This window comes from Pseudooceanicola marinus (assembly GCF_002786295.1).
GTDB lineage: Bacteria > Pseudomonadota > Alphaproteobacteria > Rhodobacterales > Rhodobacteraceae > Pseudooceanicola > Pseudooceanicola marinus.
Map to the genome: position 1 here is coordinate 562513 of NZ_PGTC01000009.1, position 56340 is coordinate 618852.

General features: G+C 66.8%; 50 protein-coding genes (2 of these 50 cut by a window edge). 23 read left to right on the top strand and 27 right to left on the bottom strand.

All coding sequences use genetic code 11. The features are described 5' to 3' along the window. From hydA to CVM50_RS03795, 7 genes are all read left to right on the top strand, one after another. Positions 1 to 630 carry the 3' portion of a dihydropyrimidinase gene (hydA, locus tag CVM50_RS03765; protein WP_085886047.1) on the top strand. The gene continues 831 nt to the left of window position 1, outside the view, so 630 of the gene's 1461 nt are visible here — the last part of the coding sequence; the start codon falls outside the window, past its left edge; it ends in the stop codon at positions 628 to 630. Between the two features lie 10 nt (positions 631 to 640). Continuing rightward, positions 641 to 1423 carry an ABC transporter ATP-binding protein gene (locus CVM50_RS03770; RefSeq protein ID WP_085886046.1) on the top strand — a complete coding sequence of 261 codons (783 nt, stop codon included), beginning with the start codon at positions 641 to 643 and terminating at the stop codon, positions 1421 to 1423. Continuing rightward, positions 1416 to 1853, top strand: a complete 438-nt coding sequence (locus CVM50_RS03775; protein ID WP_085886045.1) for a GNAT family N-acetyltransferase — start codon at positions 1416 to 1418, stop codon at positions 1851 to 1853. Before CVM50_RS03770 ends, CVM50_RS03775 begins: the two co-directional genes overlap by 8 nt. Next, a complete protein-coding gene (locus tag CVM50_RS03780; protein WP_085886609.1) occupies positions 1850 to 2767 on the top strand; it encodes an ABC transporter permease in 918 nt (305 codons plus the stop codon). The genes CVM50_RS03775 and CVM50_RS03780 overlap by 4 nt, the downstream gene beginning before the upstream one ends. 190 nt (positions 2768 to 2957) lie before the next feature. Continuing rightward, positions 2958 to 3800: an ABC transporter permease gene (locus tag CVM50_RS03785; protein ID WP_085886044.1), complete on the top strand. Its 843-nt coding sequence runs from the start codon at positions 2958 to 2960 to the stop codon at positions 3798 to 3800. 44 nt (positions 3801 to 3844) lie between these two features. After that, positions 3845 to 4837, top strand: a complete 993-nt coding sequence (locus CVM50_RS03790) for an ABC transporter substrate-binding protein (protein ID WP_085886043.1) — start codon at positions 3845 to 3847, stop codon at positions 4835 to 4837. Between the two features lie 151 nt (positions 4838 to 4988). Then, complete coding sequence (locus CVM50_RS03795) at positions 4989 to 5702, top strand: FadR/GntR family transcriptional regulator (protein ID WP_085886042.1); 714 nt, start codon at positions 4989 to 4991, stop codon at positions 5700 to 5702. Positions 5703 to 5956: 254 nt separating this feature from the next. Here CVM50_RS03795 and CVM50_RS03800 read toward each other — a convergent pair whose 3' ends face one another. After that, complete coding sequence (locus CVM50_RS03800; protein WP_085886041.1) at positions 5957 to 6661, bottom strand: DUF1028 domain-containing protein; 705 nt, start codon at positions 6659 to 6661, stop codon at positions 5957 to 5959. Between the two features lie 104 nt (positions 6662 to 6765). Between CVM50_RS03800 and CVM50_RS03805 the strand changes: the two genes are divergently transcribed. The 4 genes from CVM50_RS03805 (at position 6766) to CVM50_RS03820 (ending at position 12323) form a co-directional block, all read left to right on the top strand. Then, positions 6766 to 8355, top strand: coding sequence for an ABC transporter substrate-binding protein (locus tag CVM50_RS03805; protein ID WP_085886040.1), 1590 nt, complete (start codon positions 6766 to 6768; stop codon positions 8353 to 8355). A gap of 167 nt (positions 8356 to 8522) precedes the next feature. Continuing rightward, entirely contained in the window at positions 8523 to 9470 is a 948-nt protein-coding gene (locus CVM50_RS03810) for an ABC transporter permease (protein WP_085886039.1), read from the top strand. A 13-nt stretch (positions 9471 to 9483) separates the two neighbouring features. Then, positions 9484 to 11370 (top strand): dipeptide/oligopeptide/nickel ABC transporter permease/ATP-binding protein, encoded by a 1887-nt coding sequence (locus CVM50_RS03815; RefSeq protein ID WP_085886038.1) that lies wholly within the window; start codon positions 9484 to 9486, stop codon positions 11368 to 11370. After that, positions 11367 to 12323 (top strand): ABC transporter ATP-binding protein, encoded by a 957-nt coding sequence (locus CVM50_RS03820; protein WP_085886037.1) that lies wholly within the window; start codon positions 11367 to 11369, stop codon positions 12321 to 12323. Before CVM50_RS03815 ends, CVM50_RS03820 begins: the two co-directional genes overlap by 4 nt. A 6-nt stretch (positions 12324 to 12329) precedes the next feature. On the opposite strand, the gene CVM50_RS03825 is transcribed toward CVM50_RS03820, so the two are convergent. Together CVM50_RS03825 and phaR are read right to left on the bottom strand one after the other, a co-directional pair. Continuing rightward, a complete protein-coding gene (locus CVM50_RS03825) occupies positions 12330 to 13316 on the bottom strand; it encodes a LysR family transcriptional regulator (RefSeq protein ID WP_085886036.1) in 987 nt (328 codons plus the stop codon). Positions 13317 to 13374: 58 nt separating this feature from the next. Continuing rightward, positions 13375 to 13938, bottom strand: a complete 564-nt coding sequence (gene phaR, locus CVM50_RS03830) for a polyhydroxyalkanoate synthesis repressor PhaR (protein ID WP_085886035.1) — start codon at positions 13936 to 13938, stop codon at positions 13375 to 13377. 211 nt (positions 13939 to 14149) lie between these two features. Between phaR and CVM50_RS03835 the strand changes: the two genes are divergently transcribed. Next, on the top strand, positions 14150 to 14734 hold the full coding sequence (locus tag CVM50_RS03835) for an outer membrane protein (RefSeq protein ID WP_085886034.1): 585 nt from the start codon (positions 14150 to 14152) through the stop codon (positions 14732 to 14734). 159 nt (positions 14735 to 14893) lie between these two features. Here CVM50_RS03835 and CVM50_RS03840 read toward each other — a convergent pair whose 3' ends face one another. Beyond that, entirely contained in the window at positions 14894 to 15340 is a 447-nt protein-coding gene (locus CVM50_RS03840) for a phasin family protein (RefSeq protein WP_085886033.1), read from the bottom strand. A 191-nt stretch (positions 15341 to 15531) separates the two neighbouring features. Then, positions 15532 to 17340: a PHA/PHB synthase family protein gene (locus CVM50_RS03845; protein ID WP_085886032.1), complete on the bottom strand. Its 1809-nt coding sequence runs from the start codon at positions 17338 to 17340 to the stop codon at positions 15532 to 15534. Positions 17341 to 17485: 145 nt separating this feature from the next. Here CVM50_RS03845 and phaZ point away from each other — a divergent pair, with 145 nt between their 5' ends. Further along, a complete protein-coding gene (gene phaZ / locus CVM50_RS03850; RefSeq protein WP_085886031.1) occupies positions 17486 to 18757 on the top strand; it encodes a polyhydroxyalkanoate depolymerase in 1272 nt (423 codons plus the stop codon). A gap of 104 nt (positions 18758 to 18861) precedes the next feature. Here the strand turns inward: phaZ and CVM50_RS03855 are convergent, their stop codons facing one another. Further along, complete coding sequence (locus CVM50_RS03855; RefSeq protein ID WP_085886030.1) at positions 18862 to 19317, bottom strand: methylated-DNA--[protein]-cysteine S-methyltransferase; 456 nt, start codon at positions 19315 to 19317, stop codon at positions 18862 to 18864. 388 nt (positions 19318 to 19705) lie between these two features. Here CVM50_RS03855 and CVM50_RS03860 point away from each other — a divergent pair, with 388 nt between their 5' ends. Continuing rightward, positions 19706 to 20119 (top strand): hypothetical protein, encoded by a 414-nt coding sequence (locus tag CVM50_RS03860; protein ID WP_085886029.1) that lies wholly within the window; start codon positions 19706 to 19708, stop codon positions 20117 to 20119. Positions 20120 to 20442: 323 nt separating this feature from the next. Here the strand turns inward: CVM50_RS03860 and ileS are convergent, their stop codons facing one another. The 4 genes from ileS to CVM50_RS03880 all read right to left on the bottom strand — a co-directional run bounded on the left by ileS (position 20443) and on the right by CVM50_RS03880 (position 26801). Further along, complete coding sequence (gene ileS, locus CVM50_RS03865) at positions 20443 to 23430, bottom strand: isoleucine--tRNA ligase (protein WP_085886028.1); 2988 nt, start codon at positions 23428 to 23430, stop codon at positions 20443 to 20445. Between the two features lie 403 nt (positions 23431 to 23833). Then, positions 23834 to 24886, bottom strand: a complete 1053-nt coding sequence (locus CVM50_RS03870; protein ID WP_085886027.1) for a YcjF family protein — start codon at positions 24884 to 24886, stop codon at positions 23834 to 23836. Further along, positions 24883 to 25359, bottom strand: a complete 477-nt coding sequence (locus tag CVM50_RS03875) for a GNAT family N-acetyltransferase (protein ID WP_085886026.1) — start codon at positions 25357 to 25359, stop codon at positions 24883 to 24885. Before CVM50_RS03875 ends, CVM50_RS03870 begins: the two co-directional genes overlap by 4 nt. Continuing rightward, positions 25356 to 26801: a YcjX family GTP-binding protein gene (locus CVM50_RS03880; protein WP_198431845.1), complete on the bottom strand. Its 1446-nt coding sequence runs from the start codon at positions 26799 to 26801 to the stop codon at positions 25356 to 25358. The genes CVM50_RS03875 and CVM50_RS03880 overlap by 4 nt, the downstream gene beginning before the upstream one ends. 128 nt (positions 26802 to 26929) lie before the next feature. Here CVM50_RS03880 and truA point away from each other — a divergent pair, with 128 nt between their 5' ends. Both truA and CVM50_RS03890 read left to right on the top strand, forming a co-directional pair. Beyond that, positions 26930 to 27697, top strand: a complete 768-nt coding sequence (truA, locus tag CVM50_RS03885) for a tRNA pseudouridine(38-40) synthase TruA (RefSeq protein WP_085886025.1) — start codon at positions 26930 to 26932, stop codon at positions 27695 to 27697. A 193-nt stretch (positions 27698 to 27890) separates the two neighbouring features. Continuing rightward, positions 27891 to 28856 (top strand): isopenicillin N synthase family dioxygenase, encoded by a 966-nt coding sequence (locus tag CVM50_RS03890; RefSeq protein ID WP_085886024.1) that lies wholly within the window; start codon positions 27891 to 27893, stop codon positions 28854 to 28856. A 42-nt stretch (positions 28857 to 28898) separates the two neighbouring features. On the opposite strand, the gene CVM50_RS03895 is transcribed toward CVM50_RS03890, so the two are convergent. Together CVM50_RS03895 and CVM50_RS03900 are read right to left on the bottom strand one after the other, a co-directional pair. Beyond that, positions 28899 to 30089, bottom strand: coding sequence for a sugar-transfer associated ATP-grasp domain-containing protein (locus CVM50_RS03895; protein ID WP_085886023.1), 1191 nt, complete (start codon positions 30087 to 30089; stop codon positions 28899 to 28901). A 258-nt stretch (positions 30090 to 30347) separates the two neighbouring features. Next, a complete protein-coding gene (locus CVM50_RS03900) occupies positions 30348 to 31562 on the bottom strand; it encodes a DegT/DnrJ/EryC1/StrS family aminotransferase (protein ID WP_085886022.1) in 1215 nt (404 codons plus the stop codon). Positions 31563 to 31857: 295 nt separating this feature from the next. Here CVM50_RS03900 and CVM50_RS03905 point away from each other — a divergent pair, with 295 nt between their 5' ends. Together CVM50_RS03905 and CVM50_RS03910 are read left to right on the top strand one after the other, a co-directional pair. Beyond that, positions 31858 to 32235 (top strand): hypothetical protein, encoded by a 378-nt coding sequence (locus CVM50_RS03905; RefSeq protein ID WP_157792124.1) that lies wholly within the window; start codon positions 31858 to 31860, stop codon positions 32233 to 32235. Then, on the top strand, positions 32232 to 34490 hold the full coding sequence (locus tag CVM50_RS03910; protein ID WP_085886020.1) for a pyrroloquinoline quinone-dependent dehydrogenase: 2259 nt from the start codon (positions 32232 to 32234) through the stop codon (positions 34488 to 34490). The genes CVM50_RS03905 and CVM50_RS03910 overlap by 4 nt, the downstream gene beginning before the upstream one ends. A gap of 103 nt (positions 34491 to 34593) precedes the next feature. On the opposite strand, the gene CVM50_RS03915 is transcribed toward CVM50_RS03910, so the two are convergent. From CVM50_RS03915 to CVM50_RS03955, 9 genes are all read right to left on the bottom strand, one after another. Further along, positions 34594 to 35967, bottom strand: coding sequence for a glutamine synthetase family protein (locus CVM50_RS03915; protein WP_085886019.1), 1374 nt, complete (start codon positions 35965 to 35967; stop codon positions 34594 to 34596). Then, the gene (locus CVM50_RS03920) at positions 35964 to 36644 is read right to left on the bottom strand and encodes a type 1 glutamine amidotransferase (protein ID WP_085886018.1); all 681 of its coding nucleotides are present in this window, start codon (positions 36642 to 36644) and stop codon (positions 35964 to 35966) included. Before CVM50_RS03920 ends, CVM50_RS03915 begins: the two co-directional genes overlap by 4 nt. 107 nt (positions 36645 to 36751) lie before the next feature. Further along, entirely contained in the window at positions 36752 to 38068 is a 1317-nt protein-coding gene (locus CVM50_RS03925) for a glutamine synthetase family protein (protein WP_085886017.1), read from the bottom strand. A gap of 139 nt (positions 38069 to 38207) precedes the next feature. Next, positions 38208 to 39047: an ABC transporter permease gene (locus CVM50_RS03930; RefSeq protein ID WP_085886607.1), complete on the bottom strand. Its 840-nt coding sequence runs from the start codon at positions 39045 to 39047 to the stop codon at positions 38208 to 38210. Further along, positions 39047 to 39967: an ABC transporter permease gene (locus CVM50_RS03935; RefSeq protein WP_085886016.1), complete on the bottom strand. Its 921-nt coding sequence runs from the start codon at positions 39965 to 39967 to the stop codon at positions 39047 to 39049. Before CVM50_RS03935 ends, CVM50_RS03930 begins: the two co-directional genes overlap by 1 nt. Before the next feature lie 115 nt (positions 39968 to 40082). Continuing rightward, positions 40083 to 40799, bottom strand: coding sequence for a transporter substrate-binding domain-containing protein (locus CVM50_RS03940; protein WP_085886015.1), 717 nt, complete (start codon positions 40797 to 40799; stop codon positions 40083 to 40085). Positions 40800 to 40876: 77 nt separating this feature from the next. Next, positions 40877 to 41653, bottom strand: coding sequence for an ABC transporter ATP-binding protein (locus tag CVM50_RS03945; RefSeq protein WP_085886014.1), 777 nt, complete (start codon positions 41651 to 41653; stop codon positions 40877 to 40879). Positions 41654 to 41738: 85 nt separating this feature from the next. Then, entirely contained in the window at positions 41739 to 42047 is a 309-nt protein-coding gene (locus CVM50_RS03950) for a hypothetical protein (protein ID WP_143515543.1), read from the bottom strand. A gap of 56 nt (positions 42048 to 42103) precedes the next feature. Continuing rightward, positions 42104 to 42595, bottom strand: coding sequence for a tellurite resistance TerB family protein (locus CVM50_RS03955; RefSeq protein WP_085886012.1), 492 nt, complete (start codon positions 42593 to 42595; stop codon positions 42104 to 42106). 198 nt (positions 42596 to 42793) lie between these two features. Between CVM50_RS03955 and CVM50_RS03960 the strand changes: the two genes are divergently transcribed. Then, entirely contained in the window at positions 42794 to 43324 is a 531-nt protein-coding gene (locus CVM50_RS03960) for a hypothetical protein (RefSeq protein WP_143515542.1), read from the top strand. A gap of 327 nt (positions 43325 to 43651) precedes the next feature. Here CVM50_RS03960 and ppk2 read toward each other — a convergent pair whose 3' ends face one another. Further along, entirely contained in the window at positions 43652 to 44590 is a 939-nt protein-coding gene (gene ppk2, locus CVM50_RS03965; RefSeq protein ID WP_085886010.1) for a polyphosphate kinase 2, read from the bottom strand. A gap of 333 nt (positions 44591 to 44923) precedes the next feature. Here ppk2 and CVM50_RS03970 point away from each other — a divergent pair, with 333 nt between their 5' ends. Next, entirely contained in the window at positions 44924 to 46219 is a 1296-nt protein-coding gene (locus CVM50_RS03970) for an MFS transporter (RefSeq protein ID WP_085886009.1), read from the top strand. A 316-nt stretch (positions 46220 to 46535) separates the two neighbouring features. On the opposite strand, the gene CVM50_RS03975 is transcribed toward CVM50_RS03970, so the two are convergent. From CVM50_RS03975 to CVM50_RS03990, 4 genes are all read right to left on the bottom strand, one after another. Next, a complete protein-coding gene (locus tag CVM50_RS03975) occupies positions 46536 to 47174 on the bottom strand; it encodes an SGNH/GDSL hydrolase family protein (RefSeq protein WP_306372299.1) in 639 nt (212 codons plus the stop codon). A gap of 166 nt (positions 47175 to 47340) precedes the next feature. Further along, on the bottom strand, positions 47341 to 48984 hold the full coding sequence (locus CVM50_RS03980; protein WP_085886007.1) for a CTP synthase: 1644 nt from the start codon (positions 48982 to 48984) through the stop codon (positions 47341 to 47343). Between the two features lie 245 nt (positions 48985 to 49229). After that, entirely contained in the window at positions 49230 to 49598 is a 369-nt protein-coding gene (gene secG, locus CVM50_RS03985; RefSeq protein WP_085886006.1) for a preprotein translocase subunit SecG, read from the bottom strand. Between the two features lie 346 nt (positions 49599 to 49944). Then, positions 49945 to 50346: a DUF6524 family protein gene (locus tag CVM50_RS03990; RefSeq protein WP_085886005.1), complete on the bottom strand. Its 402-nt coding sequence runs from the start codon at positions 50344 to 50346 to the stop codon at positions 49945 to 49947. A 272-nt stretch (positions 50347 to 50618) separates the two neighbouring features. Here CVM50_RS03990 and CVM50_RS03995 point away from each other — a divergent pair, with 272 nt between their 5' ends. From CVM50_RS03995 to CVM50_RS04005, 3 genes are all read left to right on the top strand, one after another. Next, on the top strand, positions 50619 to 51914 hold the full coding sequence (locus CVM50_RS03995; RefSeq protein WP_085886004.1) for an adenylosuccinate synthase: 1296 nt from the start codon (positions 50619 to 50621) through the stop codon (positions 51912 to 51914). Positions 51915 to 52013: 99 nt separating this feature from the next. Then, the gene (locus CVM50_RS04000) at positions 52014 to 52265 is read left to right on the top strand and encodes a DUF2842 domain-containing protein (protein ID WP_085886003.1); all 252 of its coding nucleotides are present in this window, start codon (positions 52014 to 52016) and stop codon (positions 52263 to 52265) included. Positions 52266 to 52306: 41 nt separating this feature from the next. Further along, positions 52307 to 53539 (top strand): multidrug effflux MFS transporter, encoded by a 1233-nt coding sequence (locus CVM50_RS04005; protein ID WP_232618143.1) that lies wholly within the window; start codon positions 52307 to 52309, stop codon positions 53537 to 53539. Between the two features lie 95 nt (positions 53540 to 53634). Here CVM50_RS04005 and CVM50_RS04010 read toward each other — a convergent pair whose 3' ends face one another. Next, positions 53635 to 56340, bottom strand: partial view of a valine--tRNA ligase gene (locus CVM50_RS04010; protein ID WP_085886002.1) — the 3' portion only. 420 nt of this gene lie beyond the right edge of the window; 2706 of the gene's 3126 nt are visible here — the last part of the coding sequence; the start codon falls outside the window, past its right edge; its stop codon occupies positions 53635 to 53637.

The window sequence follows — 56340 nt, forward strand, 5'->3', positions numbered from 1 at the left end:
CTGCATTCGGCGCAGCGCGTGATGTCGCCGCCCTTCCGGGGCAAGGAACACCAGGACGGTCTCTGGGCCGGCCTGCAGTCCGGCTCGCTTCAGGTCGTGGCGACGGACCACGCTGCCTTCTCCAGCGAGCAGAAGAAGATGGGGCTGGAGGATTTCACCAAGATCCCCAATGGCACCAACGGGCTGGAGGAACGCTTGGCCGTGCTCTGGACCTTCGGCGTTGAAACCGGTCGGCTGACGCCCGAGGAGTTTGTCGCCGTGACCTCCTCCAACATCGCCAAGATCCTGAACATCTACCCCAAGAAGGGCGCGCTGATGCCCGGGGCCGATGCGGATATCGTGGTCTGGGATCCGAAGATCTCGCGCACCATCTCGGCGTCGAACCACAAGTCGATCATCGACTACAACGTCTTCGAGGGCGTCGAGGTCAGCGCCCAGGCGCGCTATACCCTGTCGCGTGGCGAGGTCATCTGGGCCTGGGGCCAGAACAGCCAGCCGCAGCCCGGTCGGGGCCGGTTCGTGCCGCGCCCGGCCTTCCCGAGCGCGCATACGGCGCTGTCCAAGTGGAAAGAGTTGAACAGCCCGCGTTCTGTCGAGCGTGATCCGCTGAACATTCCGGCCGGTATTTAAGGACAGCTTCGTGACGCAAGTACCTGTAATTGAGGCAAAGCATCTCGATCTGACCTTTCAGACCAACGACGGGCCCGTGCAGGCCCTGCGCGATGTGACCCTGGAGATCTCCAAGGGGGATTTCGTCAGTTTCATCGGCCCGTCGGGCTGTGGCAAGACCACCTTCCTGCGCTGCATCGCGGCGCTGGAAGAGCCCACGGGCGGCCAGCTGACGGTCAACGGGATGAGCCCCGAGGCGGCGCGGAAGGCCCGCGCCTATGGCTATGTCTTCCAGGCGGCGGGGTTGTACCCTTGGCGCACCATCGCCGGCAACATCAAGCTGCCGCTGGAGATCATGGGCTTTTCGAAGACTGAGCAGGTCGAGCGCGTGGAAAAGGTGCTGGAACTGGTCGACCTGTCCGGCTTCGGCAAGAAATTCCCCTGGCAGCTGTCGGGGGGCATGCAGCAACGCGCTTCGATCGCCCGGGCGCTGGCCTTCGATGCCGACATCCTGCTGATGGATGAACCCTTCGGCGCGCTGGACGAGATCGTGCGCGACCACCTCAACGAAGAGCTGCTGAAGCTCTGGGCACGCACCGAGAAGACCATCGGTTTCGTCACCCACTCGATCCCCGAGGCGGTCTACCTGTCGACCAAGATCGTGGTGATGTCGCCCCGTCCGGGCCGGATCACCGACGTGATCGAAAGCCCGCTGCCCAAGGAGCGCCCGCTGGATATCCGCGACACGCCGGAATTCCTGGAGATCGCGCATCGGGTGCGCGAAGGGCTGCGTGCGGGGCATGCCTATGACTGATGCCGCCCCCGAGATCCGCCGGGCGGAGCGGGCGGACATTCCCGCCTGCGCCGCCGTGGCCAGTGACTGGATCCTAGAAACCGACTGGATGCCCGGCTTGCATTCCCGCGAGGAGCTGGAAGGCCATATCCGCGACGCCTTCGACACCCGCGAGATCTGGGTGATCGGCGCGCCGGTGGCCGCCTACATGTCCGTCGATCCGGTGGCGGGCCATATCGGCGCGCTCTATTGCCGGACGCGCGGGCAGGGCTGGGGCAAGGCCTTTCTCGACCGGGCAAAGGAAGGCCGCGATCACCTGAGCCTGAACACCCATGCGCCCAACGAGGCCGCCCAGCGGTTCTACGCCCGCGAAGGCTTCGTCGAGGTCGGGCGCCGGATGCCCGTCCCGCCCGAGATCGTCAAGGAAGTACGGATGGAGTGGCGGCGATGAAACGGCTCGTCTTTCCCGTCGTCGTCGTGGTCGCCGCAATCCTGGCCTTCTGGTACGCGGCCTGCGTGCCGATGAACATCAAGTTTGCGCTTATGACCGCCGAACGCCAGGGCGCCGTGGTCAGCCCCGAGGGGATGATCACGCGCCGCGACATGTCGCCCTTCGTGCTGGCCGCGAAGAACCCCGCGCAGTGGTCCGACACCTGGGTGCAGGACAAGCCGCGCCTGCCGGCCCCGCACCAGGTGGTGACCGAGCTCTGGGCGCAGACCATGCAGGTCGCGCCGACCTCGAAGCGCAGCCTGGTGTTCCACGGCTGGATCACCCTCTCGGCCACGCTCCTGGGTTTCGCCATCGGCTCCGGCCTGGGGGTGTTGCTGGCCGTGGGGATCGTGCACAGCCGCGCCATGGACATGTCGGTGATGCCCTGGGCCATCGCCAGCCAGACCATCCCGATCCTCGCCATCGCGCCGATGATCATCGTGGTCCTCAGCTCGATCGGTTTGCAGGGGCTGGTGCCCAAGGCCGTGATCTCGGCCTATCTGTCCTTCTTCCCGGTCGTCGTGGGCATGGTGAAGGGGCTGCGCAGCCCGTCGCCCATGGACCTTGACCTCGTGAAGACCTGGTCGGCGACCAAGGCACAGACCTTCTGGAAACTGCGCCTGCCGGCCTCGGCGCCCTATCTCTTCGCGTCGCTGAAGATCGGCGTGGCCTCCTCGCTCGTGGGGACCATCGTGGGCGAGCTGCCGTCGGGCACCGGCCAGGGTCTGGGCTTCCGCCTGCTGTCGGGCAGCTACTATGGCCAGACGGTGCAGATCTGGTCGGCGCTGTTTGCCACGGCGATCCTGGCGGCCTGCCTGGTGGCGATCATCGGGCTGATGGAACGTGGCGTACTGAAACGGATGGGGCTGGGCTGATGTTTGACTTCGTTCTGACAAACAGAGGCCCGCGCCTGACCGCGGGCGGGGGCGAAGCGCCCGCCCATGGGGGCGGTCGGGCGCTGGCCGTGCCGCTGGCACGACCGGTCCGGGCTGCTTGCGCCGGTGCAGGTCAACAGGCCTGCGCAGGCCTGTTGACGGGGCGCGTTGCTCTTGGGGAGGGCTTCCAATGACCCTCGTAATTGCCGCTTTCGTCCTCTGGGCGGGCCTGTGGTATCTCAACGTGCAGCTGGCCAATGGCCGGGGCGGGGACACCCGCGCCGTGGGCCTGGCCGTGCCGGTGATTTTCGGCCTGACCCTGGTGGGCATGTGGGAGCTGATCGTGCGCGGCCTGGAGCTGCCCATGGTGATCCTGCCGGCGCCCTCGATGATCGCCGCGCGCTTCGCCAGTTCGATCCCGACGCTCTGGACCGACTTCGTGCAGACCTTCGTGAAAGGCGCCCTGTCGGGCTTCGCCATCGGCAGCCTGGCGGCCTTCCTCGTCGCCATCCTCGTGGATCGCAGCGACTTCCTGCGCCGGGGCATCCTGCCCGTGGGCAGCTTCGTCGCCGCCCTGCCCATCGTTGGCACCGCGCCGATCCTGGTGATGTGGTACGGTTTCGACTGGCAGTCGAAGGCCGCCGTGGTCACCATCATGGTCTTCTTCCCGATGCTGGTGAACATCACCGCCGGCCTGCAGGAGACCACGCAGATGCAGCGCGACCAGATCAAGACCTGGGCCGCAAGCTATTGGCAGGGCTTCTGGAAGTTGCGCCTGCCGGCCGCCATGCCCTTCATCTTCAACGGGCTGAAGATTTCATCGACCCTGGCCCTGATCGGCGCCATCGTCGCGGAATTCTTCGGGTCCCCGATTGCGGGCATGGGCTTTCGTATCTCAACATCGGTGGGGCAACTGGCGCTGGACATGGTCTGGGCCGAGATCGTCGTCGCCGCTCTGGCGGGATCGCTGTTCTACGGGGCCATTGCCCTCGTGGAACGCTGGGTGACCTTCTGGCACCCGTCTCAGCGCTGAAAGGCGCATATAAAAACACGAAGACCAAACAGGGAGTTAAACTCATGAAAAACTGGATCGCAGGGGCCGTGGCCCTGACCGCGACCACCGCCGGCGCCCAGGCCGCCGACGAGGTGACGCTGCAGCTGAAATGGGTCACCCAGGCCCAGTTCGCGGGCTACTACGTGGCCGAATCCAAGGGCTTCTACGACGAGGCCGACCTTGACGTGACGATCAAGGCCGGTGGCCCCGACATCGCGCCCGAACAGGTGATCGCCGCGGGCGGCGCCGATGTCATCACCACCTGGATGGCCGCTGGCCTGGCCGCGCGCGAACGCGGCGTGCCCCTGGTCAACATCGCCCAGCCCTTCAAGACCGGCGGCCTGCAGGTCAACTGCCTGAAGGCGGCGGGTATCGAAAGCACCGACGACTTCCCCGGTCACACCATGGGCGTCTGGTTCTACGGCAACGAATACCCCTTCTATGCCTGGATGGCGAAGCTGGGGATCGAAACTGACGGCGCCGATGAGAACGGCGTGACGGTGATCAAGCAGGCCTTCTCGGCCGATCCGCTGATCAACGGCCAGGCCGACTGCATCTCGACCATGACCTACAACGAATACGGTCAGATCCTGGATGCCGGTATTACCGAGGAGGAGCTGGTGACCTTCAACTACCTCGAAGAGGGTGTCGGCATGCTCGAAGACGGCCTCTACGTGCTGGCGGAGGACCTGGAAGATCCGGCCTTCAAGGACAAGATGGTCCGCTTCGTCGCTGCCTCCATGGAAGGCTGGAAATACGCCGAGGCGCATCCCGACGAGGCTGCCGAGATCGTGCTGGAGTACGACGAGACCGGCGCCCAGACCCTGGAGCACCAGCAGTACATGATGGGCGAGGTGGCCAAGCTGACTGCCAGTTCCGACGGCACGCTGGACCCGGCCGACTACGAACAGACCGTGGCCACGCTCCTGTCCGCCGTCAGCCCGGAAAACCCCGCCATCACCAAGGAGCCGGAAGGCGCCTGGACCCATGAGATCACCGACGAGGCGCTGAACTAAGCGCCCGGCGGATCACGGGACGGGAAGGGCCGGGCATTGCGTCCCGGCCCTTTTTGCGTCAGCGTCGCCATTCATCATGAGAAATCGGCGCAGCAGGCGCATGAAGGGGCGACGACAGGTGGCAAACGGGGCAGAGCGGCGATCACGGCCCGTGCAGGTGGCCGAGGCGATCAAGGACTACGTGGTCGAGGAAGGCCTGCGCATGGGCGACCGCCTGCCCGGAGAGGCAGAGTTGATCGCCCGCTTCGGCATGTCGAAAGGCACCATCCGCGAGGCCATGCGCATCCTCGAAGCCCAGGGGCTGGTCAAGACGCGCACCGGGCCCGGCGGCGGCAGCTTCGTGCACGAGGTCAGCCGCGAACGCGCCCAGGCGCTTCTGGGCAACTACTTCTACTTCCGCGACCTGACCCTGAAGGACATCTACCAGATGCGCCGCTGGCTGGAGCCGGAGCTTGCGGCTTCGCTGGCCGGCAAGCTGACCGATGCGCAGCTGTCGCGGCTGGACGCGGTGGTGGAAACCTACGATCACCCGTCGTCGGACGTGGAGGAGGAGCGCGAACAGCACATCGCCTCGCTGCGCTTCCATCAGCTGCTGGCGGAGTTCGCGCGCAACGAGCTTCTGGGGTTCGTCATCGGGTTCATGGCGCAAATCCTGTCGGACCTCACGATCTACCGCCGCCTCTACGAGCCGGCCAATCCCGAGCTCTGGGAGAAGGGCCGAGCCTACCAGCTGGAGCTGCTGGACGCCCTGCGCCGGGGCGATGCGGACCGCGCGCGTCTGGTCATGGCTGATCACATGGCGACAGCGGAACAGCTGATGGAGGGGCAGGAGGCGGAGATGCTGAAACGCTTCCTCACCGCCTGAGCCGCCCCCTATATCGCCATGCAGGATCGGCCCGTTCCGGGCCGAAGCCTCCGGCGGGAGTATTTCCGACAAGGTGAAGAGGCGGGACCGCGCCTGATCTGCAACCCTCCCGCTGCCTCAGGCAGGTGCACGCGCGGGGGCCATCGCGGCGGGTGCCTCGCTCGTGCCCTCTCTCCTCTTCATCTCGTCTGAAATACTCCGGGGGAGTCTCCGGCACGGAGACGGGGGCGGAGCCCCCTTGCCCCGTCGGCCCGTCACTCCGACCGGGGCGTCTCGTCCAGCCGGGCGAAGTCCGCCTCGGAGGGCGCGCGGAAGGGTGCCTCTTTGGTGGGCACCAGCCGCGCCCATTCGGCGTAGAGGCCTGTGGTGGCCCGATCGTGCAGCGCGCGCAGGTCGGCCAGGGGCGAATCGGAGGCGTCGATGCGCAGGCTCAGGGGGGCCATGTCCGGACCGAGGCACAGCAGTGCCGCCGACAGCAGTCCGCGGCTGTCCGATCCCGCGTCCTCGCCGGCCTGAAGCGCCGCCAGAAGCCGCTCGGGCATCGTCCCCGTGGCATTGGCATAGCCCTGGGCGACCGCATCGAGCACCGCTTCGGAACTGAGCATGTTGCCCGCCACCACCAGGTTTTCGTCCCGCCGGCTGGCGCAGGCCGGCACCGAGTCCGCGCCGGTGAAGGCGCCGGAGTTTCCCAGCAGATCAAGGGCCGAAAGCTGTCGGTGGGCGCGCCCCTCGTCGGGGGCCGTCACCTCGGTCACGGCGGCAGGGGCCGGGGCGCCCGCCTGCATCTCGTCCAGCACCGCCTCGCCCCAGAGGGTCGAGGGCGCGGTGCCCTGGCTGGCGGACATGCCCGCCTCGACCCGGCCGCGCAGGACCCAGCCGCCCACGCAAAGCGATCCGGTGGCCGCCGCCCCGCCGATCCTGCCTGTTTCCGCGTCACGGACGAGTATGGAAAAGGTCATGCTGCCTCCGGTCGTTTCTTGCCTCTTGAATTTATCATGAGAATTTGGCTGAGTGCAATTTATCATGATGAATAGCGGCCGCTATGCAGAGGGAGAGGCGCAAGATGACACAGGGAATTCTCAACTGGACCCGCCGGGGGCTGCTGGCGTCGGGCACGGCCCTGACCATGGCACTGACGCTGGGCGCGGGCGATGCGGCTCAGGCGCAGACGCCACCGGGCGTTCTGATCGTCGGCCAGATCGCCGAGCCGAAGGCGCTGGATCCGGCCGCAGTGACCGCCGTCAACGATTTCCGCATCCTGATGAACATCTATGACGGGCTGGTGCGCTACAAGTCCGGCACGCTGGAGGTCGAACCGGCCCTGGCCGAAAGCTGGGACATCAGCGAGGACGGCACCACCTACACCTTCCACTTGCGTGAGGGCGTCAAATTCCACGATGGCAGCGCCTTCGACGCCGAGGCGGTGAAGTTCAACTTCGACCGGATGCTGGACGAGGATCACCCCTTCCACAACACCGGGCCCTTCCCGCTGGCCTTCTTCTTCTCCTCCGTGGAGGAGGTGACCGTCGTCGATCCGCTGACGGTGGAGTTCACCCTGAGCGCGCCCTTCGCGCCCTTCCTGTCGAACCTGGCCTATCCCACGGGGCTGATCGTATCGCCCGCCGCGGTCGAGGAATACGGCGCCGACTATGGCCGCAATCCCTCGGGCACCGGACCCTTCAGCTTTGCCGAATGGCAATCAAACACCCACGTGATCCTGAACGCCAATGCCGAGTACTGGGATGGCGCGCCCGAGCTGGAGACGGTCGTCTTCCGCCCGATCACCGATGCCAACACCCGCACCGCCGAGATGCTGGCCGGTGGCATCGACTTGATGGTCGAAGTGCCGCCCGTGTCGCTGTCGGAGTTCGAGGGGGATGATTTCACCGTCGTCGAACAGGCCGGCCCCCACGTCTGGTTCCTGATCCTGAACACCAAGGAAGGCCCCTTCGCCGACAAGCTGGTGCGCCAGGCGGCCAACTACGCGGTGAACAAGACCGCGCTGGTGGAAAACGTGCTGGAAGGGACGGCCGAGGTCGCCGCGGGTCCGATCCCGCCGGCCTTCGCCTGGGCCTATGACGAAAGCCTGGAGCCCTATGCCTACGACCCTGACAAGGCGCGCGAGCTGCTGGCCGAGGCCGGTGTCGAGAACCCCGAGCTGACCTTCTACGTAACCGAGGGCGGGTCGGGCATGCTGGATCCGGTCGCCATGGGCACCGCCATCCAGGCCGACCTGGAGGCCGTGGGCTTCGACGTTGCGATCGAGACCTACGAGTGGAACACCTTCCTGGGCGAGGTGAACCCCGGGCTGGAAGGCAAGGCCGACATGGCCGAGATGGCCTGGATGACCAACGACCCCGACACGCTGCCCTACCTGGCGCTGCGCTCGGACGCCTGGCCGGACAAGGGCGGGTTCAACTCGGGCTACTATTCCAACCCCGAGGTCGACGAGCTGCTGGAAACGGCCCGTGTCTCCACCAGCCAGGAGGAACGCGCCGCGGCCTACAAGGAGATGCAGCAGATCGTGCAGGAGGACGCCCCCTGGCTCTTCGTGGCGAACTGGAAGCAGAACGCGGTCACCTCCGGCGCGGTGGAGAACTTCGCGTTGGAGCCGTCGTTCTTCCTGCTGCTGAAGGACGTGGTGAAGAACTGATCGCCCGGCGGGTGACGTGATCCGGGGCAGGGCGGGGCGGCCTGACCTGCCCCGTCGCGCAAAGAGGGGGAGCGGGCCGTATTGCCGGTCTGGCCCCCGGCGCGGCATCCTGTCCCCGGGGACACGACACAGCAGGCGCGCGCCAGGCAATCCCAGCGGAGACGCAGATGACCGGATATATCCTGAAACGACTTCTCTCGGCGATCCCGGTGCTTTTCGGGATCACCGTCATCGTCTTCCTTATCATGGCGATGATCCCGGGTGATCCGGCGCTGGCGATCCTGGGCGCCTATGCCACGCCCGAGAATGTCGAGAAGATCAACCGCGACCTCGGCCTCGATGCGCCGCTGGTGGCGCGGTATTTCATCTGGCTGGGCAACATGCTGACCGGGGATTTCGGTACCTCCTTCAGCCTCAACCGCCCGGTGATCGACGAGGTGCTGGACCGGTTCGGCGCCACGTTGCTGCTGGCCGGGACCTCCTTCATACTCTGCGCGATCCTCGGGATCGCGGCGGGCGTGGTCAGTGCCGCCAGGCAATACGGCTGGGCGGACAAGGGGATCACCTTCGCGGTGCTTCTGGGGATTTCGATCCCGTCCTTCTTCCTCGGCATGATGATGATCCTGATCTTCGCGGTCGAACTGCGCTGGTTCCCGGTGTCGGGGATGCGCATGGCCTATGGCGGCGGCGGCTTTGCCGATGTGGCAAACCACCTGGTGATGCCCGCCATCGCGCTGGCGGTCGTGGCCACGGGCGTCGTCGCGCGGCTGTCGCGCTCGGCCATGCTGGAGGTATTGCGCCAGGACTTCATCCGCACCGCGCGCGCCAAGGGTGTGGGCGAGGGGCGGGTGATCTGGGGCCATGCCCTGCGTGCCGCCATGGTCAGCATCATCCCGGTTCTCGGAATCCAGGCGGGCTTCGTGCTGTCGGGGGCGGTCTATATCGAGATGGTGTTCCAATGGCCCGGGGTGGGCCGGATGCTGGTGGACGCGATCCTGAAGCGGGACATCCTGCTGGTGCAGGGCGGCGTCGTCTTTGTCGCGGCCTGCTACGTGCTCTTCAACATCGCGGTGGACGTGGCGCAATCGCTGCTCGATCCCCGGATCAAGACCTGAGGAGGCGCACAACATGCAATTCCTGAGCCTCATCGCCCGCAATCGCCTGGCTGCCGCCGGGGGGATCGTGCTGGTGATCGTGATCGCGCTGGCGCTGATCTCTCCGCTGCTGCCGCTGCCGGACCCGGATGTGACCGATACCGCCAACCGCTTCCTGCTGCCCGGCGCGGAAGGGCACCTCTTGGGCACCGACCACCTGGGCCGGGACCTGGCCGCGCGGCTGATGGACGGCACGCGCCTCAGCCTTGCCGTGGGGTTTGCCGCCGCCTTCTTCGCGGCCTTCTTCGGGGCCGCCATCGGGATCATCGCGGGCTATTTCGGCGGGCGCACGGACAACCTGATCATGCGCGCCGTCGACATGCTGATGGCCTTTCCCTACATCCTGCTGGCCCTGGCCATCGTCGCCGCGCTTGGCCCCGGGCTGGTCAATGCGCTGATCGCCGTGGCCGCCGTCAACATCCCCTTCTTCGCGCGTAACATCCGTGGCGTCACGGTGGGGCTGGCCAACAAGGAATTCGTCGATGCCGCACGTCTGGCGGGCCTCGGCCACACCCGCATCATCCTGACGGAGATCCTGCCCAACGTGATCCCGGTCATCGTCATCGCCATGTCCACGACCATCGGCTGGATGATCCTGGAAACGGCGGGGCTGTCCTTCCTCGGGCTGGGCAGCCAGCCGCCGCAGGCCGACCTCGGGTCGATGCTGGGCGAGGCGCGCGGCGCGCTGATCACCAATCCCCATACTTCCATCGTGCCAGGGGCGATGATCCTGGTCATCGTCATGGGCATCAACCTGCTGGGCGACGGGGTGCGCGACGCGCTGGACCCGCGCCTGCGCTCGGGCGCCCTGACCCGGCCCATGGCGGCAACGCAGGTGCGCCGCAAGGGCCCCGTGCCCGCCTCCGAAGACGCCGAGGCGGTGCTGGAGCTGCAGGGCCTGCAAACCCAGTTCCACGTCAAGGATCGCATCTACAAGGCCGTGGGCGGCGTCTCGATCAAGGTGGCGCCGGGCGAATGCCTCGGCGTGATCGGCGAAAGCGGCTCGGGCAAGTCGGTCACGGCGCTGTCGGTCATGGGGCTGGTGGCCTCGCCGCCGGGCGTCATCACCGGGGGTGCGGCGCGCTACAAGGGCGAGGACCTGGTGGGGGCGCCCTACGATCACCTGCGCCGGCTGCGCGGGGATCGGGTGGCCTATATCTTTCAGGATCCGCTGGCGACGCTGCACCCGCTCTACAAGGTCGGTGACCAGCTGGCCGAGGCGATCCTGGTGCACCACAAGGTCGGCAAGGCGGAGGCGCGACGCCGCGCGGTGGACCTGCTGAAACAGGTGCGCATCCCCAATGCGCAAAGCCGCGCCGACAGCTACCCGCATGAGATGTCGGGCGGCATGCGCCAGCGCGTCGGCATCGCCATGGCGCTGGCCAATGACCCCGATGTCATCATTGCGGACGAACCCACGACGGCGCTGGACGTGACCGTGCAGGCGCAGATCCTGTCGCTGCTCAACGACCTGCGCCGCGAACGCGGGCTGGCCATCGTCTTCATCACCCATGACTTCGGCGTGGTCGCGCAGCTGTGCGACCGTGTGGCCGTCATGTACGCGGGCCGCATCGTGGAGACCGGCCCGACCGAGGCGGTGCTGGACGCGCCCGCGCATCCCTACACCGCGCGGCTGATCGCCTGCGTGCCGGAACTGGGCGGCGGTCGCCGGCGGCTGGAGGCGATCCCGGGCCTGCCACCCGCCGTCGACCGGCTGGAGCCCGGCTGCGCCTTCGCGCCCCGCTGCCTGAAGGCGCAGGACGCCTGCCGCCAGGGAGAGATCCCGCTGGAGGGACCGGGCGCGCGCGAGGTGCGCTGTCTCTACCCCGAAACGGAGCTCAAATCGGAGGGCGTGGCATGAGCGCGGTTCTGAAACTCGACGGTCTGGCCAAGAGCTTTCCGGTCGGCAAGCGCCTGCTGGGCGCGCCGCGCGGTCTGGTGCATGCGGTGCAGCCGGTGGACCTGGTGGTGGCGCAGGGGGAGACCCTGGGCATCGTCGGCGAGTCGGGCTGTGGCAAGTCGACCCTGGCGCGGATGCTGGTTGGCCTGCTGCCGCCCAGCGAGGGCACAATCGAGATCAACGGGGCGCCTCTGGACAACGCCGATCCGGCGGAGTTCGGCAAGAAGATCCAGTATGTCTTCCAGGATCCCATTTCCTCCCTCAACCCCCGCAAGACCATCCGCCAGGTGATGGAGGCGCCGCTGAAACGTCTGCACGGGCTGGACCGGGCGCAGCGGGAGAAACGCATTTCCGAGATTTTCGCCTCCGTGAACCTGCGCGAGGAATTCCTCGATCGCTACCCGCACGAGTTTTCCGGCGGGCAGGCCCAGCGGATCGGCATCGCCCGGGCGCTGGCGGCAGAGGCCAAGATCCTGATCCTCGACGAGCCGGTCAGCGCGCTGGACGTCAGCGTGCAGGCCCAGGTGCTGAACCTGCTGGCGGACCTGAAGGCGAAGCTGGGTCTGACCTATCTCTTCATCAGCCACGACCTGGCGGTGGTGGAGGCCGTGTCGGACCGCGTTGCCGTGCTCTACTTCGGGTCGGTGGTCGAAGTGGGGCGGGCCGAGGACATCTTCCGTGCCCCGCGCCATCCCTACACGCAACTGCTGGCCCGTTCCGCCCCCGTTGTGGGGCGCGCCCTGTCGGCGCCCGAGGGGAAGGAGACCGAGCTGCCCGACCCGCTGAACCCGCCGGCGGGCTGCGCCTTCAAGGCGCGCTGCCCGCGTGCGACGGAAGAATGTGGGCAGCGGGTGCCGAAACTGGAAGGCGACGCGGCGCATCGCGTGGCCTGTTTCCATCCGCTGGAGGGCTAGCCCCCGTCAGTCGGAGGCGATCCGCACCGAGCTGGCGACCCAGGGGTAGGGGGCCACGTCCGTTTCCTCCGCGATCTGGCGCAGCAGCGCGCGCAGGTCGGTGGCCAGCCGCGTCGGCACCGTCTTCAGGATGCCGCGGCGGGCGGTCAGCACGATCCGGCGCGACAGCGGCGCGAAGGGCAGGGGGTGGATGTCGAGATGCGGCATGAGCCGCCGAGCCCGCAACAGGGCCAGCGGCGGCAGGATTGTCCAGCCCGTGCCGGCGGAGACCAACGCGAGGATGGCGTGGTAGCTGTCCAGCTCGAACCGGTGATCCAGGCGCAGGTTCTGCTGCGCCAGGTGGGTCGAGATCAGCCGCCCCATGTAATGCCGCGTCGTGTACTGGATCATCGGCTGGCCCTTCAGCTGGTCCAGCAGAGGGCGCGCGGAATCGACGGCGCCGGGGGCGGTGGCGACGATGAAATCCTCGGTCAGGATGTCATGCACCTCTGCCCAGTCGGCGGGTTCGGCCATCTCGGCGGCGATCACCACGTCCAGTGCCTCGGTGTCCAGCTGATCGTGCAGATAGTGGGAGGCGCCGGTTTCCAGCAGGAAACGGCATTCGGCCAAATCGCCCGCCATGCGGGTCAGCAAGCGCGGGGTCACGTCGGCCTCGAAATCCTCGATCACCCCGAGGCGCAGCCGGGTCAGGGCGGGCGCGCCGGCCACCGCCAGCTCGGCCCGGGCCTGGGCGGCCTCGGTCAGGATTGCCTCGGCCCGCCGCCGGAAGGCCTCGCCCGAGGGGGTCAGGGTGATGGGCCGCGCCTGGCGCATCAGCAGCGTGGCGCCCAGGGCGGTTTCGAGGTTGGTCAGCTGTTGCGATACGGCGGAGGGGCTGGCGCCGAGGCGCCGTGCCGCGGCCGAGATCGAGCGTTCCTCGGCCGTGGCGACGAAGACCTCGATCCCCCAGAGGGTGACCCGTCCGGGAGAGGCGGCGGCGGTTTTATCGGCCATGGTCAGCCCGTTGCTCGTCTCGGTGCGCAGGGCCCTTGCCGGGCCTGCGCGGCCGGGGTCAGCTCATCTTCGACAGTTTCGACTGCAGCTCGGCCAGCTGCTTGCGGATGCTGTCGAGGTCGTCGCCCTCGGCCGGCGTCGCGCTGCCGCCTTCCTCGTCGGTGGGCGCCGACCAGTTGCCGGAAAAGCCGGTGGTCATCGCCTTCAGGAAGGCCGCCTGCTGCGCCTGCATCGCCTCGATGCCGGGCATGTTGGCCATCATCGGGTTCACCTTCTCCAGGTTCTCCATCATCTTCGACTGCCCGTCGCGGAGCATCTCGAAGGAGGCTGCCAGGAATTGCGGCACCACCGATCCGGCGGAGGACGAGTAGGAGCGCACCAGATCGTTCAGCACGTTCAGCGGCAGCACGTTCTCGCCGCGGCTTTCGTGTTCCGCGATGATCTGCAGCAGGTACTGACGGGTCAGGTCGTCGCCGGATTTCAGATCAACGATCTGCACCTCGCGCCCGCCCCGGATGAAGCCCGCGATGTCCTCCAGGGTGACGTAGTCGCTGGTCTCGGTGTTGTAGAGCCGGCGCGACGCGTAGCGTTTGATGAGAAGCGGAGATTCACTATCAGCCACCGGTTATCCCTCCCCGATTATGCAGCATTGCAGCGAAGCCTAGATCACCGTTTCACAAAAAGAAAGCTCTGTCAGGGGGCTGCCGGGAATTGCCATGGGGCAGGGCCGTGGCGCCGGGAGATGGTGTTAACCACCACTATCATTGCTCCTACTACCCCGGGTCCGGCGATGGTTACTCAGATCTGAACAAATTGACTGGGTAGTAAATTAAATGTTTCGATTCGCTGTGGCGACGGCCGTGCTGGGCCTGCTGAGTTCCCCTGCGCTGGCGGGCAATCCCGTGGCGCCCGTGATCGGGGCGGCGCCCTTGATGGCCCCCGCTGCGCCTGTTTCCGACTGGACCGGGATCTATGCCGGGGTGACCCTGGGCACCGGCCGCTCTGACACTTCACTGGGCGGCTATGGCATCGACGTGGCGCTGGATCACGACACCCGCGGGCTGTTCCTGTGCTATCGCCACGACGTCGGCGCCTGGGTGCTGGGCGCCGAACTGGCCTACGACCAGGCGGACGTGGACGGGTTGGGAGAGCCGGCGCGCTATGACCTTTCGGTCCAGGCGGGATACGACGCGGGGCGGGTGCTGCCCTATGTGGCCCTGGGGGTCGCCAAGCTGGAACTGACGCCGGGCGACGAGACGGGGCATTTCGTCGGCCTGGGCATTGATGTGAAGCTGACCGAACGTGTGGTGTTGGGCGCCGAGGCGCGGCGGACCTGGTTTGCCGACGACTTCCTGGGGGTCCCCGGTGCCGACATGCAGGCCGATACGTTGCTGATGCGCCTGGCCTTCCGGTTCTGAGGACTGCGCGGGGCGCAGGCCGTACTGCGCCCCGCCGGGTGGCCAGCAGAGAGACAACAGAAAAGGGCGGATCCTGCTGGATCCGCCCTTCCTTCATGCGCCCCATTACAAGGGGGAGGAGCAATCTGGGGCGCGACTTCCCGGGAGGGGAGACGTCACTTACTTCGCGGTCGAGGCCTTCTTGGCCGCGGTGGTCGCGTCCTTGGTGGCCTTCTGCACGGCGGCGGAGGCTTCCTCGGTCATGTCCTTGCCGGCGGCCATCATCAGCTCGACGGTGTCGGTCTGGACCTTCTTCGCGATCTCGGCGAAGGCGGCCATGTTCTCGGCCGACATCTCGGCGCAGGCGGAGGCGAAATCGGTCATCGCCTTGGCGTAGTCGGCCGGGTCGGTCTTCGCCTTGGACATTTCCGACATCTTGGTCAGAGTTTCCTTGGTCCACTTGGTCGACAGGTCGGTCGACTTGCCGGCGGCCTCCAGAGCCACGGCGGACAGCTTTTCATTCAGCGTCGCCTGGGTCTTGAATGCGTCTTCCATCGAGGAAGTATCGACAGGGAAAGCGCCCATGAAGTCCTTCATGATCGCGGTGTAATCTTGGGTCTTTGCCATTAGTCCATCCTCTTCTGGCCTTCCCGGAACCGTCCCCGGCTCCGGCGTTTCAATCTTAGGGAGAATATGAATGCTGCAGCGCAGAAAATCAAGGTTTTTTCTGCACTGCGGCGAGAATGGTCAGTGGCGTATGGAAATGTGAGCCGCGCCAAGGCCTTGAGGGGCGAGGCGCGGTTGACCCAAGGGAAAGGTCAGGCGGGCAGGGGCGCTGCCACGTAGGTTCCCGGGGCGTCGCAGAGCGCGGGGTGAGTCGAATCTCCCGGCGTGCGGGCCGGTACCAGCTTGCCCGAGCGCTTGCGCAGCCAGCCCTCCCAGCGGGGCCACCAGGAGCCCTCGGTGAAGGTCGCGCCTTCCATGAACTCCTCGGGCGTGGGGGGCAGGTCGTCGTTGGTGTAATGCCCGTATTTCTTCTTCGACGGCGGGTTCACGATCCCGGCGATATGGCCCGATTGCGAGACGATGAAGGTGCGGTCCTTCGATCCTGTCTTCAGGAAACCGCGGTAGGCGGATTTCCATGCGGCGATGTGATCGGTCTCGCAGGTGATCGAGCAGATCGGCAGGGTCACGTCCGCAATCTTCAGCGTCTCGCCGCAGATCTCGATGCCCTCGGTGGTGAACAGGTTCTTCTGGCAAAGATCGCGCAGGTACTGCACCGCCATCTTCGCCGGCAGGTTGGTGCCGTCGCCGTTCCAGTAGAGCAGGTCGAAGGCCGGGGGCTGTTCACCCATCATGTAGCTGCGGATCGCCGGCCGGTAGACCAGGTCGTTTGACCGCAGGAAGGAAAAGGTGCGCGCCATGATCGAGGATTTGAGCATGCCATAGCTCATCGCCTCTTCCTCGATCGCATCGACGAAATCGTTCTGCAGGAAGGGGGTGAAATCCCCCTGGTCGGAAAAGTCGGTGAGGGTGGTGAAGAAGGTGGCGGATTTGACCGAGCGGTCGCCGCGCTTCTTCATCAGCGACAGGGCCAGGTGCAGGGTGGTGCCGCCGATGCAGTAGCCGATGGTGTTCACCTGCTTCATCCCGGTGATCTGCTTCACCTGCTCGATCGCGGCCAGGAAGCCGTCCTCGATGTAGTCGTCCAGGGCGATGTCGCGGTAGGATCGGTCGGGGTTCACCCAGGACACGACGAAGAGGGTATAGCCCTGGTCGACCACCCAGCGAATGAAGGAATTCTGTTCCTTCAGGTCGAGGATGTAGAACTTGTTGATCCAGGGCGGGAAGACGATCAGCGGGGTCGAGCGGACCTCGTCTGTGCTCGGGGAGAACTGGATCAGCTCCAGCATGTGATTGCGCCAGACGACCTTGCCCGGCGCGGTCGCCACGTTCTCGCCCAGGCGGAACGCACTGTCGTCGGCCAGGCGCACCAGCATCTCACCGCCGTTGGCCTCAAGGTCGCGCACCAGGTTCTCCAGCCCCTGCACCAGGCTCTCGCCCTCGGTCTCCAGCGCGCGTTCCAGGGCGTCGGGGTTGGTGGCGAGGAAGTTCGTCGGCGCCATCATGTCGGCGATCTGGCGGGTGAAGTAGCGCAGCCGCTCCTTCTCGGTGGGATCCAGATCCTCCACATCCTCGACGGCGCGGGTCATCGCCTCGCTGTTCAGCTGATACTGCTGCTTGATGTAGTTGAAATAGGGATGCGTCTTCCACAGCGGGTTGGAAAAGCGCGGGTCGGGGGGCAGGTTGTCCTCCGGCGCTTCCAGCCGCCCCTTGGCCAGGGCCTCCTGCGCCTCAAGGAAATGGGTGACGGACTTGCCCCAGAATTCCAGCTGGTGTTCGAAGATGCGCGCGGGGTTCTGCAGCATCTCCGCCCAGTAGGCACCGGCGGCCTGGGTGAACAACTCCGGCGAGGGGGCCTGCAGGCCGGCGGGGGTGGCGTGGCGTTCCTTCAACGCGGCGATGAACCGCTGGCTGAGTTCTTCGACACGGGCCAGGTTTGCGTTCAGTTTTTCGAGATTTTCTTGGCTCGAAAGCGGGCCATCTTCGGTCTCTTGTGTTGTCATCTATACGATTCCCCCCTATTTTCTGCTCTGCAGCATGCGCTGATCTCCGGTCCTGGCCCCCGATGAGGGGGCGGGCGGAGGCGCGCGGCCCGGAAGACCCCAGAAACGGAGAAGCCGGGTTCTGCCCCGCTGAATGGAGATACCTATGCGCTTTATGGCAAGCTACGATCTTATGGAGACGGTGCGCAATACCCAGCAATGGATGGGCGCCTCGGCGCTTAGTCTCGCCTCCTACCCTGCGTTTTCGCTGGTGCCGAACCCGATGCTGACGATGATGGCGGCCTGGGGCGAGGTCACCGAGCGCAGCTACAAGCGCATGGTGGCCAAGCCCGACTGGGGCATCCATTCGGTGTCCTGCGAGGACGGGCGCGACCATCTGGTGTCGATTGCCAAGGTGGTGGAACGCCCCTTCGGCGACCTGATCCATTTTGAGGTCCAGGGGCGCGAGGAGAAGGCGCGCAAGGTGCTGCTGGTGGCGCCGATGTCCGGTCACTACGCGACCCTCCTGCGGTCGACCGTGGTGTCGCTGCTGCCCGACTGCGAGGTCTATATCACCGACTGGCATAACGCGCGCGACATCCCCGTCAGCGAGGGCAAGTTCGATGTCGAGGACTACACTCTCTACCTTGTCGATTTCATGAAGGAGCTGGGGCCGGAGGTGAACGTGATCGCCGTCTGCCAGCCCGCGCCCCTGACCCTGGCGGCCACCGCCTACCTGGCGGAGATCTTCCCCGAGGCGCAGCCGCGTACCCTGACCCTGATCGGCGGCCCCATCGACCCCGATGCCACCCCCACCGAGGTGACCGATTTCGGCAACCGCGTCAGCATGGGCCAGCTGGAACAGCTGATGATCCAGCGCGTCGGGGCGAAGTACAAGGGCATCGGCCGGCAGGTCTATCCCGGCCTGCTGCAGCTGACCTCCTTCATTTCGATGAACCTGGACACCCATGCCCAGGCCTTCACCGACCAGATCATGCGCGTGGCCCGCGGCGAGTCGGGCGACCATGACCGGCACAACCGGTTCTACGACGAATACCTGGCGGTGATGGACATGACTGCCGAGTTCTACCTCTCGACGGTCGAGCGGATCTTCAAGAACAGCGAGATCGCCAAGAACTGCTTCACCATCAATGGCCACGAGGTCGACATCAGCAAGATCACCGATGTGGCGGTGAAGACCGTGGAAGGGGAGAAGGATGACATTTCCGCCCCCGGCCAATGTGTCGCCGCCCTGGATCTGTGCACCGGGGTCCCCGAGAAGATGAAGTCGAACCACCTGGAGCCCGGCGCTGGCCACTACGGCATCTTCGCCGGCTCCTCCTGGCGCAACAACATCCGCCCCCTGGTGCTGAAATTCATCGACGAGAATGCCGACCGTCCCAAGACCAGCGGCAAGACGAAGCTCGCGGCGGTCTGACCGCCCCGCAGGTAACAGACGGGATGCCGACAGGCCCGCGACCCCAGGTCGCGGGTCGTCCTGTGTGTGGGGGCCGGCGCTTGCCCGTTTTCCGGGCGCCGCTGTCAGATCAGCAGCCCGGCCGCGCCTTCGTGTTTCAGCAACCACACCTTCGTCTCGACCCCGCCGTCGCCGGAGAACCCGCCCAGGCCCGTCGTCGACAGCACCCGGTGGCAGGGGATCAGCAGCGGGATCGGGTTGCCGCCGCAGCCCTGGCCGATGGCCTGCGCCGGACGGCCGAGGGCGCGCGCCAGATCGCCGTAGCTGCGGGTCTCGCCGAAGGGGATCGCGGCGATTGCATCACAGACCGCCTGCTGGAAGGGGCTGGCGTCCACCCGCAGGGGCAGGTCGAACACCTGCCGTTGCCCGGCATAGTAGGCGCGGATTTGTGTCGCGGCCTCCTCCAGCAGCGGGCTGGGAGCCTCCGGGCCCAGCCGATGCCAGGCCGCGCGGGTGATCGCGGTGCCGTCCGAAAGCAGCCAGAACCGGCCTGTGGGCGTTTCGAGAGAGAGGCAATCCATGCCGCCACCCTAGCAGGGCGTGCCGATCGGATCAGCCCGAAACCTGCCCTTTGTGCCGCGGTTGGCAACAGGGCTCTTGCCCAGTATTTGACGAGACTTGTCGGGGAAATCCCCTTGGAACCGGGGGAAACCGGCCAATCATGGGCCAAGCGTAAAGATTTGCCCGGTCAAGTCCTTACCGCCATTAAGCCCCCGGTAAGAGTTATCTGCACATCCTTACTGCTATAGCCGCCCGTGCGGCCCCTGCGTGCCGAGACGGCCCCGTGCCGCCTGACCGGACAGAAGACCGGGCCCGCCAGGGCCACATGCGGCCCCCTGACGGTCCCGGAGACGGGCCGCCGCCCCGAGGAGCCCTGCCGGGCCCCGGACAGTCAGAAAGGAGAGTGTCATGCTGGAGACCCTGACAACGGCGCGCCCTCTCTACGCGCCGGACCCAAGACCGAATGCCCCCGGAAGCGAGAGTGCCGCCCCTGCGCGCGCCGCGCCAACCGAAGAGCAACCGCTGCCCGCGCCATCGGAACTGCTGCGCCTGACGCTGCAATCCCCGCCGCCGCCTGCGGACCCCGTCCGCTCCGGCGTGGCCGATGATGCCAGCCCGCCGCCGCCCGCCAGTGTGGCCGAGCCGGTCTTCCTGGCAGAGGCGGATGTGCCGCCGGGGCTGAACGCCATCAGCCTCTTCCAGGGCATGCTGACCGAGGCCTCCCGCTCCGGCGCCAACGTGCCGGGCACCTCGATGCATATCTACGCCCTGGTGCAGCAGCTTTCGACCCTGGTGGAAAACAAGCTGGAAACCGCGGCCTGAAGGACGTTGACGCTGGCCGGAGCGTGACCCTCGGTCAGAACGGGTAGGGCGGCGTTCGGCGCGCCTGAGGCAGAGTGAAGAGACACGAGGCGTGAAACGACATGGCGCGCGCTGCGGTCGACCGCCCGGATCACCTTCCTCCGGGGCCGCAGTGGCACGGCACCGCCGAACAGGGACGCGCAGATGTGGCGCCCTCCCGCGCCGCTATGGTCCACCATTCCGGCCTTATCCCTCTGCAGGGGCCGGAACGGAAAGACCCCCGCCGGTTGCGGCGGGGGTCTTTGTTTTTCACTCAGATCCGGCGGGGCTGTGCCCCGCAGGCGTCAGTCCAGCGCGCTGTCGCAGCGCCCGCAGACGCCCGGGTGCGCATGGGTGCCCACGTCCGGCAGGATCTTCCAGCAACGCTGACACTTCTCGCCCTCGGCCTTTTCGAAGACCACGGCGATGCCAGAAACCTCGGGCAGGCGGTAGGCCTCCTGTGGGGCGGGATCGGCCGACAGCTGCAGGTCCGAGGTGATGCAGATGTCGGCGAAGTTCACCGACTTCAGCGCCGCCAGCACATCTGCATCCTCGACATGGACGACCGGCGCGGCCTCCAGTGAGGCGCCGATCACCTTGTCAACCCGCTGCACCTCCAGCGCGGCGGTAACGACACGGCGCGCCTGGCGCACGCGGGCCCACTTGGCGGCCAGCGCCGCGTCCTTCCAGGACGCCGGCGTCTCCGGGAAGTCCTGCAGGTGGACGGAGCTGTCCTCGCCGGGGAAGCGTTCCAGCCAGACCTCTTCCATGGTGAAGCACAGCACCGGCGCCAGCCAGGTGGTCAGACGGTGGAACAGGATGTCCAGCACGCTGCGCGTAGCCTTGGCCCGCAGGGTGTCGCCGTCGCAGTAGAGCGCATCCTTGCGGATGTCGAAGTAGAAGGACGACAGCTCTACCGTGGCGAAGTTGAACACCGCCTGGAAGACGCCCTGGAAGTCGAAGGCGCGGTAGCCCTGCTGCACGACCTCGTCCAGCTCTGCCAGGCGATGCAGGACCCAGCGTTCCAGCTCCGGCATGTCAGCGGGGGCCACGCGGTCCTCCTCGCGGAAATCGCCAAGCGAGCCCAGGATGAAGCGCATGGTGTTGCGCAGACGGCGGTAGCTGTCAGCGGTGCCCTTCAGGATCGTGTCCCCGATCCGCTGGTCGGCCATGTAGTCGGTCTGGGCCACCCAGAGGCGCAGGATGTCCGCGCCGTACTGCTTGATGACGTCCTGCGGCGCGATGGTGTTGCCGAGCGACTTGGACATCTTGTTGCCCTTCTCGTCCAGCGTGAACCCATGGGTCACCACGTTGCGGTAGGGCGCGCGACCCAGGGTGCCGCAGGCCTCCAGCAGGGAAGAGTGGAACCAGCCGCGGTGCTGGTCGGTGCCTTCCATGTAGACGTCGGCAATGCCGTCCTCGGTGCCGTCGGGACGATCCCGCAGCACGAAGGCATGGGTGGAGCCACTGTCGAACCACACGTCGAGGATGTCATCGACCTTCTGCCATTCGGCCGGGTCGTAGTCATTGCCCAGGAACCGTTCCTTGGCGCCATCCTTGTACCAGGCATCGGCGCCCTCGGCCTCGAAGGCCTCGATGATGCGGGCGTTGACGGCCGGATCGCGCAGCAGGAAGTCGGGATCCGTCGGCAGGGCGCCCACCTTGGTGAAACAGGTCAGCGGCACACCCCAGGCCCGCTGGCGCGACAGCACCCAGTCGGGACGGCTTTCCATCATCGAATGCAGGCGGTTGCGGCCCGACTGCGGCGTGAACTTCACCAGCTCCTCGATGGATTTCAGCGCGCGTTCGCGGATCGTCTCGCCGTGCTGGTCCTGGCCGTCGTCGACCTTTCGGTCGATCGCGGCGAACCACTGCGAGGTGTTACGGAAGATCACCGGCGCCTTGGAACGCCAGGAATGCGGGTAGCTGTGCTTGATCTTGCCGCGCGCCATCAGCCCACCCACCTCGGCGAGCTTGTCGATGACGGCCTTGTTGGCATCGCCCTCACCGCCCTTGCGGTTCAGGATGTACTTGCCCCCGAAGAAGGGCAGGTCGGCGCGCAAAGCGCCATCGTCCATCACGTTGTAGGTGATGACCTGGTCGAGCATGCCGAGATCACGGTAAAGCTCGTATTCCTCCATCCCGTGCGAGGGGGCGCAGTGGACGAAGCCGGTGCCTTCCTCGTCGGTGACAAAGGGCGCGGCGCGGAAATCGCGCGGCGCGTCCCATTCGCCGTTCGACCCTTCGGTACCCGCCAGCGGGTGCGCCAGCGTCATCGCGGCCAGCTGATTGGCGCTGACGTCGCTGACGCGTTTCCACTGACCGTCTTCCAGGCGCGCCTTGGCGAAGGTCTGGGCGGCCAGCTTGTCTGCCAGGATGTATTTCTCGCCGACCTGCAGCCAGCATTCGTCCGGCGTCCCGGTGACCTCGTAGAGGCCGTAGTCAAAGTCGGCGCCGAAGACGACGGCCTTGTTCGACGGGACGGTCCAGGGCGTCGTGGTCCAGATCACCACATGGGCGCCCAGGAACTTCTCCCGCGCGGCCTGGGCCGCCTCGACGACTGCCTGGCGGGCCTCGGCGCTTTCTTCCTCGTCCGAGCTCTCGCCGGCCCCGGGGGCGAAATCGGCGACCTTGAACTTCACCCAGATGGTGAAGCTTTCCTTGTCATGGTATTCCACTTCGGCCTCGGCCAGGGCGGTCTTTTCCACCGGCGACCACATCACGGGCTTCGAGCCCTGATAGAGCGTGCCGTTCATCAGGAACTTCATGAATTCCTCGGCGATGACGCGCTCGGCGTGGAAGTTCATGGTCAGGTAGGGATCATCCCAGTTGCCGGTGATGCCGAGGCGCTTGAACTCCTCGCGCTGCACGTCCACCCAGCCTTCGGCGAACTTGCGGCATTCCTGGCGGAAGTCGACCACGTCGACCTCATCCTTGTTGCGGCCCTTCTTGCGATACTGCTCCTCGATCTTCCACTCGATCGGCAGGCCGTGGCAGTCCCAGCCGGGCACGTAACGCGCGTCATGACCCATCATCTGGTGCGACCGTACGATCATGTCCTTGATCGTCTTGTTCAGGGCGTGACCGATGTGCAGGTGGCCGTTGGCATAGGGGGGGCCGTCATGCAGGGTGAAGGGTGTCCGCCCCTCCTTCTCGCGCAGGCGGTCGTAGATGCCGATCTTTTCCCAGCGGTCCAGCCAGCCGGGCTCGCGCTTGGGCAGGCCCGCGCGCATGGGGAAATCGGTTTTCGGAAGGTTCAGCGTGTCTTTGTAGTCAGGCGTCTCGGCGCACATGGTCGTGATCCGTTTCAGGAAGTCGCAATGTCTGTGAAAGGTCGGCGCGGTATCCCATACGCCTTGTCCCGGCGGCTCGAGTTCAGAGCGCCGGGCATGTAATTCGAATGATGATGGCGAAGGCTCGGGTCATCATGGGGGATGCATACACGCGGGGCGGGCGGGCGTCCAGAGGATCGGGGGCCTGTGCCTGCGGCAGGTGTCGGATGCCTCCGGCGGGAGTATTTTGGACGACGTGAAGACAGGGGGCTGCCCCCGGGTTGCCCGACTTTCGAGGACGGGGGCGTGGCACGCTCCTCATGGCGAAAGGAGGCCGACTTTCCGGGCACTGTCCCGCCTCTTCACGTCGTCGGAAATACTCCGGGGGGCGCCGAAGGCGGGGGGCGGCGCCCCCTCCGCGCTTTCAGTCCGCGCCACCCTCGGTCTTCTCTGCCTTGGCGAAAAGGCCGGTCAGCGCAGTCTGGATGATCGAGGTAACCCGCGGGCGGCGCCCGTCGGAGAAGGGCATGGGGCGGCAGACTTCCATCGCCGCGAGGCCGACGCGGGCCGTCAGCGCCCCGTTGACCACCCCTTCGCCGAAGCGGCGCGACAGGCGCGCCAGCAGGTTGCCGCCCAGCACGGAGCCCAGCATGTCGTCGCCCATGGCCACGGCGCCGGTGGCCACCAGGTGGGTCATCACCGCGCGCAGCAGGCGCCAGGACCCCAGCGTGCCCGAGCGGCCGCCGTAGATTTCCGCGATGCGGCGGATCATGCGGATATTGGCGCCAAGGGCCGTGGCGACATCCGCCAGGGCCAAGGGCACCAGGGCGGTCACCGTGGCCACCTGCCGCGCGGCGGCTTCCACCTCGGCGCGGGCCGCGCGGTCCAGGGGCGTCAGCAGCTCACCTTCCGCCAGGTCCAGCAGGGAGGCGGCGTCGAACTGGTCGGGCTGGCGTTCGTCGAACCGCTCCACCTGCCAGCGCATCTCGGGCCGGCCCCGGTAGAGTTTCGTCAGCTGCCGTGTGGCCTCACGGGCCTGGGCCAGCTCGTCCGAGGCGCGGGCGTCGGCCATCACCTTGTGCAGCCGGTCCATGCGCGCCAGCCGGGCAAATGCCGTCAGCTCCTTCACCACGATGGCCAGCAGCACCGCCAGGAAGGCGCCGATCAGCACTGTCACCGCCCAGCCCAGCCAGGGGGTGGAGGCAATCAGCGCCGTCACCGCGTTCCAGGCCGCGGTGGAGATCGCCACCGTCAGCAGCGCCCCGGCCAGGGCCCAGAACCAGCGCGCCAGCCGCGAGGGTTTGCGCGCCATCAGCCGCGCGGTCCGCGCCAGCCGGGCATCGGCGGCGGGCAGGGAGGTGTCGGGCACCGGGGGCGCCATGTCGGGGCGGGCGGCGGGGCCGTCGACCTCGATCAGGACGGGACCGGCTTGCTTGCCTGCGGCGGGACGGGCGGTGTCGTCGGAGCGGTCGGTCATGCGGCGGCCTCCTGTCGGGATGTCGGGACGTGGGGGGCGGCGCTCCAGATCATCAGGACCTCGGGGAGGGCCTCGTCATTGCCTTGCCCGTCGCTGTAGCCCATGGTGACGAAGCCTTCGGCGGCGTAGAAACGGCGGGCGGCGTGGTTGTCCTGGGGCGTCCAGATCGACAGCGCCGCCTGGGTGTCCTTGGCGCGGCGCAGAAGCGCCCGGCCGAGCCCTGCGCGCCGGGCGCGGGCATGGACGTAGAGCGCCTGGATCTGCTGGTCACGCTGCGCCAGGAAGGCCGCCGGGCCGCGCCGGTCGCGGACCAGCCAGACCGTGTCGCGGCGCACCAGGCGTGCCAGCAGGCGCAGGTCCGCCAGAGGCGAGCGGGCGCGCGGGTGGCCCGGGGCGCGGGTATGCGACCAGAGCACGCGGGCCAGCCCCGGCACGTCGCGCAGCCGCGCCCGGGTGATGCGCGGCGCGCTCACAGCCGGTCCCCCAGAAGGAACTGTGCTGCGCGGTCCAGCCGGATATGCGGCGGCCCTTCGCCGGGTTTCAGCATCAAGGGCGCGGGCTGGAAGTTCATGATGCGGTAATCGCCGTCCAGCCACTTGTCCCCGGCCTGGAAGCCTCGGGTGATGCGGCTGGGATCCTCGGGCAGTTCGCCGGGATAGAAGGCGGCCTCGCGCCCGTCGGCCAGCCGCCCGCGCACGCAGTCCAGCTGCCGCCCGTCGTGGGTCAAGGTCTCCTCCACCGTGGTCCGCAGCGCGGCGATGGACATGGACGACGTGCTGGCGCCGGCGAAATCGGCGCGCGACACCGCCTTGGCCAGCAGCGCGTCCAGCACGGCCGTCAGGCGCGGGTGCTGGGAATGGTGCAGGTGGTCGGCCTTGGTCGCGGCAAAGAGGATCTTCTCCACCCGCTTGCCAAAGAGGAACTGGGTCAGCCAGGCGTTGCGACCGGGGCGGAAGGCCTGCAGGATCGCCTCCATGCCGCGGCCCAGGTCATCGACGGCCTCGGGCCCCGCATGGATCGCCGAAAGGGCGTCGACCAGCACCACCTGGCGGTCGATGCGGGCGAAATGTTCGGTGAAGAAGGGTTTGACGACGCGGGCCTTGTAGGCCTCGTAGCGGCGCTCCATCTCGCGCCACAGGCCCTTGCGGGCCGGTTTTTCCTCCGGCGGCAGGGGGGCGAAGGTCAGCACCGGAGAACCGGCAAGGTCGCCGGGCAGCAGGAACCGCCCCGGCGTGACATCGGAAATGCCGTGGGTCCGCGCCTCGCCCAGGTAGGCGGTGTAGATCCGCGACAGCTCCTGCGCGGCGGGTTCGTCGAAACTGTCGGTGCCCCGGGCCGCGCGCGCCGCGTCGAGGAAGGACTGCGCATAGGCGCGCCCCTCCATCCGGGCGAGCGTGTCGGCGGACCACTCGGCATAGCTTTTGTCCATCAGCCCGAGGTCCAGCAGCCATTCGCCGGGATAATCCACGATGTCGAGGTGAAAGGTGCGCGGCCCCGTCACCCCGCCCAGAAGGCCCGTGGGCCGCACCCGGAAGGACAGGCGCAGTTCGGAGATCGACCGCGTGCTGTCGGGCCAGTGCGGTTTGGGGCCGGTGAGGGCCGCCAGGTGATCCTCGTACTCGAAGCGGGGCAGGGTGTCGTCGGGCTGGGGCTGCAGGTAGGTGGCCAGGATCCGCCCCTCGGCCTGGGCGGCCAGCCCGGTCATCCGGGCGCGGTTCAGCAGGTTCGCCACCAGCGAGGTGATGAACACCGTCTTGCCGGCTCGCGCCATGCCGGTGATGCCGAGCCGCAGCGAGGGTTCCAGGAAGGTGGCGGAGAAACTGTCGGAGGCGGCCTCCACCTGCCGCGAGATGCCATCCGCCAGCGAGGTGATGCCGAAATGCGTGCCGTATCGGCCGAAGGTGCGGGGTGCCACGGGATCTCCTCTTGCCTGCACAGACAGAGATAGAGGCGGAGGCGCGGGTTTCCAAGCGTTCCGGCGCCCCGGGCCGGCGCCACGGCAGGGGATTGCGGCATGGGGCCCGGATGGGCTAAGCGCCGGGCATGCCGAGATTTGCGCTACAGGTCGAATACCACGGGGGCCCCTTTGCCGGCTGGCAGAGGCAGGCCGACGTGCCCTCGGTGCAGGGCGCCATCGAGGCCGCCCTGGCGAAGCTGGAACCGGGCGAGCATACCATCGCCGCAGCCGGGCGGACCGACGCGGGGGTCCACGCGACGAGGCAGGTGGCCCAGTGCGACCTCACGCGCGACTGGGATCCCTTCCGCCTGAGTGAGGCGCTGAACTATCACCTGAAGCCAGATCCGGTGGCAATCCGCGCCTGTGCGCGGGTGACCGACGACTGGCACGCGCGGTTTTCGGCGCTGGAACGGCGCTACCTGTTCCGGCTGCTGGTACGGCGCGCGCCCGCCACCTTTGAGGCTGGTCTGGTCTGGCAGGTGAAACAGCCGCTGTCGCTGGAGGCGATGCGCGCGGGTGCGGCGCATCTGGTGGGGCACCACGATTTCACCACCTTCCGCAGCTCCATCTGCCAGGCGGCCAGCCCGGTGAAGACCCTGGACGAGATCCGGATCGAGCCGGTCACGGGCCAGTCTGGGCCGGAATTCCACTTCCACCTGCGGGCCCGCAGCTTCCTGCACAACCAGGTCCGGTCCATCGTTGGCACCCTGGAACGGGTGGGCGCCGGCGCCTGGGCGCCCGATCAGGTGAAGACCGCGCTGGAGGCCCGCGACCGGGCCGCCTGTGGCCCGGTCTGCCCGCCGGGCGGGCTCTACCTCGCCGGGGTGGGCTACCCCGAGGATCCCTTCGCCTGAGGGCGGAGGCGCCGCGCGTGGGCCTCGGGCCCACGACGCCCCGCCCTCCGTCCCGCATCCTTGCTCGCTTTCCCGGCGCGGCCTGTCTGGGCCTGCGCTTTGGCCTGTCTCTGCGCGTGCCGCCGCGCTGGCGCGCGTTGACAGCGCCCCCGGTCTGGCCGAACTTTGCCCCGGAACGACCAAAGGACCTGCCATGAGCCTCGACGACAGCGCCGCCCCCGATTTCCCCATCCTGGACCTGGGCGCCTTTGCCGCCGCCGATGCCGCAGGTCGTGCCGCCATCGGCGCCGAGGTGGACCGCACCTGTCGCGAGACCGGCTTTCTGGCCGTCGGCAACCATGGCGTGCCGGAGGAGGTGATCGCGGGGCTCTGGTCCAGGCTGACCACCTTCTTCGATCTGCCGCCGGAGGAGAAGCAGAAGCTGAAGCCGGCCCCGGGTGATCCCTACGGCTACCTCGGCCCGGGATCCGAAGCCCTGGCCAAGTCGCGCGGCGAGGACACGCCCCCCGATCTGAAGGAGAGCTTCAACGGCGGGCCCCAGGCCGTGCCCGAGGGAGAGACGGATCCCCAGGCCTTGGCCTTTTGCTATGCTCCGACGCCCTGGCCTGAGGCGCCCGAGGGATTCCGCGAGGCCTGGACGGCCTACTACGCCGAGATGGAGGCCCTGGCCGCCCGCATCATGGAGGTCTTCGCCGTGGCCCTGGATCTACCGCAGGATCATTTCGCGGATGTCATCGACGCGCCGGTCAGCGGCATGCGGGCGCTGAACTATCCCGCGCAGGAGGTAGCGCCGGAAGAGGGCCAGCTGCGCGCCGGCGCCCATACCGACTACGGCTCGCTGACGATCCTGCTGCCCGAACCCGGGTCCCGCGGGCTGGAGATCCTGACGCCCGAAGGCACCTGGCGGGGCATCCCGCCGGTCGAGGGCGCCTTCGTGATCAACATCGGCGACCTGATGACGCTGTGGACCGGAGGGGAATGGGTGTCGACCCTGCACCGGGTGGTAACCCCGCCCGAGTGGGCGACGCGGCGGCGCATGTCCATCGCCTATTTCCACCAGCCCAACTGGCACGCCGAGATCCGGCCGCTGGCGGGAGAGGGGGAGCCGGTGTTGTCGGGCCCCTACCTGATGGGGAAATTCAACGCGGCCAACAGCTGAACCGGGGCTGGTCCGGCCCGCGCGCGGCGCGGGCCAGAAGCGTCACGACGTCTTCTTTTTCTTGCGGGATTTTGCCTTGGCCTTTTCGAGTCGGGCTTTCTGTACGGCGGCGACCGCCTCGAACTTCGGATCGAAACTCTCGTTCAGGACGCCGTTTCCCGTGGCCAGCTGGTAAAGCGTGTGATGCGGGTTCGGGTTGGCCTCGATGATCTTCGGGCCCGTCTCTCCGATGGCGATGTCCCAGCCGAGGACACCGGATTTCGCGAAAAGGGCGTGGCACCGCGTGGTGACGTCGATCACGGCGTCCCAATGCGGGATGCGAATATCGGTGAATGCCTTGCCGCTGACCGGATGCAGGCTCAGCGCCTCGCGGGCCGGACCCTGGCCGCGGTGGCATTGCAGGACCTGGCCGTTGGCCGGGTCGATCTCCGCGATCATGCTGCCGTCCTGCCAGTAGTTGTCGGACATCGCACTGGGCGAAGGAACCTTCCATAGGGTGTAGAGAACCTCGGGCATCTGATCGCCCATCAGGGTGACGACCCGCATCGAGCCGACCGCGCTGCCTGCCACATCCGACAGGGTGGCGTTTTGCTGCACGGCCGATTGCAGCAGGTAGCTGCCCCGCGCGTCGGCAAACATCTCTTCGGCCACGGCGCGCGCCGGGATCTGCCGGCCATTCATCAGGTGCAGGCTCCCGTCGGCCAGGTCCCGTTCGGAGATCAGGGCCGAACCGACGCTGCGCGAGCCGGAGACAGGCTTGATGAACAGCGGATAGCGGGCCTCGTTCAGCAGGAAGGCCTCGGCGGCCTCCACCGTATCGAGCCGGGGGATGTTCCCGAAGTGGCGCGTCCGCGAGGTGACAGCCTGGGTGTCGGTCGTCGGAAAACCAAGTTGCTTGATCAGGGCCTCGAAGAAGATCTTGTCCTCGACGATTACGTTGGTGCCGATCGCCATGTCTCGCGGGCTCAGTCGCTTGTTCAGGTCCTTGTTCCCCAGCAAGCCGATGAATTGCCGCTTTTCCTCGATGCTTCGCTCGGGGTCGAAGAGCCGGAAGGTGTAATATTCGTGCAGGCCCAAGCGCTGTCGGCCGCGAGAGAACTGGAGCATTTCTCGCGCCTGCCTGAACGGGGAGACGCCGTAGTCACGGGCCACCTTGACGATCAGCTCATGCGAGGGTGGTTTCGGCATGTCCGGTGCGGCCAGGAGGGCTGTCGGCGCCTTTGTACTGCTCATCTTTCGCTGTTCCCCTGTCAATGCCCCTCGGGTGCCGGCCAGGGCCGCGCTTCCGGGGGCTTGATGTCCCGAAGGGAAACTTACCCTGAGATCAGGCAATTGGAACCGTCTGCAGGCCGCTTATGCGAGTGAGGGCGTCAATCGTGCAACAGGCGGGCAGGGGATGGCGCGAGGATCCGGGGTCGGGGAGGCGAAACCCCCGGTGTGATACCAGATCACACCGGGGGCAGACGATCGCGCCATGTCGGCAGATGCCGCTTATTCCGCAGCGTGGGTGACCTCGCCCATGACATCGGCGGCGGCGCCGGTCAGGGCATCGGCGATCATGTCGCATTCCTCCAGCGTGAGGCGGGCGGGCAGGCGGCAGTCGCAGGCGCGCATCAGCATGGCGCGGGTCTGCGGCAGCTCCGGCAGGTCCTGGATGAACTGCCAGTTCCAGAAGGCGCGGGCGTTGTCGGTGGACATGCCGAAGACCTGAACCTTCACCCCGCGCTTGGCGGCGGCATCCTGGAAGGCCTTCGTCTGCGTATCGCTCAGGCCGACGAGGTTGAACTGCAGGCTGTCGGGCGCGCGCTCTTCCGGGGCCAGCTTCTCAGGCACCTCGATCCAGGGGCTGGCGGAGATGGCGGCGGCGGTGTGGTCGTGGTTGCGACGGCCGTCGCGGACCCGGCGGGCCACTTCGGGCAGCTGGCTGCGGGCGATGGTGGCGGACATGTTGCTGAGGCGCAGATTGTAAAGCGGCAGCTTGTTCTGCCAGCGTTCCAGCGCCTCGACCAGGTCGTTGGAGTTCTCGCCGTGGCGCGCCTTGTGCTTCTTCCACATGTGTTCGTAGGCGCCCGACATGATGATGGCGCGGGCCACCAGGTCGGCGTCGTCGGTGATCAGGATCCCGCCCTCGCCGGAGTTCACCAGCTTGTAGCTCTGGAAGGAGAAACAGCCGATGCGGCCGAGGGTGCCGATGTTCTTGCCGTGCCAAGTGGTGCCGAGGGAGTGGGCCGCATCCTCGACCACCGGAATGCCCGCCTCGTCACAGAGCGCCATGATCGCATCCATGTCCGAGGTATGGCCGCGCATGTGGCTGATGATGACCGCCTGGACGGTCGGCAGCAGTTCCTTGAAATGCTCGATGTCGATCCGGTAGTTGGCGCCGACCTCGCAGAGGACCGGCTGACAGTCGGCATGCACGATCGACGACGGCACCGCGGCGAAGGTGAAGCCGGGGATCAGCACGCGGGCGTCGCGCGGCAGGTCCAGCGCCTTCAGCGACAGGAAGAGCGCGGCGGAGCAGGAGGAGACGGCGAGGGCGTATTTCGTGCCCATCATCTCCGCGAAGTCGGTTTCCAGCAGGGTCACCGGGGCATTCTCGGGCGCCGTGTAGCGGAAAAGATCCCCCGTCGCGAGAAGGCGTTCGATTTCGGCGCGGGCCGTTTCGGGGATCGCTTCGGCGTCGTAAACATTCGGCGGCAGAGTCATCTTTTCGGCTTTCCTGAAAGTCATCTTCGGGAAATCTAACGGAAGGATGCCCGGGCGCAAAGTGAAAACTCTGTAACAGGGGCGCGGCGGCAGGCGCCGGGGGGCAGCGACGGACGGACATCTCGGTGCTCCTCGCGGGGGCCGACAATCGCGTGATCGGCCGGAACCTGCCGCGACGGGAGCGGATTTCTGCGGAACCGGAGGGGCCTGCGCACGTTGGGTTAAGCGGGAGGACTGTACCGCCCAGGCGGTCGACCTCCGGAAAAAAACTGTAATTCAGACAGATGAGGCTCAATTGTCGCGTTCCAACACATCTTACAGATTGGGCGCGGTCCTGATGCTGGCCGGCGGTCTCGCCGGGGGCATCATCTCCGCCTATGCCTATTTCACGCCACTGACAGGGGTTTCGGGCACGCCCGGCGCGCTGCTGGTCATCCTGTCCTCGGTCCTCATTTTTCTTGCCTCGCTGATTGTCGCGCTGGTTGGCAGTCGCGCCTGGCGCAACGTGCTGCGGGTTCTGCTGGTGCTGGGTATCGTTCTGACCGGCATCGCGGGGCTGTTCCTGCTGCAGCCGATGCTGACGGCGGCCATGGCCGTGGCGCTGGTCGGCTGGATCATCGACTGCGCGCAGCCCGCCAGGGCCGCCCGCGCCCGGGAAGGAGCCATCGCATGACCCGTCTGACCCGATCCACCCTGATGCTCTGCACCGCGCTGATCGCGCCCGCGCCCCTGCTGGCGCAGACCGAGGCAGAGCCCGAGACGCCGCAGCCCGAAGTGACCGAACCGGCGGTCACGCCCGAAGCTGTCGCCCCGGAGAGCGAGGCGCCGGCAGACACCGCGACCGAGGACGCCGGTGCAGAGGAGGCTGACGAGGCCCCCGAGGATGCCCAGCCCGAAGCGATCGAGACCGAGGATCTGGCGCCCGAGACCCTGACGCCCGATAACCTGACGGAAGAGGACGCCGAGGCCCCGACCGCCGAAGAGGCGACGGATGACGCGGAGGCGGACACCGCCGAGACCGAAGCGGAAGAAACTGCGGAGGCCGAACCGGCCGCCGACCCGATCCCGCTGGTGCCGGAAACCGCCACCTGGGACAGCTTCCACGGCCAGCTGAACGCGCAGAAATACGCGCCGCTGGACCAGATCACGCCGGAGAACGTGGGCGATCTGGAAAAGGTGTGGGAAGTGCACACGGGCGACATGTCCGACGGCACTGGCGATCTCGCCTCGACCGTCTGGTCGGCCACCCCGGTCTTTGCCAATGACACGCTGTACCTCGGCACGCCCTTCTACCGCGTGCTGGCCCTCGACCCGGCCACGGGCGAGGAAAAGTGGAGCTTCGACACCAAGTCGCGGCTGGAGCCGCTGACTCAACCCGCGCTGAAGAACCGGGGCGTCGCCTATTGGGAAGCCGACAACCCTGTCGAGGGCGAGGCTTGTCAGAAGATCATCTACCTCGGCACCATGGATGCGCGCCTGTTTGCGCTGGATGCCGACAGTGGCGAGCTTTGCTCTGATTTCGGCGAGGAGGGCGTGCTGGACGTGAACGTCTGGAATGACGTGAACGACCACTTCCCCCTGTCGCTGCTGCAGCCGCCGACGGTCGTGGGCAACCACGTCATCATGGGCTGGGCCGGCTCTGACTGGGACTGGGCCGAAGCCCCGCCGGGTGCCATCTTCTCCATCGATCCGCAGACGGCGGAGCTTCAGTGGTCCTTCGAGACCCTGCCGGAGGACATCCGCGAACAGACCGGCACCGCCAACGTCTGGACCGCCATGTCGGTGGACGAGGAATTGGGGCTGATCTACCTGCCCGTCGCCTCGCCCTCGCCGAATTACTGGGGCGGCAACCGGACGGAGGAGATCCCCTATGCCACCTCGACCACGGCCGTGGACATCGAGACCGGCGAAGCGGCATGGTCGCGCCAGTGGGTGCACCATGACATCTGGGACTACGACATCAACTCCGCGCCGACGCTGACCGACATCACCGTCGACGGCGAGGAGATCCCGGCGCTGATCCAGGCCACCAAGATGGGCTATCTCTTCGTGGTGAACCGCGAAACCGGCGAGGATGTCTGGCCGATCGAGGAACGCCCCGTGCCGGGCGGTGACGGCACCGTCGACGGCGAGGTCTACGCGGAAACGCAGCCCTTCCCGACCAAGCCCGCGCCGCTTCTGGACCAGTCGGAGAAGCCCGAGGTCTGGCCGATTGCCGACCTGATCAGCGGTGGCCAGTGTTCCGATCTCTGGGACGACCTGTGGTACGAAGGCATGTACACGCCGCCCACGACCAAGGGCCAGGGCGTCTTCACCTATCCCGACAGCGCCGGTGGCGTGCAATGGGGAGGCGTCGCCTTTGATCCCGAAAGCCAGACGGCGATCGTGAACTTCAGCCACATCGTGCAGTACATCCAGCTCTATGAGCGGGAGGACTACGAGGCCCAGACCGAAGGCGCATCCAACGGCGAGGGCGGCTTCCATCCCCAGACCGGCGCGCCCTACGGCATGTCGCTGAAGACCGCGCTGAACTGGGCCGGCATGCCCTGCTGGAAACCGCCCTATGGCGAGCTGGCGGCGATCGACATGACCACCGGCGACATCAAGTGGCGTCGCCCGCTGGGTCATTCGCAGCGCTACGGCTTCTACATGCCCGAAAGCATGGGTTCGCCCACCATCGGCGGCCCGGCGGTGACGGCCGGTGGCCTGATCTTCATCGGCGCCACGATGGACGCCAAGGTGCGCGCCTTCGATCTGGAGACCGGCGAGGAGCTTTGGGAAGACAACGTGCAGGCGCCCGCGGTCGCCAACCCGGCAGTCTATGAATACGAAGGTCGGCAATACGTGGCCTTCGTCGCCGGGGGCAACACGATCCTGAAGCAGCAGGTGGGCGACCAAGTGGCCGTCTACGCTCTGCCGGAAGACTGATGAACCTGACGGGCGGGGCCCCTTGCTCCGCCCGCGCAAATGCGAAAGGCGCCTGCAACCGCAGGCGCCTTTTTGCGTTCCGGATCCGCTTGTCTGACGCTGGTCAGACGTTCAGCAGCAGGTGTTCCCGTTCCCAGGGCGAGATCACGTTGAGGAATTCCTCGTACTCGGTGCGTTTCACGATGGAATAGACGCGCAGGAACTCCGGTCCCAGCACCTCGGCCAGGGCGGTGGCCTCATCCATCGTGTCCAGCGCCTCGCCCAGGGTGCGGGGGAAATCGCCCTCGCCCTCGTAGGCATCGCCGCGGAACTGCTTCTCGGCCCGTTCCTCGTTCATCAGACCCAGATAGCCCGCGGCCAGCGAGGCGGCGATGCCGAGGTAGGGGTTGCAGTCCATGCCGGCGACGCGGTTTTCCACCCGCCGCGCATCGGGGCCGGAGATCGGCACGCGGATGCCCGTGGTGCGGTTGTCGCGGCCCCATTCCAGGTTGATCGGCGCGGCGTGGTCCTTCACGTAGCGGCGGTAGCTGTTCACGTAGGGGGCCAGCAGGGGGATACATTCCGGCAGGTGCTTCTGCAGGCCGCCGATGAAGGTGTAGAAGGCGTCTGTCTCGCCGCCCTGGGGGCCGGTGAAGATGTTCTTGCCGGTCTCCATGTCGAGGACGGAATGGTGGATGTGCATGGCCGAGCCGGGCTCGTCCATGATCGGTTTGGCCATGAAGGTGGCGAAGCAGTCGTGGCGCAGGGCCGCCTCGCGGATCAGCCGCTTGAAGAAGAAGACCTCGTCGGCCAGCTTCACCGGGTCGCCGTGGCGCAGGTTGATCTCCAGCTGGCCGGCGCCGCCTTCCTGGGTGATGCCGTCGATCTCGAACCCCTGCGCCTCGGCGAAGTCGTAGATGTCGTCGATCACCGGGCCGAATTCATCCACGGCTGTCATCGAATAGGCCTGGCGCGCGGCGGCTGGACGGCCCGAGCGGCCCATCATCGGCTCGATCGGTTTCACCGGGTCTAGGTTGCGGGCGACGATGTAGAATTCCATCTCGGGCGCGACGACCGGCTTCCACCCCTGCGCCTCGTAGAGGGCGACCACCCGTTTCAGCACGTTGCGGGGGCTGTAGGGGATCGGTTTGCCCTTGCGGTCATAGGCGTCGTGGATCACCTGCAACGTCCAGTCGCCGGTCCAGGGGGCGGCGGTGGTGGTCGACAGGTCAGGCTCCAGGATCATGTCGGGCTCGATGAAGCCCTCGTCGCCGGCGGCATCGGACCAGTCGCCGGTGATAGTCTGGAAGAAGATCGAGTTGGGCAGGTGAAAGTTCTTCTGCCGGGCGAATTTCGACGCGGGCACCGCCTTGCCGCGGGCAATGCCGGGCACGTCGGCGATGATGCATTCGACCTCGTCCAGGCGGCGCCCGACCAGGTACTGCTGGGCGGCCTCGGGGATGTCCTGCGTCCAGTCCTTGCTCTTGTCGGGGCTCACAACGGGGTTCCTTTCAGGACGGCGGCGATACGCTCTGCTTCGTCGGATGCCGTGGTTTGGGTGTCGAGCGCCTTGGTCGCGGCCTCGATCAACTCGGGCGGGACGACGCCGGGCGCGCGTTCGCGCAGCAGCATGTCGATGGCGTCGGCGCCGTATTCCGGGTGCGGCTGCACGGTGTAGACATGGGGGCCGTAGGACAGCGCCGCATAGGGGCAGAAGGGCGAGGCGGCCAGTACCTTGGCATCGGGGGGCAGCACCGTCACCTGGTCCTGGTGCCAGGCGTTCAGCACCTTCTCCCCCTCGGGCCCGGTGTAGCGCGTGGCGCCCACCGACCAGCCGCCGGAGAATTTCTCCACCCGGCCGCCCAGTGCCTGGGCGATGATCTGATGGCCGAAGCAGATGCCGACCAGCGGCACGCCGGCGGCGTAGATGCGGCGGATCAGGTCCTCCAGCGGGGGGATCCAGTCGTGATCCTCGTAGGCGCCGAATTTCGACCCGGTGATCAGCCAGGCGTCGCAATCGCGGCTGCTGTCGGGGAAAACGCCGTCACAGACGGGATAGATCTGGTAGGTGAAGTCGTGCCCCGCCAGGAGCCGCTCGAAGAAGACGGGCGTGTCGCCCAGGGTTTCAAGCATGTTGTCCGGCGCGTGGCCGGTCTGCAGAATGCCGATTTTCATGGAACACCGTTATATTGCACCGCGAAGGTAGTAGAGCGCGCGAAGGGCGGCAAGGGCCGATGCGGCGGCGCGTTGGCGCGCCTGCGGCCCGGGCCTGCCGCTCCGGCTCAGACGGTTTCGAGGTAGACCAGCCAGTGTTCCTCGGGCGGGATCTCCGCCAGGCGGCGGATCTCCTGCCGCTTGGTCATGGCGAAGTTGCGGATCAGCTCGGGCGTGAAGATGCGGGCCATCAGGGGATCCGTCTCGAAGCGTTCCAGCGCGCTTTCCCAGTCGGGCATCAGGCCCGGCAGCTTCAGATCGTAGGCATTGCCGGTGATCGGCGCGGGCGGGTCCATCTCGTCCTCGATCCCCGCCAGGGCGGAGCCGAGGATGGCGGCCAGCACCAGGTAGGGGTTGATGTCACCGCAGGCCACCCGGTGTTCGATCCGCCGCGCCTTCGCGGGGCCAGACGGGATGCGGATGGCTGCCGTGCGGTTCTCGTAGGCCCAGCACCCGCCGGTGGGCGCATGCGATCCGGGCGTGAACCGGTCGTAGGAGGTGCCATGCGGCGCCCAGATCAGTGTGCCCGGCGCCAGCCCGGCCAGGCAGCCCGCCACGGCGTTCTTCAGCAGCGGCGTGCCTTCGGGGCCGCCGTTGTCGAAGATGTTGTTGCCGTCCTCGTCCAGCACGGAGAAATGCACGTGCATCCCATTGCCCGCATCGTTGGCAAAGGGTTTCGCCATGAAGGTCGCGGCCATGTCATGCCGCCGCGCCATGCCGCGCACCATGGCCTTGAACAGCCAGGCGTCATCCGCTGCCGCCATGGCGTCGCGGTGATCGAGGTTGATCTCGAACTGGCCCAGGCCGGCCTCGGAACTGGCCGAATCCGCCGGGATCTCCATCGCGTCGCAGGCGTCGTAGAGATCGGTCAGGAAATTGTCGAAGGCGTCCAGCTGACGGATCGACAGGATGGCATTGCCGAAGACGGGCCGACCGGAGATCGGGTTCTGCGGGGCGGCCAGCTGGTGGCCCGTATCGTCGACGAGATAGAATTCCATCTCCACCGCGGCCTGCACGGTCCAGCCGCGTTCCTTGTAGCGGTCCAGCACCCGGCGCAGCGCGTGGCGCGGATCCCCCGCGAAGGGGCTGCCGTCGTCGTGGAACATCCACATCGGCACCAGTGCCGAGGGGCTGTCGAGCCAGGGCATGGGGACGGGCCCGTGTTCGGTGGGTTTCAGCACCCCGTCCTCGTCGCCGCTGGCGAAGACCAGGGGGCTGTCGTCGATATCCGCGCCCCAGACATCCACGTTCAGCACCGACAGCGGCATGCGGGTGCCTTCGGTGCCCAGCTTGTCGAAGGTGGCCAGGGGCACGCGTTTGCCGCGCATCTGGCCGTTCAGGTCGGCGGCCGCCACCCGGAAGGTGCGGTATTGGTCGAAATGCATCGAAACCTCTCGGGCCGGTCATCGGCCGCATTCTAATATGATCAAATCCCAGCCATCATGCCCCAACCCGTTCCGGCGGTGAAGCAAAAAGGTGATCAAATCGGAGGGGCCGAGGGGCTGTGCTGCAGGGCAGGCGCCCTCAGCGCACCACCTGGGGCCGGATCTTCAGCCGGGGCTTGCGGTTCGAGGGCAGGTGCCGGGTCAGCCGGCGGTAGGCCACGCCGTAGACCAGCACCACGGTCAGGGTCAGGGCGATGAAATACATCGCCAGGATCGGGTAGGGGATGAAGGGGTTGAAGGTCTTCGAGGCGAAGTAGTCGGCGTAGTAGAGCGCATCGCCCTTCTGCTGCCGCGCCGGGAAGGAGCTGAAGTAGACCAGCGTGGTGGCGTGAAAGAGGAAGATGGCTTCGTTCGTGTAGGCCGGCCAGCCCAGGCGCAGCATGGTGGGGAAGGTGATGCGGCGGAACTTCTGCCAGCCGGAGAAGCCATAGGCATCCGCCGCCTCCAGGTCGCCCTTGGGCACTGAGCGCAGGGCGCCCAGGAAGATCTCGCCCGTATAGGCGGTGGTGTTGAGGAACAGCGTGATCAGCGCCCCGCCCCAGGCCCGCGTCAGCCAGGAGGTATCGGCGGTGAATTCGACGAAGCCGAGGTTGATCGGCACCCCTTCACGCGGCAGCTGGGTGAACAGCGCGTAGAAGAGGAAGAACTGGATGAACAGTGGCGAGCCGCGGAAGACGAAGACGAACCAGTCGGCGGGCTTGCGGATCCACCAGGCTTCGGAATGGCGCATCAGGGCCACGCCGATGGAAGCCCAGAACCCCAGCAAAAGGGCGCCCAGACCGAAGTAGAGGTTCCAGATCATGCCCGAGCCGATCAACACGAACTGATCGCACAGGGTGAAATCGGACCGCGGCAGCAGACGTTCGCCCAGCCCGATGGACCGCAACCCGTAGGCCTGGATCGTGTCGATGCAGGACATCATGCCGTGGCCCCCTTGCTGCCGCCGGCGCCCGGTCCGCCCTTGCCGCCACGCGCCTGGCGCATGCCCGAGGCCGTCGCTTGACCGCGCGCGAAGCGGCGTTCGAGGCGGGCGAAGGCCAGCTCGGACAGCTTGGTCATCAGAAGGTAGAAGACCAGCAGGGCGGTGAAATACCACAGCCGCCAGTCAGGGTGCGGATAGGAATAGGCCGAGGTCTTGGAGCCGCCCAGCTCTCGCGCCCAGTAGACGATATCCTCCACGCCCAGCAGGAACAGCAGCGGCGTGGCCTTGATCAGGATCATCCACAGGTTTGACAGGCCGGGCAGGGCATAGGCCCACATCTGCGGCACCAGGATGCGGCGGGTCACCTGGCCGCGGGTCATGCCGTAGGCCTCCGCAGTTTCCAGCTGGGCGCGCGGCACGGCGTTCATCGCCCCCGACAGCACATGCGAGGCGAAGGCCCCGAAGACGAAGGCGAAGGCGACGATGGCGAGGGTGATGCCGTAAAGTTCGTGCCAGATCTGCGGTGCCGACCCCAGGGGCAGCTTGGCCGCCGCGCAGACGACGAAATCATTGCCCTGGCGGATCGGTTCATCCCAGTCGGGGCATTTCACCTCGTGCCGCAGCCATTCCAGCAGCTGGTCCAGGGCCAGCGGGACGAAAAGGAAAAACGCGATATCGGGCACGCCGCGCACGATCGAGGAATAGCCCAGCCCCAGCCAGCGCAGCGGCGCGACGTGCGAGCGGGTCGCCAGGGCGCCCAGGAAGCCCACGAACAGGGCGATCGGCGCCGTCACCAGCAGCAGGGCGATCACCACCCCGAAGGACTGGTAGAACATCATGTGCTTGGGCGTGGTCAGGTAGCAGGCCAGCCAGCGGCTGCCCTCCAGGAGGTCCGGATCTGTGCAGAAGTCGAACACGGGTGGCGATCATCCCTTGCGTCGGCGGGGGCAAACGGCTGGCCGGGCCGGCGCGAAAGGCCGGCCCCGCATGGGCCTGCCCCGGGCGATTGGGCCCGGGGCAGGCAGGTCCGGATCAGTAGGTGCCGGTACCTTCGCCGAAGTACTTGTCGAGCAGCGTGTTCAGCGAGCCATCGGCCTTCATCTCGTCGATGGCGGCGTTGAACTTCTCCTTCAGCTCGGTGTCGCTTTCGCGCAGGCCCATGCCGATGCCGCTGCCCAGGGGGATTTCCTCGCCCACCACCATCAGCTCGCCTTCGTCGGCGTAGGGCAGCAGGAAGTCCTTGTCAGCGAAGACCGCGTCGGCTTCACCGTTCATCACGGCCGCGATGGTCTCATCGGGGGTGGCGAACTCCAGCAGGGTCGCGCCGGTCTCGGCCACGTAGCTCGCCTGGATCGTCGCGGCCTGGGCCGCGACCACGCCGCCTTCCAGGTCCACGCCGTCATCCATGGCCAGGTAGATCGAGCCGGTCGGCGGGTAGTAATCCTGGGTGAAGTCGATGACCTCTTCACGTTCCTCGGTGATCGACATGCCGGCGATGATGGTGTCGTAGTTGCCGGCCACCAGGTTGGGGATGATCGAATCCCATTCGTTGGTGACCCACTCGCACTCCAGCTCGGCCAGCTCGCAAAGCTTGTCGCCCACTTCGCGTTCAAAGCCGGCCACTTCGCCGTTGTCGTCGATGAAGTTGTAGGGCGGGTACTGGCCTTCGGTTCCCATGCGGACCGTGTCGGCCAGGCCGGCGCCGGCGGTCAGGGCCAGCACGGCGGTGCTCAGGATGAATTTCTGCATCGGTATCTCCCGTCTTTGGATGGCGGCGGGGCCGCCGGTTGTCCGGCCCGGTTGTCCCCGGGCTCGGGTATCTGGTCTCAGGCGCTGGTGGTGGCGCTGAGGAATTGTTGCAGGCGCTCGGTCTTGGGCGCGCCGAACAGCTGCTCCGGCGGGCCCTGTTCGATCAGGTTGCCCTGGTGCAGGAAAACCACCTGGTCGGAGACGTCGGCGGCCAGGCGCATGTCATGGGTGACCAGCAACATGGTCCGCCCCTCGGCAGCCAGGTCCTTGATGACCTTCACCACTTCCTGTTCCAGTTCCGGGTCCAGGGCAGAGGTCGGTTCATCGAAGAGCAGCGCCTCCGGCTCCATCGCAAGAGCCCGGGCGATGGCCGCGCGCTGTTGCTGGCCGCCCGAAAGCTGGGCAGGCCAGGCGTCGGCCTTGTCGGCGATGCCCACCTTGGCCAGGTAATCGCGGGCCTTGGGCTCCACCTCCGCCCGGTCGCGGCCCAGCACCGTCAGCGGGGCCTCCATCACGTTCTGCAGGATGGTCATGTGGGACCACAGGTTGAACTGCTGGAAGACCATCGACAGGTTCGTGCGGATACGCAGCACCTGCTTGGCATCCGCCGGGCGCCGCCCGTGGCTCTGGCCGCGCCAGCGCACGGCCTCTCCCTTGAACAGGATCTCGCCCTGCTGGCTGTCTTCCAGCAGGTTGGCACAGCGCAGCATGGTGGATTTGCCGGACCCGGAGGAACCGATGAGGGAGATGACGTCGCCCCGGTGAGCGGTCAAAGAAACGCCTTTCAGCACCTCCAGCTCGCCATAGGCCTTATGCAGGTCATGCAGTTCAATGACGGGCGGGTTCTGGCTCACGTATCCCCCTGAAAGCCTCGGCCTCTATTGGTCCGCCGATTTGGACCGAATTTGACCGTGAAATCAATATTCGTGACGGATGACTTCACGACAATTGGTCATGGGGCGGGACCGGGGGAAGGGGGATGGCGAAATATTGGGCCGCGTCGGCGGGCAGAAGCCGGGTAAACCCGATGGCGCCGCGTTCGGCCAGGGGCAGCTGCGCCAGGGCCCGGTCCAGGGCGGCGGCCAGCGGTGCCTGGTCACGCCCGGTTGCGGTGATGATGGGATGCGCCGGCGTGGGCCGCGCATCGGCCTGATCCAGCAGGGCCTGCGCCAGTTCAGGGCGCAGGTGCTGCCAGAGCCGGTCGTAGATATGCGCCGTGGTGGCGCAGTCGTACATCGGGGAGGCCACCGCCAGCTGCGGAAGACGCGGGGCCGGGCTTGGGAGTGGCGGAGGGCATTCCCGGGTCAGGACCAGGGGCCCGGACGAGAGCTGGTATCGTCGGGATCTGCCGCCGGCGCTTCGGTGGTCCCGGCGTGCTGACGGGCCCGGGCGCTGTCCTGATCGGTGATCCCCAGAAGCGAGACCACCAGGCGCAACAGCGCGTCCTCCTCCGGGTCGCGGTTGCCATCGGCCAGCACCACCTGCCAGAGCGCCTCGACCACCGCCAGGCGGTTTTCGTAGGGCACCGCGTCCTTGATGGCGCGGGTGAACCGCACGGTGTCGGGGGCCTGCCCCTCCAGCGCTTCGGCGTCGCGCAGCAGCGCCTCGGCGCCGTCGCCGTCCAGCGCATAGCGGGTTTCCAGGATGCGCCCGATGGTGCGGCGTTCGCCGCCATCGAAAGTGCCATCGGCACGGGCCACGCGCACCAGCAGGGCGGAAAGCGCCAGCCGCGCATCGCCCTCGTTCAGGGGCTCGGGGCGGGGCGCGGTGAGGCGGGAGAGGAAATCACCAAACATGACCGGAGATATAGAGCGCCCCCCGCGCCGCGCCAATGGGGTTCACGGGTTTGAGAATTGCCTTGGGAATTAACACAACCTGAGGCATGATGGACTGGCCTAAAGGTTGAATGTCCAGCCTTGGACACAATTGTGACTAAAATTTTTCTTAAATCACGTTCAATTAGATGATGTGTCAGGAAGTTTCAGGAGTGCGCAATGCCGTCTCTCGCTCGGATTGATTGGGCTGCGGCCACCGCCGAAGAGCGGTTGGAGGCCCTGCGCCGTGCAACGGATCGCCAGGTTTGCGCCATGTCACGTGCCGTCGAATGGGAACCCGGTTCCTACGAGGTCATCCGCTGGATTTCCGCGCAGATCTGCGTCGACCTGGGATCGGCCCTGACCCTGTTTCACAACGCGGAGCCGGAGCGGTTTGACAAGGTTCCCCGCGCGCAGGTCCCGCCCGCCATGCAGCCTGTCTGTGCCCAGCTCGATGCGCTGTGCCAGCGGATCAACGCGGGCTTCTACCTGCCGGACCCGGCGCGTAAGATGATCGGCCCGGATCGTCTGGCCACCTGGCTGGAAAACCAGGCTCAGGATGCCCGCCTGGGCATCGAAGGGCGCTGGCGGTTGAACCCGGCGATCGTCGGGCCGATGGCCAACGCGCTGCCGGTGAGGGCCGGACGGCGCAAGGCAGCGGCCAAGGAAAAGAGCCTGCTGGGGCGCATTTTCTCGCCTCTCACGGCCTGATCCCCGGGCGCGGCCCGAAATCCCCAGACCCGAAATCCCGGATTGCGCAAAATCTGCGCTGCGCCTTTTTTCCCGATCCTTTGGGGGGCGATCCTGTGGGGAATACCAGTCCCTGCGGTTGGCCTGTCGCCAAAATCGGGGGCAAAAGGAACGTCTGTAATATACCTATAGGTGTCTCCGATTTTTTAATCGGAAGACCAAAGGCGCCGACCCGTCCGTTGCCAGGGCGCTGCTCGAAATGATCCCGAGGCGGGCCGCCTTGGCGGAAAGGCCCGGATGGCCTTTCCGCCTGTCACCCCGCCAGTCGGGCGATCATCGCACCCGGGATCAGTATTTGGAGGGTACGTAAAGATCCGGCGGCAGGACCGCGCGCTCGTAGTCGGAATTGTAGACCCGTTCTGGCAATTGCGCCTCCTCCGAGGGCACATCCGCATAGGGGAACAGCGTCAGCAGGTGGTCGATGCAGTTCAGCCGGGCGCGTTTCTTGTCATTGCCGGGGACGATGTACCAGGGCGCCTCGGGGATGTTGGTGCGGGCGAACATCTCCTCCTTGGCCTTGGTGTAGCTTTCCCATTTCACCCGGCTTTGCAGGTCCATCGGTGACAGTTTCCACTGCTTCAGCGGGTCGTGGATGCGCATCAGGAAGCGCAGCTGCTGTTCCTCGTCAGTGATCGAGAACCAATATTTCACCAGCCGGATGCCGGAGCGCACCAGCATCCGTTCAAATTCCGGCACGTCGTCGAAGAACTGGCTGACCTGGTCCTCGTCGGCGAACCCCATGACGCGCTCGACCCCGGCGCGGTTGTACCAGCTGCGGTCGAACAGCACGATCTCGCCCCCGGCGGGCAGGTGCGGCACGTAGCGCTGGAAGTACCACTGCGATTTCTCCCGCTCCGACGGGGCGGGCAGGGCGACGGTCCGCACCACCCGCGGGTTCAGGCGCTGGCTGATCCGCTTGATGACGCCGCCCTTGCCGGCGCTGTCGCGGCCCTCGAAGATGACCACGACCTTCTCGCCCGAATGCACCACCCAGTCCTGCAGCTTGATCAGCTCCGCCTGCAGGCGCAGCAGGTCGCGGAAATACTGCGGGCGCGGGATCGAAGGGCCATGGGCCTTGTGGTAGATCTCGCGGATCTTCATCGACAGGACGGCATCTTCCAGCTCGATCTCGTAATCCTCGTCCAGCTCGTCGCGCAGCTCGGCCTCCAGCCAGTCTTCGGCACCGGACAGGTCGTCGGAACGGGAGGGGGAAGGATCCTGGGGCATGGTCTCTCTCGTGGTCAGATGGGGGCAGGCGCGCGCGCCGCGCGGCTGATGGGCGCGCGGGGACGGAATCGCCTGCCTTAGATCACCGGAATGTAACGGTTTCTTGGCAGGGGCCCAAAGGATTGCGGTGGCGCGCTTGGCCCGTATCTAGGCCGCAGGCCAGGCGGGTCAGTCATGCGGATGGTTCAACCCTGCCATGTTTGCGCTAAAAATTACCCAAGATGCCTTTCCCCCGCATCTTTGTTGCGCTACCCGCCAGTCTCCGCCTGGCGACGGGGAGGAGGCCCCGGGGGACGGAGGTTCGGGCGGACCGCAACGAACCGGATACATGACATGACTGATACGACCTCCACGCCCGATATGGCGGCCGAGGCGGCCCCTCTGAACAAGCCCTCGCGCGTTCTGCTGGCAAGCCTGATCGGCACCACCATCGAGTTCTTCGACTTCTATTCCTACGCCACCGCCGCCGTGTTGGTCTTCCCGCACCTGTTCTTCCCCGGTGAGGATGCGACCACGGCGCTGCTGGCCTCCTTCGCCACCTTCTCCATCGCCTTCTTCGCCCGTCCGCTGGGCGCGGCCGTCTTCGGCCACTTTGGCGACCGGGTGGGGCGCAAGACCACGCTGGTGGCGGCGCTGCTGACCATGGGGATCTCGACCGTTATCATCGGCCTCTTGCCGACCTACGCCCAGATCGGCGTGGCGGCGCCCGCGCTGCTGGCGCTGTGCCGCTTCGGTCAGGGCTTTGGCCTCGGCGGGGAATGGGGCGGGGCGGTGCTGATCGCCACCGAGAACGCACCGGAGGGCAAGAAATCCTGGTACGGCATGTTCCCGCAACTGGGCGCGCCCGTGGGTCTGTTCCTGTCGTCGGGCCTCTTCACGCTGCTGCTGACCTTCATGAGCACCGAGGATCTGCTGGCCTGGGGCTGGCGCATTCCCTTCCTAGGCTCCGTCCTGCTGATCGCCATCGGCCTCTGGGTGCGGCTGTCGCTTGCGGAAACCCCCGCCTTCCAGAAGGCGATCGACAAGGAGGAACGCGTCAAGGTGCCCTTCGTCGAGATCTTCCGCACCCACAAGACCGAGCTGTTCCTGGGCACCTTCGTGGCGCTGTCGACCTTCGTGCTGTTCTACATCGGCACCGCCTACCTGCTGAGCTACAACGTCGGCGTGCTGGAAATGTCGTTGACCGAGGCGCTGCACGTCCAGCTTTGGGGCGCCGTGGTCTTTGGCCTGTTCATCCCGCTGGCGGGCAAGCTGGCCGACCGCATCTCCCGCTTCCGCCTGCTGCTGGCGGTGACCGTCCTGATCGGTGTCTTCTCCTTCGCCCTGGCGCCGCTGCTGGAAGGCGGGCTGGGCGGGGTCTATGGCTTCGTCACCCTGGGCATGGCCCTGATGGGGGTCACCTACGGCATCATCGGTGCCGTCCTGGCCGCGCCGTTCCCGACCGAGGTGCGCTACACCGGCTCGTCGCTGGCCTTCAACTTCGCCGGGATCGTCGGAGCCTCGCTGGCGCCCTATATCGCGACCTGGCTGCAGGCGAACTACGGGATGGGTCACGTGGGTTACTACATGCTGGCGTCCTGCGTCATCACCCTGCTCTGCGTCCTGGCGATGGGACGGCACAAGATATGATCCGTGTATGAGGGAAACCGCGAAGGGGCCGCGCCGGAAGGGGCGGCCCCTTTTGCATGCCCGTGAAGGGTTCGGCGCCGAACAGCAAACGGCCCGCCCCAGGGGAAAGGGCGGGCCGTTTGACAGGGAAAAACTGGGGTCGGATCAGAGCACGAACTGCACGATGGCAAGAACGATCACGACGAGCCCGACCAGATAAATAATTGCGTTCACGGGGCATCTCCTTCGGCTGCGGCATGTAAACCATGTCTGTTGCATTGTTAACGACGGAAGGGGGCAGATGGTTCCCGCAGGCTCAGGCGTTTTGAGCGGGGGATCACGGGGTGGCCCGCAGGACCGGCGCGATCAGCTCGGCGATCCGCGCTGATCCCGTTTCCGACGGGTGCAGGCGGTCCCGCGCAAAGAGCGACAGGTCGTCGGGGCTGAAGACCCTGTCCATGTCGACGAGGGTCACGCCGGGGTCGCGAGCGGCCATCGCGCCGAGCCGGGTTTCCAGCATGCGATAGGGGCCCTCGCAGTCGGTGCCGGCATAGCGGGGCGAGGTATAGTAGTCGGCCCAGACCACCTGCGAGCCGCGCGCCCGCAGGTCAGAGACCAGCGCGGGGATGGCCCCCCGTGTCCCGTCCGCCGAAATCAGCTGGTCCAGCGTCGCCGCGCAATCGTTGCAGTCGCATCCGACGCTCAGGTCGTTGGCGCCGCCGTTCAGCACGACCCATTCGGGGCTGAGGCCCGCAAGCTGGTTGGGTATGTTCAGCGGCCCGGTCCCGCCCCGCACTTGGGCGAGCGGCAGGGAGACATCGCCGACCGGCGCGCCCAGCCGGGCCTCCAGCTGATCCGCGACGGAGGTGCCGGAACTGCGGTTCCAGGCCATGACCGAGTCGCCGGCCACGACCACCTCGGCGCCCTCGGGGACGCCGCGACCACAGGCTGCCAAGAGGGTCAGGGCGAGGAGCATGCGTTTGATCATGGCCTAGCATGTGGCCCGGCGCCCTGCCGGATCAAGTCACGATGCCGGCAGGGCGCCCGTGATGCCGCGGCGAACACCCCTGTCGCCTTGGGTCCGAGATGCAAGAAAGGCGCCCGGTGGGCGCCTTTCAGTCCTCTGCGGCTCTGGATCCGGGTCAGACCAGGCGGCTGACCTCCTTCGCGGCGCGCACGAAGTCCGCGAACAGCGGGTGCGGGGCGAAGGGCTTCGATTTCAGCTCGGGGTGGAACTGCACGCCGATGAACCAGGGGTGGTCCTTGATCTCGACGATCTCGGGCAGGCGGCCGTCGGGGGACATGCCGGAGAACGACAGGCCGCATTCCTCCAGCTTGTCCTTGTACTTGATGTCCACCTCGTAGCGGTGGCGATGGCGTTCCTCGATCTCGGTGGCGTGGTAGACCTCCGACACCTTCGATCCTTCGGCCAGGGCGGCGGTATAGGCGCCCAGGCGCATGGTGCCGCCCTTGTCGTCGCCCACGGCGCGTTTCACGGCGTGGTTGCCCTTCACCCATTCCTTCAGGTGGTAGACCACCGGCTCGAACCGTTTCTTGCCGGCCTCGTGGTCGAATTCCTCGGACCCTGCGGTCTCGATATGGGCCAGGTTGCGGGCCGCTTCGATCACCGCCATCTGCATGCCGAGGCAGATGCCCAGGTAGGGGATCTTGCGGGTCCGGGCGAACTCCGCCGCCTTGATCTTCCCTTCGGTGCCGCGTTCGCCGAAGCCGCCGGGCACCAGGATCGCGTGGAAGCCTTCGAGGTGGGGCGCGGCGTCTTCATGGTCGAAGATCTCCGCATCGACCCATTCGACGTTGACCTTGATCCGGTTGGCCATGCCGCCGTGCACCAGGGCTTCCTTGATCGACTTGTAGGCGTCTTCCAGCTGCGTGTACTTGCCGACGATGGCGATCTTCACCGCGCCGTCGGTGTTGTGGATGCGGTCGTAGACATCCTGCCAGACAGTCAGGTCGGGTTTCGGCGCGGGGGAGATCTGGAAGGCATCCAGGACGGCCTGGTCCAGCCCCTCGCGGTGGTAGGCCAGCGGGGCCTCGTAGATGGACCCCAGGTCGTAGGCCGGCACCACCGCTTCCTTGCGCACGTTGCAGAAGAGCGCGATCTTCTCGCGTTCCTTCTCCGGGATCGGCTGTTCGGACCGGCAGACCAGGATGTCGGGCGCGATGCCGATCGACTGCAGCTCCTTCACCGAGTGCTGGGTTGGCTTGGTCTTCAGCTCTCCGCTCGCCGCCAGATAGGGCAGCAGTGTCAGGTGCATGAAGATGCACTGGCCGCGTGGCAGATCGTGGGAGAACTGGCGGATCGCCTCGAAGAAGGGCAGGCCCTCGATGTCGCCGACGGTGCCGCCGATCTCGCAGAGCATGAAATCGACCTCATCCTCGCCGACGTGGAGGAAGTCCTTGATCTCGTTGGTGACGTGGGGGACGACCTGGATGGTCTTGCCCAGGTAGTCGCCGCGGCGCTCCTTCTCCAGCACGTCGGAATAGATGCGGCCCGAAGAGACACTGTCGGTGTTGCGGGCGGCGACGCCGGTGAACCGTTCGTAGTGACCCAGGTCCAGGTCGGTTTCCGCGCCGTCGTCGGTGACGAAGACCTCGCCGTGTTCAAAGGGCGACATGGTGCCGGGATCGACGTTCAGGTAGGGATCCAGCTTGCGCAGCCGGACGGAGAAGCCGCGGGCCTGCAGCAGGGCGCCGAGCGCAGCAGAGGCAAGGCCCTTGCCCAGGGACGAAACGACGCCGCCGGTGATGAAGATGTATCTCGCCATGTCTTGAGGCTCCCGTGAAGTGTCGGCGTGCGGACGCGACTTTGGCTGCGCAAAATAAGGACAGAGCGGTCCGAAGACCGCTGTTCCACGGGATTTAAGAGCTACCAGATTCGCATGGCACTGGCAACAGGATCCCGCAAGATGCTGGGTTTGGCAGGAGGCGTCCCGCAAGGTGTAGTGGTTGAGAGGGGGCAGTTTCCCGACGGGCGCCGAAGCGCCCGCTCAGGGCCGGTGCCCGGCCGGTCTCAGTCGGCCGAAGGCGTCAGTCCGTCGGTGCCCGACGCGCCCGAGGGCGGCGGCAGCAGGCCGCCCGCATCCGGGGTCTCGGCGCCGTCTGCGCCCTCTTCGACCGGGGCAGGCGCGGTGCCCAGCCGGTCGAGGACAGAAGATCCGGAGGAGCGTTCGGCAGCCACGATGGTCAGCGCCAGCGAGGTGACGATGAAGGCCGTGGCCAGCACCCAGGTCAGCTTGCCCATGGCGGTTGCCGCGGCCCGGCCGGTCATCGCCCCGCCGCCGCCCATGCCGAGGCCACCGCCTTCGGAACGTTGCAGCAGCACCACGCCGATCAGCGCAAGCGCGAGGATCAGGTGGACGATGAGGACGACGTTTTCCATGTACAAAGCCCGTTTCGGTCGCGGGCGCCGGGCGCCCCTGGATCAGTATGCGGCATATCGCGGACGGCCCCGGGGAGCCATCATTCGGCGGGTATCTAAGCCAGACAGGCCTGCACCGCAACCCCGAATGGCGCGGGCCGTGTCGCGGCGCGCGGGCTGTGTCGGGCAGGGTGCGGCGGCCCTGTCCCTCGGGCGCGATCGGGAGAAGGGGGCAAGGGGCTCAACCCCGCCGGGCTGCGTGCGACTCCCCCCGGGATATTTCTGGCAGGGAAGAGGGGGCAGGGCGCGATGTTGCTGCCAGGGCGAATTGGGAACGGCGCGTGTCGCTGAAAGGAACAGTCGCCGGTCAGCTGTCGTCGTCAATGTCGTCCATGTCGACCTGCCCCGACAGGCGGCGGCGGATCAGGCTCCAGGACAGGCCGATGCCCAGCACCAGCGAAAGCGAGATGATGCCGAGCCACAGCAGGGAATTGCGGTTGGTCAGCCCCAGCAGGCCGAAATCCGACAGCACCCAGATCAGCGCCGCGGCGATCGCCAGCACCAGCCCCATGCCGAAGACCCCGATCGAGCGCAGGGTGGCGCGCAGGTAGATCACGTAGCCCACGAACAGAAGCAGCCCCAGAAGCACGGTGACCGACATCAGGTCGGGCCAGTTCTGCATGACCCAGGTGACGTAATTGTACTCGGTCGGGTTGTAGGTGGCGGCGACCAGGAAAAAGGCCACGACCCAGCGAAGGAAGAATCCCATCAATGTCCCCTTTGAAACGGATCTTTCGAATGTCCGCCCGCCGGCGGATCGGTCTTTCGGAAATTGGCGTCGGTTTGCCCGTTTCGGCCCCTTGTGTCCAGCGTCCCGCGCCGCGGCGATGCGTCCCGGCGCGGGAAAGGCGGCCTTTCGGTTTCCGTGCGCCACAGATTCGGGTTTCGTCCGCGTCGCCCGGACGCTATACCGGCGCGGGTTTGGGCCGCGCGATCTGCGTCGCGCGCCCGGTCACATTGCCAAGTCGGAAAGGACCTGAGATGGCCAATGTCGTCGTTGTCGGCGCCCAGTGGGGTGACGAGGGAAAAGGCAAGATCGTGGACTGGCTGAGCGAGCGCGCCGATGTCATCGCGCGCTTCCAGGGCGGCCATAACGCCGGCCATACGCTCGTCATCGATGGCGAGGTCTACAAGCTGAACGCGCTGCCCTCGGGCGTGGTGCGCGGCGGCAAGCTCAGCGTCATCGGCAACGGCGTGGTACTGGATCCCTGGCACCTGGTCGGCGAGATCGCCAAGATCCGCGAGCAGGGCGTGCAGATCAATCCCGAGACGCTGATGATCGCGGAGAACACCCCGCTGATCCTGCCGTTCCACGGCGAGCTGGACCGCGCCCGCGAGGAGGCTTCCTCCAAGGGGACCAAGATCGGCACCACCGGTCGCGGCATCGGGCCGTGCTATGAGGACAAGGTGGGCCGCCGCGCCATCCGCGTCGCCGATCTGGCAGACCGCGCCACGCTGGAGGCCCGCGTCGATCGCGCGCTGACCCACCATAACGCGCTGCGCGCGGGCCTGGGGCTGGAGGCGATCGACCGCGACGCGATCATCGCCCAACTGGAAGAGATCGCCCCCGAGATCCTGCAATACGCCGCCCCGGTCTGGAAGGTCCTGACCGAGAAGCGCAAGGCGGGCAAGCGCATCCTCTTCGAGGGCGCGCAAGGCTCTCTGCTGGACATCGACTTTGGCACCTATCCCTTCGTCACGTCGTCGAACGTCATCGCGGGCCAGGCGGCCACCGGTGTGGGCATCGGTCCGGGATCCATCGACTTCGTGCTGGGTATCGTGAAGGCCTACACCACCCGCGTCGGCGAGGGGCCCTTCCCGACCGAGCTGGAAGACGAGACCGGCCAGCGTCTGGGCGAGCGGGGCCATGAATTCGGCACCGTCACGGGCCGCAAGCGCCGCTGTGGCTGGTTTGACGCCGCCCTGGTGAAGCAGACCTGCGCGGTGTCGGGCGTCAACGGCATCGCCCTGACCAAGCTCGACGTGCTGGATGGCTTCGAGACGCTGAAGATCTGCGTCGGCTACGAACTGGACGGCAAGCGCATGGATTACCTGCCGACCGCCAGCGACGAGCAGGCCCGCTGCACCCCCGTCTACGAGGAGATGCCGGGTTGGAGCGAGTCGACGGAAGGCGCCCGCAGCTGGGCCGACCTGCCGGCGAACGCGATCAAGTACGTGCGCCGGGTGGAAGAGCTGATCGAATGCCCGGTGGCATTGCTGTCGACCTCGCCGGAACGCGACGACACCATCCTGGTGACGGATCCCTTCGCGGATTGATGAGCGGCAGGGGGCTCTGCCCCCGCCGCGCCATGGGGCGCGTCTGCGGAATGCAGACGGGGTAACGCCCCAACGTGGCCAGACAAGAGGAGGACGGGCATGGCTCTGAGCTACAAGGCACGGCGACGCTGGTCGCTGATCATCTTGGTGATCGGTCTGCCGCTTTACATCGTGGCCTGCGTCACGGTGATGAACTGGCTCGGGCGCCCGCCCATCCTGGTGGAACTGCTGGTCTACGTGGGCCTGGGCGTTCTCTGGGCCTTCCCGCTGAAGATGGTCTTCATGGGCATCGGCCAGGCCGATCCTGACGACCCGGCTGAAGACACCACGCGGGACGATCCGCGCAGCTGAGCGACGGGAAAGGCAGAAAACGGGGGGATGAAGGAACTGACGTGACAGACCGCACCCCGCCGCATCTGGCGACCCTGATCATCTTGACCGGCGGCGCCGTTCTGACCATCAACATGTTCGTTCCCTCGCTGCCCGGCATGGCGCGGGAGTTCGGCGTCGACTACGGCGCGATGAGCCTGGTGATCGGGGCCTACCTGCTGATGACCGCCGTGATGCAGCTGGTCTTCGGCCCGCTCAGCGATGTCTACGGACGGCGCCCGGTGATCCTGGGCGGCATGGCCGTCTTCACCCTCGCCTCGCTTCTGTGCACCTTTACCAGCGACGTGACGGTCTTCTGGATCGGGCGGCTGCTGCAATCGGCCTCCGCCGTCGGGGTCGCCCTCAGCCGGGCCGTGCTGCGCGACCAGTACGAGCCGCGCGAGCTGGCGCAGAAGATGGCGACCGTGTCGATGGTCATGGGGCTGGGGCCGCTTCTGGGTCCGGCTCTGGGCGGGCTGATCGACGAGGCCTTCGGCTGGCGTGGGAACTTCGCCTTCTACACCCTTCTGGGGGCTGCCATGCTGGCGCTGAGCTGGCGCGACCTGGGGGAGACCAACCGCAGCCGCGGCGGAGGCTTTGCCGATCAGTTCCGCGCCTGGCCCGAGCTGCTGCGCTCGCCGCGCTTCTGGGGCTATGCCACCTGCTGGAGCTTCTCCATCGCCGCCTTCCATGTCTTCGTCACCGCCGGGCCGCTGGCCCTGTCGGAGGCGTTCGGCATGGGGTCGGGGCAGTTGGGGATCTACATGGGGATGATGACGGCTGGCTTCATCCTTGGGTCCTGGATCTCCGGCCGGGTGGCGCGAACCGTGGACTGGCCGCTCACCCGGCTGATGCTGATCGGGCGGGCCCTGGCCTCAGTGGGGCTGGCGGTGGCCCTGCTGGCCTGGTTGGCGGGGCATATCAGCCTGCCGCTGCTGCTTGGCGCGGTGATGCTGAGCGGGCTGGGCAACGGGCTGACCTCGCCCAATGCCGCCAGCGGCGTGATGGCGGTGCGCCCTCATCTGGCCGGTGCCGCCTCGGGGCTCAGCTCTGCGCTGATCCAGCTGGTCGGTGCGCTGGCCACGGGCAGCGTGGGCCTGATGCTGACGGCAAAGGTCGCGGTGCCTGTCCTGCTGGTCGCCATGCTGATCATGGGGCTGATCGGGCTGGTCGCGACGCTGTGGCTGGCCCGGGTGGAACAGCGCCGGGGCGTGATCCGCAGCGATGTCCCCAAGGCCGGTCCGGGAATGGAATAGGGCAGGGCGCCGCCCGATCCCTCCCATGCAAAAGGTCCGCCCCTCGGGGCGGACCTTTGTCGTTTCAGCGCTGCGCCTGAGAGCGCAGGCAGGCCTCAGCCCAGCTCGTTCATCCGCTCCAGCGCGGCCTTCAGCTTGGCTTCCTCGTCCTGGCGCGCGTCGAGGTTGGCCTGGGTCTCGGCCACGACCTCGGCAGGGGCGCTTTCGGCGAACTTGGGGTTCTTCAGGCGCCCGGCGAGGCCACCGATTTCCTTGGCCAGCTTGGCCAGGGATTTCTCCAGCCGCGCCTTTTCCTCCTCGACGTCGATCACGTCGGCCAGGGGCAGGCCGAAGGTCGCGCCCTCGGCGGGCAGGGTGATCGTGCCTTTCGGGAAGGCGTCCACCTCTTCCAGCTCGCCCACGCGCGCCAGACGCTTGATCAGCGTCTCGTTGCTGGCCCAGGCGGCCTTCGCGGTGTCGGAGAAGCCGGTGACGACCAGCGGCACGTAGAGGCCTGCGGGCACATGCATCTGGGCGCGGGCCGAGCGGATGCTCTCGATCAGCGCGATGGTCCAGTTCATTTCCGCATCCGCCGCCGCATCGATCAGCTCTGCCCCGTAGGTCGGCCAGTCGTTGTGGGCCAAGAGGCCGTCACGCGGCGCTGTGGTCGACCACAGCTCTTCGGTGATGAAGGGCATGATCGGGTGCAGCATGGTCAGGCACTGGTCGATGACCCAGCCCATGACGGCCCGGGTTTCAGCCTGCTCGGGCGCGCCGTCGGCCAGCAGCGGCTTGGAGAATTCCACGTACCAGTCGCAGACCTTGCCCCAGACGAAGGCGTAAAGGCCAAGCGCCGCCTCGTTGAACCGGTAGCCGTCCAGCGCGGCATCCACGGTTTCGCGGATGCGAGCGGTTTCGCCGATGATCCACTTGTTCACCGTTGCGGTGGCGACGGGCACCTGCGCCGACGGCGCGCCGCCCTCGAAGACGCCGTTCATCTCGGCAAAACGGGTGGCATTCCACAGCTTGGTGCCGAAGTTACGGTAGCCCTTGATGCGCTCCTCCGACATCTTCAGCACGCCGCCGATGGCCGCCATGGAGGCATTGGTCATACGCAGGGCGTCGGCGCCGTATTCCTCGATGATTTCCAGCGGGTCGATGACGTTGCCGGTGGTCTTCGACATCTTCTTGCCCTTCTCGTCCCGGACGAGCTGGTGCAGGTAGACGGTGTGGAAGGGCACCTCGTCGACGATGGCAAGCTGCATCATCATCATCCGCGCCACCCAGAAGAACAGGATGTCCTCGCCGGTGATCAGCACGTCGGTGGGGAAGTATCTCTCCAGCTCCGGCGTGGGCTGCGGCCAGCCCAGGGTGCCGATCGGCCAGAGGCCGGAGGAGAACCAGGTGTCCAGCACGTCGGGGTCCTGCCACACGGGGTAGACAAGCTTGGTCGGGTCCTGGGTCGCGGTGTATTCCGCCAGGCTTTCGGCGAGGGCGTGCTGGGCCGCCTTCTTGTCCGCGACCTCGACGATGCGCGCATGGCTGAGCGGCGAAGGCAGGTCGGCGTTCAGATCCTGGAAGCGCGAGAGCACCTCGTCCAGGTCGGTGCCGCAGGCCTCCACGTCACCCATGTGGACCATGTGCTCGTCGATGAAGAGGGTCAGCATGTCCACGAGGTCCAGGTCGCCCTCGCCGCCGTCCTTCAGGGTGCCGAGGTCGATGCCGTACCAGACGGGGATCTGGTGGCCCCACCACAGCTGGCGCGAGATGCACCAGGGCTCGATGTTCTCCAGCCAGTGGAAATAGGTCTTCTCGCCGCTCTCGGGCATGATCTTGGTGCGGCCCGTGCGCACGGCGTCCAGCGCGGGTTTGACGATTTCGGCGCTGTCGACGAACCACTGGTCGGTCAGCATCGGCTCGATCACCACCTTGGAGCGGTCGCCGAAGGGCTGCATGATCGCCTTGGCCTCGACCAGCGGCACAATTTCCTCGCCCTCTTCGCCTTCGGGGCGCTTGCCGCCCAGGCGTTCGTCGGCCGCGGTGGTCATGACGGCCAGGCCTGCATCGGTGATGTCGGCGACGACGGCCTTGCGGGCCTCGAACCGGTCCATGCCGCGGTATTTCTCGGGCACCAGGTTCAGCGTGTCGATTTCCATCTCGGTGGCATCGGCGCCCTCGGCGATCTCGCGGGCGCGGTCCACGCAGGTCTCGTAGGGGTTGCCATCGGCGCGCATGTTGCCCGCCATGTCCATCAGCCGATACATCGGCAGGCCGCAGCGCTTGGCGACCATGTAGTCGTTGAAATCATGCGCACCGGTGATCTTCACCGCGCCCGAGCCGAAGTCGGGATCGGGGTATTCATCCGTCACGATGGGGATCAGGCGATCGCAGAGCGGCAGGTGCACCATCTTGCCGACGATCGGCGCATACCGCGCGTCATCGGGGTGCACGGCCACGGCGCCGTCGCCCAGCATGGTTTCGGGGCGCGTGGTGGCGATGGAGATGTAGTCGCGTTCCTCCGACAGGGTGACGTTGCCGTCCTCGTCCTTCTCGACGTAGGTGTAGGTCTCGCCGCCCGCCAGCTTGTACTTGAAGTGCCACATGTGGCCCGCGACCTCGATGTTCTCGACCTCCAGGTCGGAAATCGCGGTCTCGAAATGCGGGTCCCAGTTCACCAGGCGCTTGCCGCGGTAGATCAGGCCCTTCTGGTACATCTCCACGAAGACCTTGATGACGGCATCGTGGAAGTTGGGGCTGTTCTCGTGGCCCGTGCGCGGATCACCCGGCGCGCCGGCCATGGTGAAGGCGTTGCGCGACCAGTC

Bases quoted from the DNA above. Each gene is read 5' to 3' on its own strand.
- CVM50_RS03775 (WP_085886045.1), top strand. From the start codon at position 1,416: ATGACTGATGCCGCCCCCGAGATCCGCCGGGCGGAGCGGGCGGACATT.
- CVM50_RS03780 (WP_085886609.1), top strand. From the start codon at position 1,850: ATGAAACGGCTCGTCTTTCCCGTCGTCGTCGTGGTCGCCGCAATCCTG.
- CVM50_RS03785 (WP_085886044.1), top strand. From the start codon at position 2,958: ATGACCCTCGTAATTGCCGCTTTCGTCCTCTGGGCGGGCCTGTGGTAT.
- CVM50_RS03790 (WP_085886043.1), top strand. From the start codon at position 3,845: ATGAAAAACTGGATCGCAGGGGCCGTGGCCCTGACCGCGACCACCGCC.
- CVM50_RS03800 (WP_085886041.1), bottom strand. From the start codon at position 6,661: ATGACCTTTTCCATACTCGTCCGTGACGCGGAAACAGGCAGGATCGGC.
- CVM50_RS03805 (WP_085886040.1), top strand. From the start codon at position 6,766: ATGACACAGGGAATTCTCAACTGGACCCGCCGGGGGCTGCTGGCGTCG.
- CVM50_RS03810 (WP_085886039.1), top strand. From the start codon at position 8,523: ATGACCGGATATATCCTGAAACGACTTCTCTCGGCGATCCCGGTGCTT.
- CVM50_RS03815 (WP_085886038.1), top strand. From the start codon at position 9,484: ATGCAATTCCTGAGCCTCATCGCCCGCAATCGCCTGGCTGCCGCCGGG.
- CVM50_RS03820 (WP_085886037.1), top strand. From the start codon at position 11,367: ATGAGCGCGGTTCTGAAACTCGACGGTCTGGCCAAGAGCTTTCCGGTC.
- CVM50_RS03825 (WP_085886036.1), bottom strand. From the start codon at position 13,316: ATGGCCGATAAAACCGCCGCCGCCTCTCCCGGACGGGTCACCCTCTGG.
- CVM50_RS03835 (WP_085886034.1), top strand. From the start codon at position 14,150: ATGTTTCGATTCGCTGTGGCGACGGCCGTGCTGGGCCTGCTGAGTTCC.
- CVM50_RS03840 (WP_085886033.1), bottom strand. From the start codon at position 15,340: ATGGCAAAGACCCAAGATTACACCGCGATCATGAAGGACTTCATGGGC.
- CVM50_RS03845 (WP_085886032.1), bottom strand. From the start codon at position 17,340: ATGACAACACAAGAGACCGAAGATGGCCCGCTTTCGAGCCAAGAAAAT.
- phaZ (WP_085886031.1), top strand. From the start codon at position 17,486: ATGCGCTTTATGGCAAGCTACGATCTTATGGAGACGGTGCGCAATACC.
- CVM50_RS03855 (WP_085886030.1), bottom strand. From the start codon at position 19,317: ATGGATTGCCTCTCTCTCGAAACGCCCACAGGCCGGTTCTGGCTGCTT.
- CVM50_RS03860 (WP_085886029.1), top strand. From the start codon at position 19,706: ATGCTGGAGACCCTGACAACGGCGCGCCCTCTCTACGCGCCGGACCCA.
- ileS (WP_085886028.1), bottom strand. From the start codon at position 23,430: ATGTGCGCCGAGACGCCTGACTACAAAGACACGCTGAACCTTCCGAAA.
- CVM50_RS03870 (WP_085886027.1), bottom strand. From the start codon at position 24,886: ATGACCGACCGCTCCGACGACACCGCCCGTCCCGCCGCAGGCAAGCAA.
- truA (WP_085886025.1), top strand. From the start codon at position 26,930: ATGCCGAGATTTGCGCTACAGGTCGAATACCACGGGGGCCCCTTTGCC.
- CVM50_RS03890 (WP_085886024.1), top strand. From the start codon at position 27,891: ATGAGCCTCGACGACAGCGCCGCCCCCGATTTCCCCATCCTGGACCTG.
- CVM50_RS03895 (WP_085886023.1), bottom strand. From the start codon at position 30,089: ATGAGCAGTACAAAGGCGCCGACAGCCCTCCTGGCCGCACCGGACATG.
- CVM50_RS03900 (WP_085886022.1), bottom strand. From the start codon at position 31,562: ATGACTCTGCCGCCGAATGTTTACGACGCCGAAGCGATCCCCGAAACG.
- CVM50_RS03910 (WP_085886020.1), top strand. From the start codon at position 32,232: ATGACCCGTCTGACCCGATCCACCCTGATGCTCTGCACCGCGCTGATC.
- CVM50_RS03920 (WP_085886018.1), bottom strand. From the start codon at position 36,644: ATGAAAATCGGCATTCTGCAGACCGGCCACGCGCCGGACAACATGCTT.
- CVM50_RS03925 (WP_085886017.1), bottom strand. From the start codon at position 38,068: ATGCATTTCGACCAATACCGCACCTTCCGGGTGGCGGCCGCCGACCTG.
- CVM50_RS03930 (WP_085886607.1), bottom strand. From the start codon at position 39,047: ATGTCCTGCATCGACACGATCCAGGCCTACGGGTTGCGGTCCATCGGG.
- CVM50_RS03940 (WP_085886015.1), bottom strand. From the start codon at position 40,799: ATGCAGAAATTCATCCTGAGCACCGCCGTGCTGGCCCTGACCGCCGGC.
- CVM50_RS03955 (WP_085886012.1), bottom strand. From the start codon at position 42,595: ATGTTTGGTGATTTCCTCTCCCGCCTCACCGCGCCCCGCCCCGAGCCC.
- CVM50_RS03960 (WP_143515542.1), top strand. From the start codon at position 42,794: ATGCCGTCTCTCGCTCGGATTGATTGGGCTGCGGCCACCGCCGAAGAG.
- ppk2 (WP_085886010.1), bottom strand. From the start codon at position 44,590: ATGCCCCAGGATCCTTCCCCCTCCCGTTCCGACGACCTGTCCGGTGCC.
- CVM50_RS03970 (WP_085886009.1), top strand. From the start codon at position 44,924: ATGACTGATACGACCTCCACGCCCGATATGGCGGCCGAGGCGGCCCCT.
- CVM50_RS03975 (WP_306372299.1), bottom strand. From the start codon at position 47,174: ATGCTCCTCGCCCTGACCCTCTTGGCAGCCTGTGGTCGCGGCGTCCCC.
- CVM50_RS03980 (WP_085886007.1), bottom strand. From the start codon at position 48,984: ATGGCGAGATACATCTTCATCACCGGCGGCGTCGTTTCGTCCCTGGGC.
- secG (WP_085886006.1), bottom strand. From the start codon at position 49,598: ATGGAAAACGTCGTCCTCATCGTCCACCTGATCCTCGCGCTTGCGCTG.
- CVM50_RS03990 (WP_085886005.1), bottom strand. From the start codon at position 50,346: ATGGGATTCTTCCTTCGCTGGGTCGTGGCCTTTTTCCTGGTCGCCGCC.
- CVM50_RS03995 (WP_085886004.1), top strand. From the start codon at position 50,619: ATGGCCAATGTCGTCGTTGTCGGCGCCCAGTGGGGTGACGAGGGAAAA.
- CVM50_RS04000 (WP_085886003.1), top strand. From the start codon at position 52,014: ATGGCTCTGAGCTACAAGGCACGGCGACGCTGGTCGCTGATCATCTTG.